We start from the raw sequence: 56,688 nt of genomic DNA, 5'->3' as shown, positions 1-56,688 counted from the left end.
GGGGCCTTCGGGTACGTGCACCGCGAGCGCGTCGTGCGGCGGCTCGGGGCCGCGCCCGCGGGTGGCGGGACCACGCCCGCGGGTGGCGGGACCACGCGGGCGGGTGGCGAGGGCAGCGGCCCGACGCCGCGTGGCGGCCTCTCGGGGAGCGCCGCCCAGGCCACCCGGGGCCTCTTCTGGCGCCTCGTCGCTGTCGAGCTCGCGATCATGGGCGCCGTCTCGGGGGTCGCCGTCGCGCTCGCGTCGACCGCACCCCCCGTGCCGGACGACGTGATCCTCGACAGCACCGCGGCCGAGGTCGTCACGGGGTACCCGCTGCCGCCCGAGCCCACGCTCGGCCGCTGGGTCACGCAGTGGCAGTGGGACGTGCTGGCCGCGGCGGCGTGCGCCGTGGCTCTCGTGGTGTACCTCGGCTGGGTCCGGCGGCTCGCGCGGCGCGGCGAGCGCTGGCCGGTCGGGCGGACCGTGGCGTGGAGCGCCGGGGTGCTGCTCGCCCTCTGGGCGACCTCCGGCGGTCCCGCCATGTACGGGCGTGTCCTGTTCAGCGCGCACACGGCCCAGCTCGTGCTCCTCGTGGCGGTGGTCCCGGTCCTCCTGGCGCTCGCCGCGCCCGTGACGCTGCTCGCGCGCGCGGTGCCGGCGCGCACCGACGGCTCGCGCGGCCCGCGCGAGTGGGTGCTGGGCGTCGTGACGTCGCGCGTGGGGCAGGTCGCGGCGAACCCGGTCGTCGCGACGGTGCTCGTCGCGGGTTCGGTCGTCGGCTACCTCTGGACGCCGGTGCTCGGGCTCGCCCTGACGACCTACGCGGGCCACCTCGCGGCGACGGCGTGGTTCGTGCTCGTGGGGTACCTGTTCGCGAACGCTCTCGTCGGGATCGACCCCGGCCCGCTGCGCCCCTCGCCCGTCCGGCGGCTGGTCCTGCTGCTCGCCGTGTTCGTGCTCTGGGCCGTCGTCGGGCTGGTCCTCACGACGAGCGATGTGCTGCTCGAGGCCGAGTGGTTCGGCCTGCTGGGACGCGACTGGTGGCCGAGCGCGATCGTCGACCAGCAGCGCGGCGGCGCGGTCGCGTGGGCGATCGGCGAGCTGTCGGTCGTGACGCTCGCGGCGATCGTGCTGGTGCGGTGGCTCAGGTCGGGAGAGCCCGCCGCACCCGCCCCCCCACAGCCGACCGAGCGGCGCCCGGACCAGCCCCGTGAAGACACCGGAAGCCGCGCGGAGTACGACGCGATGCTGGCACAGCTGGCCCGCCGCCGCTCCACCCGCCCCACCCGCCCCAAGAACCCGCCGAACACGACATGAGGGTCGTTCTGAGTCGCTTCGCGACCTTCATGTCGTGTTCGACGGCGAGTGGTGGCGTTCTCGAGCGAGGGTGCGGCGGATCTCGTGGACCAGGCGGCCTCGGTGGGGTGCGCCCGGGGGTGTGACGTCGCTGCCGGTGAAGCGTCGGAGGTCGACCGCGCCGGACGCGAGCAGGTCGTTCTGGCGCGCGCGGTCGTGCAGCAGCGCGTCCGGGGTGGAGTGGATGTCCCGGCCGTCCAGCTCGGCGATCAACCACCGGCCGCCGGGCAGGCGCCAGCCGAGGTCGCCGCGCCCGAGGAACCGGTCGGCGTCGTGCACCTCGACCTGGAGGTCGTCCGGGGCGATCCCCGCGTCGACGCAGTCCAGACGCGCGAAGGTCTCCAGCGGGGACTCCGCTCGTCCGTCGGACTCGACCCACCACGAGTGCGTCCGCGCGACGCCGCGACGCCCGCGCGCCAGGTCGTGCGCGTGCGCGAGCTCCGCCGTCGTGATCAGCCTCCGGTGCCGAGCGCTGTCCATGACCGCGACCGCGCGCAGCCGGCCCATCTCCGGCACCGCCTGGGCGAGCGCCCAGTCCGGCGTCGCTACCGGTCGCCCGTCGACCGGGGCGACCGTCATCCCGTCGTCGAACTGGCGCAGCTGGATGCCGTCGCGGGAGCGCCCGGCCCGGGCGCCGGGGAGCGTGACCTCCGGCACGACGTCGGTGCGCACGCCCTCCACGCCCAGCAGGACCAACGCGCACTGTCCGACGGCGATCGCGTCCGGCCCGTAGGCGAGGAGCCCGAGCCACGCCGCCCGACGGCGCAGGTGCTCGTGACGGCGCGGGCCGTCGCGCTGGGACGGCGGCACCCGAGACGTGTCGACGACGCCGTGGGTGATCCGGTGCCAGCGCCCTTGCCGGACCAGACGCTCACGACGGTGCGACGTGACGCCGAACGCGTCGCACTGGCGCGCGGCGAGCAGGCCTTCCTGGGCACGGGCGAGCTCGACCAGCTCGGTCGGGACGTCTGTCAGAGTTCGCACAGGAGGCATCCGAGCAGAGCCGGGCCGATCCAGGCGCCGCTCGACGACCCCCTGTGGACGACGCGACCTCCCGGCCGTCCTGTGCACACCCAGAACCGTCACCCCACCCCACCCACCACCCCACCCCCGCCCACCCCCCACCCACCCCCACCCGGCCCCCCGAAACCCCCACCACCCGCCGTCGAGCACGACGTGGAGGTCGCCAAGAGCGCCAGAACGACTCTCAGGTCGTGTTCGGCGGGGAGGGACGGGGCTTGGGAGCGGCGGGGTGGGCGGCGTGATAGGACGTACTCGTGAGCAACGACGACGCCGCGACCGCCCCGCAGAACCCGTTCCACGACCTCGACGCCTATGTCGCGATCCCGCGCGTCGCGGGGCTCTCGCTGTCACCGGACGGGACGCGGCTCGTGACGACCGTCCAGACCCTCGACTCCCAGCGCACCGGGTACCGCACGGCGCTGTGGGAGGTCGACCCCGTCGGCGAGGCGCCGGCCCGGCGCCTGACCCGCAGCCGCAAGGGCGAGTCCAGCGCCGCGTTCACCGCCGCGGGCGACGTCCTGTTCACCTCCGCGCGGCCCGACCCGGATGCGTCCGACGAGTCCGAGGAAGCACGCAGCGCGCTGTGGCTCCTGCCGTCCGGTGGCGGGGAGGCCCGCGTCGTCGCCACGACCGCGGCGGGCGTGAGCGCGCCGCTCGCGGCGCGCGACGCCCCCGTCGTCTCGGTCGCCGCCGAGGTGCTGCCCAGCGCTCGCGACCTCACGCACGACACCGAGCTCCGCACGGCCCGCAAGGACGCGAAGGTCGCCGCCATCCTGCACGACGCGTACCCCGTCCGGCACTGGGACCACGACCTCGGCCCCGGGCAGCCCCACCGGTTCGTCGCGGACCTGACGGCGCTCGCCGACGAGCCGGCGCGCCCGCTGCCGGAGCCTGCCGGTGACGACGAGGGCGACTCTGCCGACCACGACCCGAGGCTGCTGGACCTGCGGGACGTGAGCCGCGGCGTCGGGCAGGACGACGGGCAGCGCGACGGGCCGGGCCGCGCGCTGACCGACCACGGCGCGGACCTGTCCGCGGACGGCACGACGCTGGTGGTCACCTGGCAGGTCGCGGGTCCCGGGCCGGCGGTCCGCAACGCGCTCGTCGCGATCGACACCGCGACGGGCACGCGTCGCACGCTCGTCGACGAGCCGGGTGCCCAGGCGCACTTCCCCACGATCTCGCCCGACGGCGCGTTCGTCGCGTTCGTCCGCGAGACCCTCACGACGCCCCAGCAGGCGCCGGAGGAGACGATCGTCGTCGTCCCGCTGCACGCCTCCGACGCCGCCGCGGGGACGGCGGGCTCGCACGACGACACCCCCACCACGCGCGCCGAGAACCACGCGACGCCCCGCACGCTCGCGCCCCACTGGGACCGCTGGCCGACGTCGTTGCGCTGGCTCCCCGACGGCTCGGGCCTGCTCGTCACGGCCGACGACGACGGCCGCGGCCCCGTCTTCCTCGTGACCTTCGCGGCGGACTCCCACGGCGAGCACGGCACGGCGCAGCGCGTGACGAGCGACGACGCGACCTTCACGGACGTGCAGGTCTCCCCGGACGGTCGGACCGTCTACGCGCTGCGCACGAGCTACCTCGCACCGGCGCACCCGGTCCGGATCGACCTGGGGGCGTTCCTCGACGGCGGCGCCCCGGGCGAGCGGTCCCCCGTCGCCGCGACGGCGCTCCAGGCTCCCGTCGCGACCCCGGACCTGCCGGGCCGGCTCGTGGAGGTCGAGACGGCGGCGTCGGGCGAGGTGCGCGTGCGCGGCTGGCTCGCGCTGCCGCACGGCGCGAGCGCCGAGGACCCCGCCCCGATGCTGCTGTGGATCCACGGCGGTCCGCTCGGTTCGTGGAACGCGTGGAGCTGGCGCTGGAACCCGTGGCTGATGGTCGCGCAGGGGTACGCGGTGCTGCTCCCGGACCCGGCGCTGTCGACCGGGTACGGGCAGGACTTCGTCCAGCGCGGCTGGGGCGCGTGGGGGCAGGCGCCGTTCACGGACCTCATGGCGATCACGGACCGGGTGGAGGCGCGCGAGGACGTCGACGCGACCCGGACCGCCGCGATGGGAGGGTCGTTCGGCGGGTACATGGCGAACTGGGTCGCGGGGCACACGGACCGCTTCCGCGCGATCGTGACGCACGCGAGCCTGTGGGCACTCGACCAGTTCGGCCCGACGACGGACCACGCCTACTACTGGCAGCGTGAGATGACGGCGGAGATGGCGCTCGAGAACAGCCCGCACCGGTTCGTCGGCGACATCGTCACGCCGATGCTCGTGGTGCACGGCGACAAGGACTACCGCGTGCCGATCGGCGAGGGGCTGCGGCTCTGGTACGAGCTGCTGTCCGCGTCCGGCCTACCGGCCGGCCCCGACGGCGAGACCGTGCACCGGTTCCTGTACTTCCCGGACGAGAACCACTGGATCCTCAGCCCCCAGCACGCGAAGGTCTGGTACCAGGTCGTCCTCGCGTTCCTGGCAGAGCACGTGCTCACGACCCCGAAGGGCGAGGACGACACCCGGCTCCCCCCGACCCTGGGCTGAGCGCCCACCACCGAGCGGAAGCTCCCTCTTCTGGCAACCCACCGGTCGAAGAGTTCGTCGCGGGCGTCAGAGCCCACCGTTGCGACGCGGATTCTCCGGGCGCCTCGGGGCTATGCGCCGGGGACCAGGTCCGACGCCCGCCAGCGGCGGACGAGGTGTCGGTCGGCCGCGCCTCGCGCGGCTTCCCAGGAGCTGCGCTGTGTGGTCTCGCGGTGCTCGAGCAGCGCGTCGCGGTCGTGCTCGAGGGCCCAGAGCAGAGCTGTGCGGACCTCGTAGCGTGAGGGCGCGGTCGGCAGTGTGTCGTGCATGGTCCGTCTCGTCGTCGGTTGTCGCGCGGCCCTGCGGCCGCTTCCACCGAAGGAGACAGGAAAGTCGCCCGTTCGTGACGCGGTTTCTGTGAAGACCTTGTCCGCGTTCTCGCTCGAGACCGAGAGACGCCAGTGCCGGACGAGGTCGCGGTCGGCGGCCTCTCGCGACGCGATCCAGGGGCTGCGCTGCGTCGTGTCGCGATGCTCGAGCAGAGCCGTGCGGTCGTGCTCGAGAGCCCACAGCAGCGCCGCGCGAACCTCGTGATGCGAGGGCGCAGGGCGCGGCGCGCGGTCGCCGTGCACTATGGCAGCCGGGCGGGGGTCCGCGCCAGGTCGAGCACCGCGCTCGCGAACGCGCGTGGCGCCTCCGCCGGGAGCTCGTGGCCCGCGTGCGGGACCTGACGGTGCTCGCGTCGAGTTCCGAAGTGCGTCGCCGACTGCGTCCCGTCGGTTGCCGGGAAGTTGCCGTCCGCGAGCCCGTCGAGCGTGATCGTCGGTACGTCGATCCGGGGGAGTCGCGCCAGCCATCTCTCAAGGCCCTCGTACGTCGGGTCGCCCGGCGCGAGGCCGAGCCGGTGGCGGTAGGAGTGGATCACGACGTCGACGTAGTCGGGGTTGTCGAACGCGACGGCGGACCGCGCGAGGTCGGCGTCGGCGATGGTCCGCTCGGGTGAGTTCCGCGCCCTGATGACACGTGCGACCTCCGCGCGGTTCTGCTCCAGCCCTCGCCGACCGCGTTCGGTCGAGAAGTACCAGAAGTACCAGAACCCGGCCTCGAGCTCGGGGCGGATCGGCGCCTGCGACGCCGCGACGTCCTGCTCGAGGTAGCTGTTGACCGACACGAGCCCGCGCACGCGCTCCGGCCACAGCGCGGCGACGCCGCACGCCGCGCGTCCTCCCCAGTCGTATCCGGCGAGCAGCGGCGCCACGTCGACGTAGCTGTGCACGTCGTACGGATAGCCGTGGAGCAGGACGACCGGCGTGGCGTCCGGGTCTCCGACCTCGACATAGCCGACGGTCAGCGGCCCGGCGTCGACGGTCGAGACGGGACCGAACGCGGTGGTGGTGAGCATCGTCGTCACGCCCGACCAGCTCGCGGACTCGGCGAACGCGCCGTGCAGGAGCACGACGAGCGGCTCGGCAGGCATGGGTCTCTCCTTCGTGTCGACCGGAGGGCGGGCTGCGGTGGGTACCGTCGTCCGTCTCTTGCTCCTCCGACCGCGCCCGGGTCCCGGACGTGACACGTCACCGCAGGGTGCGTGGTGCCAGGCCGCCGACGTCGGGCCTAGCGACCTGACCGGGCCGCGTCGGCGATCGCTTCCGCGAGCTCGCGCGGGCGCGAAAGCATCGGCCAGTGTCCGGTCGGGACGTCGACGTACGTGAGGTCGGCGAGCTCGCCCAGCTCGGTGTGCAGCGGCGGCCCGGGGTGCGCCATCTCGGCCAGGACGGTCGACGGGACGGACGAGCAGATCGCCGTGGCGGGGACGGCGAGCCGCGCGGGGTCCGACACGCGGACCGGGTCGCGCGCGACGCCCGCGGGCGTCGGGACCGCGCGGCCGCGGAACCGGGCGAGCGCGGCGTCGTCCAGGCCGTCGGTGCTCGACCCCTGCTCCGCGAGCTCGTCCCACGTCGGCAGGCCCTGCTCGGTCACGTCAGCGGGCAGCCCAGGGCTCAGCGCGGCACCGTCGACCAGGGGACCGGTGTCGACGTAGACCACCCGGCGCACGCGAGCCGGGTCGCGGTCGACGACCTGCTGCACGACGGGTCCACCCCCGCTGTGCCCCACGAGCACGACGTCGCCGTCGAGGCCCGCCACCAGGGCCGCCACGGCGTCGACGTGGTCGTCGCGCGTCGTCGTGGCACGCTCGGCCGCGGTGTCGTCCGCCGCCATGCCCGGGAGCGTCACGGCGTGCGGGACGAGGCCGGCGGCCTCGAGGTGGGGCACGACGTCGTCCCACGCCCACGCGCCCAGCCAGAAGCCGGGGACGAGGACGACGTGCACGGAGGTCTCGGACGGTCGCTTCTCCTGCTGCGTCATCTCGGTCATGACTCGACCATCGCACCCGGACGGTGACACCTGTCTGTCACCATTGTCGGAGCGCCGCGACCGGGGAGGGTCTCGTGAACAGGACCGAGCGGCTCTACGCGATCGCCGAGGAGCTGCGCCGCGCCGGTCGCAGCGGCACGACCGGTCCGCGGCTCGCCGCGGCGCTCGAGGTGAGCGAGCGCACGATCAAGCGCGACGTCGCCGCGCTCCAGCAGGCCGGTCTGACGATCTGGGCGCAGGCGGGCCCCGGTGGCGGCTACGTGCTCGACCCGAGCGCGACCCTGCCGCCCGTGAACTTCACGCCGGGCCAGGCCGTCGCGGTCGCCGTCGCCCTCGCGACGCTCCCGCCCGGCAGCCCGTTCGCCGTCGACGCCTCGTCCGCGCGCGGGAAGGTGTGGGACACGCTCGGCCCGGACGACCGGCAGCGAGCCGACGCGCTCGCCGCCCGGGTCTGGCTGCGACCGCCGTCGCCACCGGAGGCGGTCGGCCGGGTGCGACCGCCGGTCCCGGGGGTGCCGGACGGCGGCGGGGACGTCGTCGGGCAGGCGCGGACGCACCTGCGCGTGCTGCGTGCGGTCGAGCAGTCGCTCTCCACGTCGCGCGTCCTCGCGATCCGGTACCGCGACGGTCGGGGCGAGGAGACGTCGCGACGCGTCGAGCCGGTGATCCTCGCCCACACCGAGGGCAGCTGGTACCTGGTCGCGTGGTGCCGGCTGCGCGAGGCGGTCCGCTGGTTCCGCCTCGCGCGCGTCGTGCGCGCGGACGTCACGGCCGAGGAGTACGTGCCGCGGGCCGTGGCCGACGTGGGGGAACCGCCGGCCGACGCGGCCGCGGTGCCGGGCGCGCGCTGAGCGAGCCGGGCGGGCGCTCGTCAGTCGCCGCGGAGCACGCAGAACTCGTTGTCCTCGACGTCCGCGAGGACGACGAACGTCTCGCCCTCGCCCTGCCCGACGTCGACGCGTCGGGCGCCGAGGCCCTCGAGACGCGCGACCTCGGCGGCCTGGTCGGACGCGGAGAAGTCGAGGTGGACGCGGTTCTTCGCGACCTTCCCCTCGGGAACCCGCTGGAAGACGAGGCTCGGAGGTCCGAGGACCGTCTCGCCGTCCTGCGGGAAGACGACGGCCTCGCCGTGGGGGCCGCGCTCGCGCCCGCTCCACCCGAGGGCCGCCTGCCAGAAGTCCGCCACCGCGGACGGGTCGGCGCAGTCCACGACGGCGCCGCTGAACGTCAGTGTCATGCAACCAGTGTGACGCAGGCCACGTCGCCCGGCGTCGCGAGATGCGGTGCGCCGGTGTGGGCGGCAGCCAGCAGACTCTCGTCATGGACCAGCAGGAGGCACGGGAGATCAAGTCTCAGCTCGCGGGGTATGCACGCGAGCTCGCGGAGCGCAGCGGGGCGCCGGGGATCGAGGCGAGCGGGGTGCCCGACGCCGCGGCCACCCTGGTCCGCGCGCCCAGTCTCGCGCTCGGGCTGGCGCCGCGCGCCGACGGCCGGTACGCCATCGCGGTGCGGTACCGGCTCGGGGTGCCGGCCGCGCGCAGCATCGCGCGCAAGGTCGCCGCCGAGGCGGGGGAGACGGTGGACGTGCGCCGCACCGGGCGCATCCGCGCGCTCGCCGGCCCGGGCGTCCGACCGCCGGTCGTCACGGCGCTCGCCGTCGGCGAGACGGACCGGGTCCGTCCGCTGCGGCCGGGCGTCTCGATCGCGAACGTCGACGTGACGGCAGGGACGCTCGGGGCGTTCGTCCGGGTGGCTCCCGCCGTGGGTGCGGCCGGGTACGACCCGGCGGCGGTGCACGTCCTGTCCAACTGGCACGTGCTGGTGGGGTCGCCGAGCGGGCAGGTCGGGGACGTCGTCGTGCAGCCCGGGCCGGCCGACGGCGGGCGTGCACCCGGTGACCGCGTGGGCACCCTCGCGTCGCTCGTCCCGCTCGCGGCAGGCGTGACGCAGACGGTCGACGCCGCGCTCGCGCTGCTCGACGACCCCGTGGTCGACCCGGCCTACCCCGTCGGGCGCATCACCCGGACCGCCGTCGCGCTCGGCGGGGAGGCGGTGGGCAAGATCGGCCGGACCACGGGCGTGACCGCCGGCCGCGTGACCGCGATCGAGCTCGACGACGTCGTCGTCGGGTACGGCGACGAGCTGGGCGCCCTGCGCTTCGACGACCAGGTCGAGGTCGAGTCCACCGGGGACGGACCGTTCTCTCGTGGCGGGGACTCCGGCTCGCTCGTGTACCGCGACGACGGCGTCGCGCTCGGGCTGCTGTTCGCCGGGTCGGAGACGGGCGGCACGGACGGGACCGGCCTCACGTACTGCAACCCGATCGGCACCGTGCTGGAGAGGCTCGGCGCGACGCTGCTCGCGTGAGCCCCGGGTCGACGACGCGAGCCCTCCCGCAGATCTCGGACCGGGCGCACAATGGACGCAGGAGGTGGTGCGCCGTGGCGACCATCGGACGAGCGCGCGAGGCCAAGGCGTTGCTGCGCGACGAGCTCGCCGGCTCGGACGGCGTGACCGGCGTCGGGCTGAGCCGAGCTCGACGAGGCGCGTCCGAGGGCGCCGATGTCGATGCCGACGACTGGGTGCTGCGGGTGAACGTCGAGACGTCGGAGGTGCACGTGCCCGGCTCGGTCGCCGGGGTGGACGTCGAGGTGCGCGTGGTCGGAGCGATCAGCCCCACGTAGGCCTGCCGCACCGCGACGGGGGAGAATCGTCGCGTGGTCTCCTCTCGCCTGCCTCGCGTCCGCGCCTCCGAGCTCGTCGGGCGCGGCTGGCTCAACACCGGCGGGCACGAGGTGCGCCTCGCGGACCTGCGCGGAAAAGTCGTCGTGGTCGATTTCTGGACCTTCTGCTGTGTCAACTGCCTCCACGTCCTCGACGAGCTGCGTGAGCTCGAGGAGAGCAACCGTGACACGCTGGTGATCGTCGGTGTGCACTCGCCCAAGTTCGCGCACGAGGCCGACCCGGACGCGCTCGCCGCCGCCGTCGAGCGCTACGACGTGCGTCACCCCGTCCTCGACGACCCCGAGCTCGTCACGTGGTCCGCGTACACCGCGCGCGCCTGGCCCACGCTCGTCGTCGTCGACCCCGAGGGGTACGTCGTCGCGCAGATGGCGGGGGAGGGGCACGCGTCCGCGATCGCGGCGCTCGTCGCCGAGCTGGTCGCCGAGCACGACGCCAAGGGCACCCTCCACCGGGGTCAGGGCCCCTACGTGCCGCCGCCCGCGACGTCGGGCACGCTGCGCTTCCCCGCCACGGCGATCGAGCTGCCGGGCGGGAACCTGCTCGTCGCGGATGCTGGCCACCACTCGCTCGCCGAGCTCGCGTCCGACGCCGAGACGCTCGTCCGCCGCATCGGGTCCGGCGAGCGCGGCCTCGTCGACGGCGCGCCCGACGTCGCCCGGTTCAGCGAGCCGAACGGGCTGTGCCTGGTCCCGGCGCAGCTGCGGCCGCGGCTCGGCTACGACGTGCTCGTCGCCGACACCGTCAACCACGCGCTGCGGGGAGTGCGGCTCGCCGACGGCGAGGTGACGACCGTCGCGGGGAACGGGCAGCAGTACATGGTGGGGGCGGCCGACAACGTGGTGCCGGAGACCGGGGAGGGTGGTGGCGGCGGGTCTTCCGTCCGGCCGCTCGACCCGGTCGCATCTCTCACCGGGCCGAGGCGGCAGAAGCTGTCGTCGCCGTGGGACGTGGCGTGGTCGCAGGACCTCGCGGCGTTCGTCGTGGCGATGGCGGGGAACCACACGCTGTGGGTGTTCCGTCCGGCCGGCACGGCCGAGGAAGGGTCGATCGCGCTGCTCGCCGGGACCATGAACGAGGGGCTCGAGGACGGGCCGGGCGAGTCGGCGTGGTTCGCGCAGCCGTCAGGGCTCGCGGTGGACGACGACGGCGCGATCTGGGTGGCGGACGCGGAGACGTCGGCGCTGCGGCGCGTGACGCCGGTGGACGGTGCAGGCGTCGAGGTGCGGACGGCCGTCGGACAGGGGCTGTTCGACTTCGGCCACCGCGACGGGCCTGCGGAACAGGCACTGATGCAGCATCCCTTGGGGGTCGCGGTGCTGCCCGACGGCAGCGTCGTGGTAGCGGACACGTACGACGGCGCGATCCGCCGCGTCGTCCCCGACCTGTCAGCACCACGTACCACCACGGGTTCACCCGATGCTGACAACCGGGTCGGGGGGCAGGTCACGACGCTCGCCACGGGTCTCGCGGAGCCCAGCGACGTCGTCGTGCAGGTGGTGGACGGGCCGGACGGGTCGGCGGGCATCCACCTGCTCGTCGTGGAGTCCGCGGCGCACCGGATCACGCGGATCGCGCTGCCGTCGACCCTCGCGGGCGAGGTGCTCGACGGCGGCGCGCACCGCACGCAGCGCCCCGTGACCGAGGTCGCCGCGGGGCCGCTGCGGCTCCATGTCCCGTTCGTGCCCGCGCCGGGCCACACGCTCGACGACCGGTTCGGCCCGTCGACCGAGCTGCGCGTCAGCGCGACCCCGCCGGGCCTGCTGCTCTCGGGCGCCGGCACCGGGACCGCGCTCGGGCGCGACCTCGTCGTCGCCCCGGACGTCGCAGAGGGCGTGATCCACGTGACCGCGCGGGCGGCGTCGTGCGACGAGGTCCCGCTGCTCCCCGACGGCACGCCCGACCCGGACGTCTTCCCCGCGTGCCACCTCGCGCAGCAGGACTGGGGCGTGCCCGTGCGCGTCGTACCCCGACCCGCGGCGGGACCCGGCGCCGCGATCCCCGCCGCCGTCCCCGTGCTGAGCCTCCCGCTGCGCGGCTGACGACCCGTGCGGCGGGGACGACGCGGCCGAAGAGGCGACGGCGGACCGCGCGGACCGCGCCGGTGCGACGCGCTGGTGTGACCGGCGGCCGACGGGGCTAGGGTTGCCCGCATGCCAGACGCGACGACGGAGCGCCCTCCGACCGAGCCCGGAGAACCGCGCAACCACGTCACGCTGTCCACCGCGAGCGTCTACCCGCGACGTGCCGCGTACGCGTTCGAGGCCGCCGCCGATCTCGGGTACGACGGCATGGAGGTCATGGTCTGGTCCGACGAGGCCACCCAGGACGCCGACGCGCTCCTGAAGCTGTCCGCCGAGCACGGCATGCCGATCCGGTCCATCCACGCGCCGACCCTGCTCGTCAGCCAGCGCGTCTGGGGACGGGCGCCCGGACCCAAGCTGCGGCACACCGTCGAGATGGCCCAGGAGGTCGGGGCGAGCACCGTCGTCGTGCACCCGCCGTTCCGCTGGCAGTACAAGTACGCGCGCGAGTTCGCCGACCTCGTGCGCGAGCTCGACGGCGCGGGCGGCGTCACCGTCGCCGTGGAGAACATGTACCCCTGGCGTGGGCGCAAGCGCGAGATGAAGGCCTACCTGCCGGGCTGGGACCCGACCGACCACGGCTACGACCACGTCACGCTCGACATCTCGCACGCCGCCGTCGCGCGCCAGGACGCGCTCGGGCTGCTCGACGTGTTCGACGGCCGGCTCGCACACCTGCACCTCGCGGACGGGACGGCGTCGTTCAAGGATGAGCACCTCGTACCCGGTCGCGGCGACCAGCCGTGCGACAAGGTGCTCGGCGAGCTGGTGCGCCGCGGCTGGTCGGGCGACGTCGTCGTCGAGATCACCACGCGCCGGGCGCGCACCGCCGCCGAGCGTCGCGAGGACCTCGCCGCGTCGCTGTTCTTCGCGCGGACCTACCTCACGCCGGGCGACCACCCCCCGTACGAGCCGCCGCCCGGGCACGCGCACCGTCACCTCGACGCGTGGGACGAGGACGACCTGGTGGACGACGACGAGGACGGCGACGGCCCCGCCGGCACCCGGCTGACGTAGGCTCCTCGATCGTGGCTCGCGTCAACGGTCTTCTCGCCGACACGACGCCGCTGCGCACGTCCCCGCCCTTCCGACGGCTCTGGTGGGGCCTCGGCGTCTCCAACCTGGGATCTCAGCTCACCGTCGTCGCCGTCGGGCTGCAGGTGTACGCCCTCACGCAGTCCTCCCTCGCCGTCGGTGTCCTGGGGATCTGCGCGCTCGTGCCGCTCGTCGTGCTCGGCCTGTACGGCGGCGCGCTCGTCGACGCCTACGACCGGCGCAAGGTGGCGCTCGCGGCGTCGTCGGCGCTGTGGGTGGTGACGGCGCTGATCGCGCTGCAGGCCTGGTTCCACGTCGAGTCGGTCGGGGTGCTGTACGGGCTGGTGGCGCTGCAGTCGGCGGCGTTCGCGATCAACAACCCGGCACGCACCGCGATCATCCCGCGCCTGGTCGAGCCGAGGCTGCTCCCGGCCGCGAACGCGCTGCAGACGCTGTCCTGGAACGTCGCCCTGACCGTCGGTCCGCTCGGAGGTGCGGCGCTCGTCGCGCTGTGGGGGTACCAGGTCGCGTACACGATCGACGCCGTCCTGTTCGCCGCCGCCCTGTGGGCGGTCTGGCGGCTGCCGGACCTGCCGCCGCTCGCGGCGTCCCGTCCCGGCGCGTCCCCGGCTGCGGTGGACCCGGCCCGACGTCGGCGCCGCAGCCGCGTCGTCGGGTGGCGGTCGGTCCTCGACGGGCTGCGCTACCTCGGGACGCAGCCCACGATCCGCACGACGTTCCTCGTCGACCTCGCCGCGATGGTGCTCGCGTCGCCGCGCGTGCTGCTGCCCGCCGCGGGGGTCGTCTGGCTCGGTGGCGGCGAGACGACGACCGGCGTCCTCGCGGCGGCGTTCGCGATCGGGGCGGTCCTCGCGAGCGCGTTCTCCGGCGGGCTCTCCCGCGTGCGGTGGCAGGGTCGTGTCATCGTGTGGGCGATCACCGCGTACGGGGCGTCCATCGTGCTGTTCGGTCTCGTGCTCGTGCAGGTGGGCGCGACGTCTCCCGGCACCGCGCTCGTCGGGTGGATCGTCGCGGCGGGCGTCGCGCTCGCGCTCGCCGGGGCGTCCGACGCCGTGAGCTCGGTCTTCCGGCAGACCATCCTGCAGACGGCCGCACCCGACGACATGCGCGGTCGCCTCCAGGGCGTGTTCATCGTCGTCGTCGCGGGCGGGCCGCGTCTCGGAGAGCTCGTGCTCGGTGCGGACGCGGCGTGGGTGGGCGAGGCCTGGGCCGCGGTGATCGGGGGCGTCGCGTGCGTCGTCGTGCTGTGGCTCGTCGTGCGCGCGCAGCGCGGGTTCTGGCACTACGACGCCCACCACCCCGAGCCCTGAGCGGACGTCGGTCGAGCGGTACGGTCGAGACGTGCACCTGCGCGACTACGACCCCGCGGACGCCGCCGCGACGCTCGCGGTGTTCGACCGCGCGGTCCGGCTCACGGCGAGCCACGACTACACGCCCGAGCAGGTCGCCGCGTGGGCTCCGCACGACGACGGCGAACGCGACCTGGAGGCCTGGGCGGCACGCCGCGCCGGCGCCCGGACGCGGGTCGCGTGCTCCGGAGAGCGGGTCGTCGGCTTCACCGACGTGGACACCGACGGCTACGTCGACATGATGTTCGTCGACCCGGACGTCGCTCGGCAGGGCGTCGCGTCGGCGCTCCTCGCGTGGGTGGTGCAGACCGCGACGCGCGACGGCGCGACCGAGCTCACCACGCACGCGAGCCGCACGGCGCGCCCGTTCTTCGAGCGGCACGGTTTCGTCCTGGTGCGTGAGCAGCGACCGGTGCTCCGGGGCGTCGAGCTGGTGAACTTCGCGATGCGCCGCCCGCTCGGAGCGGCATAGGCGGTACCCGCTCCGGTCACCGCACGTGCGGATCGGCGGCGCGTGGGATGTTCAGTCGCCCGCGAGCTCCGCGACGTGCCGGCCGTGCACCTCGTGCTCGTCGTCCTCGGAGGCCTCGTGCAGCGCCTCCGCGGTCGCGGCACCGCGGTTCTTGAAGTGGCCCAGCGTGGAGAGGAGGAGGCCGAGGGCTGCCCATCCGGCGAGGACCGACCACAGCAGGGCGACGTCGGCGCGCGGGAAGTACGAGAGGTCGCGCAGCAGCGTGGACGACGCGCCCGGGGGCATCCACTGGCCGACCTCCCCCCAGGGGCGGGCCATGAACTCCACGGGGAGCTGAGCGCCGGAGAGCGGGTTGGCGACGAGGAGGAACAGCACCGGCCCGACGGCGATCCCGCGGGTGCCCAGGAGAGCGACCGCCCCGGTGATGACGGCGCCGATCCCGAACAGGGTGAGGGCGACGACCCCCGCGTCGCCCCAGAACGCGCCCTGCAGGCCGCCGAGCGCGTGCAGGATCCCGGCGATCGCCGTGCCGCCGGCGACCGAGTAGACGACCAGGCCGGTGACCCGGCGCCACACGCCGACGACGAGCGTCGAGATCGCGATGCCGCCGATCATGCCGCCCAGCACGAGCGGGAACGAGGCCGCGGCCATGGTGGTGCCGCGCGCGTCGTCCGCCGACAGTGGCACGACGTCGGTCAGCCCGACGGTCACCTGCGCGTCGGCGGGCGCGGCCTGCGCAGCGAGCGCGGCGTCGACCTGCGCCTGGAGCGCGGGCTGCAGGCCTGCGAGCATCGGTGCGACGACGGGGCTCGCGGCCGAGGCGGTGAGGACCTCCGGCTGCGCCCCGAGCACGACGGCGCCGTACGCCTCGCGCGTCTCGATCGCGTCGACGGCGGCGGTGCGGTCCTCGACCTCGACGAACGTGAAGGCGTCCGGCGCGTGCTCGGCGATGCCGGCCTCGACCTGGGCGACCTGTGCCGCGTCCCCGCTGCCGGCTACTGCGAGCGGCAGGTCCTTCGGCTCGGCCGTGACCGACGGCCACAGGAACGCGAGGACGAGCACGCTCGCGAGCGCGACGAGCCCCGTCCCGATCGCGACGACGCGCGACCAGTGGGTGTGGGGCATGGGGGTGGGTGCGGGCATGGATCCTCCAACAGGAAAAACGAATGTTCGTTCTCCATGGTGCGCGCACCCGCGGGGTGTGTCAAGAACGATCGTTCCGTTTATGCTGACCCGATGCCGAGGGTGAGCGAGGAGTACCGCGCGGCGCGACGTCGGGAGATCGCCGACGCCGCGCTGCGAGCGGTGCGCCGCAAGGGTTTCCAGGCCGCGTCGATGGCGGACATCATCGCCGAGTCGGGGATGTCCGCAGGAGCCATCTACGGCTACTACGCCGGCAAGGGCGAGATCGTCCACGAGGTCGCGACCCGGATCGTGGGCGGTCGACTCGAGGACGTGGAGCGGCTCGCGGCCGCGGACCCCATGCCGCCACCCGCCGACGTCGTCCGCGTGCTGGCGTCCGGCATGCTGGAAGAGCTCGGCGAGACCGGCGTCCTGGTCCAGATGTGGGGCGAGGCCGTCACCGACCCCACGCTGCAAGGGCTCGCGTCTGCCGTCCTCAGCCAGCTCCGCGACGCCTACGTGCGCTACCTCTCGGCCTGGCACCAGCGCGAGCACGGCCTGGCGCCGGAGGACGCGGACGCGCTCGGCGCCGACCAGGCGCCGCTCTTCCTCGCGGCGAGCCAGGCGTTCGTCGTCCAGAGCGCGCTGCTCGACGACTTCGACGCCGAGGCCTACCTCGACCGCGTCACGCGCCACCTGCCGCGCTGACGACCGCTCACGTGAGTCCCGCGTCCCGCGCGACGATCGCCGCTTGCATGCGCGACGCCACCCCGAGCTTGGCGAGCACCCGCGACACGTGGGTCTTCGCCGTCGCCTCCGAGATGACCAGCTCGGCGGCGACGCCCTGGTTGGACAGCCCGCGCCCCAGCGCGGCGAGCACGTCGACCTCACGCGGCGTGAGGTCGACGAGGCGTGGGTCGTCCGGCCCGACGCCCGCCCGCTCCCTGCCCGACGCCGGGTGGCGAGGGACGTCGTCGGGCACCGGGCCGCGTGCGAACGTGGCGAGGACGCGTCGCGTGACCTCCGGCGCGAGCACGCCGTCGCCGTCGGCGACGCGGCGCACGGCGTCGAGGAGCGCGGCGGGCTCGGCGGTCTTGAGGAGGAAGCCTGCGGCCCCCGCGCGCAGCGCCGAGTCGACGTACTCGTCGAGATCGAACGTCGTGAGCACGAGCACGTCCGCGACGCCCTCCGCCGTGAGGGTGCGGGTCGCCTCGATACCGTCGACACCGGGCATGCGCAGGTCCATGAGCACGACGTCCGGCCGCAGCGCGCGGGCGTTCCTGATCGCCGCGGTGCCGTCGGCGGCCTCGCCGACGACGTCGACGTCGTCGGCCGCGTCGAGCAGGAGCCGCAGCCCCGCGCGGATCGCCGCGTGGTCGTCGGCGAGGAGAACGCGGATCCGCGGGCGCGTCATCGTGCGGCCCCGCGCGCCGTCGGGACCGTCGGTGCCGAGATCGTCGCAGGGACCGTCGCGCGGACCGTCCACCCGCCGCCGCCCGCCGACCTGTCCCCGGGGCCGGCCTCGAGCGAGCCGCCGAGGCCCTCGGCGCGTTCGCGCATCGTCAGCAGTCCCGTCCCCGCGCTGAGCGCCGGGTCCCCGAGGGATGCCGGCCCGGGTGCGCCGTCGTCGTGGACGGTGAGCACGACGTCGGGCCCCGCGCGGTCGAGCCGCACGGCGACCGGCGCACCCGGTGCGTGCTTGAGCGCGTTGGTCAGGGCTTCCTGCGCGATCCGGTACAGCGCCTGGTCCGTCGCGGCGGGCAGGTCCGCCACGCCCGGACCCTGGACGACGGTCACCCCGGTCCCGGTGGCGCGCGCCGTGTCGACGAGCGTGCCGAGCTCGGCGAGCCGACCCGGCGCGACGACGGGCTCCGACCCGCGCTGCTCGCTGCGCAGGAGCAGGATCATGGAGCGCATCTCCTCGAGCGACGTCACCGCGCTCGCACGCACCTGCTCGAGCGCGGCGCGGTCGCGTCCCGCGTCCGGCGGGAGCTGGAGCGCGGCGCCCGAGTGGATGGCTATCGCGGACAGGTGCGACGCGATGACGTCATGGAGGTCGCGGGCCATCGAGGCCCGCTCGGCCCGGATCGCCTCGTCCCGGTCGAGCGCGGCGATGCGCTCGAGGTCGCTCCCGCGCCGACGCTCGAGCTGCGCGGCGCGGTCCGCGCTCGCGGCGTCGCGGGCGGCGAGGTCGGCGCGGTCGCGCTCCAGGTCGGCGAGCTCGCTCTTCTGCCGCACGTTCGTCGCCCACCACAGGGGCAGCAGGAGGACCGCGCCGAGCTGCAGGCCCGTGTAGACGAAAATCCGCACGTCGCGCGCGGCCTCGCCGGCGGCGACCGCGCCGAGCACCGAGACGACCACCGTCACACCCCACAGCCACGCGCGCGCCCGCGGGCTGCCCCACGTCGCCGCCGCGTACAGCAGGTCCCACAGCACGAGGGTGATCGCGAGCGACCCGCCCCACCACAGGTCCACGAGCACGACGACGACGCCGCCCGCGAGCGCGAGCATCGGGTGCCTCCGCTTGACGAGGATGAGCGCGCACCCGACCGCGAGCAGCGCGTACCGCCACCACGGCTCGGGCGCCACGACCCCGGGAGCGCCGTCGACGACGACGAGGTCGACCAGCCCGACCTCGATGAGCAGCGCGCCGAGCAGGAACGTCATGACGGCCGTCACGACGTCGTTGCGCCGGTCCTCGAGGCGCAGCACCTGGCGCAGGGCGCCGTCGCGGGACCACCAGCGGGCTGGGCTCACGTCTCCATCCCAGCACACGCGTCGTCGTCGTGGGATCGGTCGAAGGGTGTAGGCGCGACCGTCGCACGGCACCAGGATCGCTCGTCCGGCCGACGACGCGCCCGCCGGCCCGGGGGAGGGTCGGGGCATGGACCTTCCTCTCGACCTCGCCGGGGCCGACGGCGCCGGGCTCGGCCTCGCCACCATGGCGGGAGTGCTCGTCGTGCTCGCCCTGATCGACTCGACCAGCTTCGGCACGCTCCTGATCCCCGTGTGGCTGCTGCTGGCGCCGGGTCGGCTCCGGGCCGGGCGTGTGCTCGCCTACCTCGCGACGGTCGCCGGCTGCTACCTCGTCGTCGGGATCGTCGTGACGCTGGGCGCGGGAGCGTTCCTCGACCGGTTCGAGGACGCGCTCGAGACGCGTGCCGCGGCGATCGCGCAGCTCCTGCTCGGGATCGGGCTGTTCGCGCTGAGCTTTCGGTTCGACGGCAAGCGCGCGGCACGCCGGGCGGAGCGTGCGGCCGCGGTCGGTCGCGCGCCGACGCCGGGGCGGCTGTCGCGGTGGCGCGAGCGCGCGCTCGGCATCGACCCCCGTGCGGACGGCGGGGTCGCGCCCGGCGGTGCGCACGGTGGCCCGGCCGTCCGGGCGCGTCCGGCCGTACTGCCGCTCGTCGGCCTCGCGCTCGGGGCCGTCGCGATCGAGGTGGGCACCATGCTCCCGTACCTCGCCGCGATCGGGATCGTCACGACGTCCGACGTCGCGTGGCCGGCGTCCGCGGGCGTGCTCGCCGCGTACTGCGCGGTGATGGTCGCTCCCGCGCTGCTGCTCCTCGCAGGCCGGCTCGTGGCGGCCCGCGCCGTCGACCCGCTGCTGCACCGGCTCGACCGTTGGCTCACGAAGAACGCGGCGGAGACGACCGGCTGGGTCGTGGGGATCCTCGGCGTCCTGCTGGCCCTGGACGCGATCGGCCGCCTCGGCTGGACGGGCTGAGCCGTCCTCGGTGCGTCGTGCACCACGAGGCGGCAGCAGCCCGCCCGGGGTTCCGGGACGGGCCACTGCCGCATGTTTGCGGGTGGAGGCTAGCGTGTGCTGCCGTTGGTGCCCGACGGCGCGTCGTTCTCGGCCGGCGTGCCGCCCGCGAGGCCGGCGATGAGCTGGTTGATGTCGACGCCCGTGAGCTGCTTGATGACGCCCTGGCCCTCGCCGAGGACGGACGCGACGTTCTTGGTGACCGCGGACGCGCCGTCGGTCGAGATGACGGTCATGCCCTGGATGTTGCCGATGGGCTCGGCCGCGGCGCGGACGATCTCCGGCAGGCGCTCGATGAGCTCCTGCACGAGCGCGGCCTCGCCGTACTTCTTGAGGGCCTCGGCCTTGGCGTCGGTCGCCGTGGCCTCGGCGCGACCCTCTGCCTCGATCGCGAACGCCCGCGCCTCGCCCTCGGCCTTGATACCGGCGGCGTGGGCGACCTGGCGGTCACGCTCGGCCTCACCGGCGCGACGCACGGCCGCGGCCGACGCCTCGGCGTCCTGGATCGCCGCGGTCTTGTTCGCCTCGGCGATGACCGTGCGCTTGTACGCGTCGGCCTCGGTCGCGGCGTTCGACGAGTCCCGGCGCGCGTTCGCGTCCTGGACCTCCGCATAGGCCTTGGCCTCGGCCGGCTTGCGCACCTCGATGTCGAGCCGCTCCTGCGTCACGCGTGCCTGCTCGGCGAGCGCCTCGCGCTCCTGCTGGGCGACGAGACGGTCCTGCTCGGCGCGCGCGAGCTGACCGGATGCGTCGGCCTCGGCGTTGGCACGGTCGGTGTCCGCCTTGATGACGGCGCGCTTGAGGTCGAGCGCCTTCTGCCGCTCGGCGATCTGCTCGGCGGCCTCGATGACGGCGAACTCCGACGCGCGCTGCGCCTCGGCCTCGGAGACCTCGGCGACCTGGCGGGCCCGTGCGGACTCGGCGCGACCGAGGTTCGCCAGGTAGTCCGAGCCGGGCGTCGAGATGTCGGAGATGTTGAGCAGGTCGACCTGGAGGCCCTGCTCGGAGAGGTCGGTCTTCGTCGAGCTGACGACCCGGTCCGACAGGCCCTTGCGGTCGGAGATGATCTGCTCGATCGTCATGTCGCCGACGATGGAGCGCAGCGAACCCTCGAGCGACTCCTTGATGATCTCGGTCAGGGTGCCCTGCTGGGACAGGAAGCGCTGGGCCGCGCGGCGCACGCCCTCCTCGTCCCCGCGGACCTTGAAGTTGATCGAGGCCTTGATGGCGATCTTGATGCGGTTCTTGTCGACGCCCTCGACGGTGATGCCGATCTGGCGCTGCTCGAGCGAGATCGGGAAGCCTTGCTGCAGGATCGGCCACACGAAGGTGCGGCCACCGACGATGACCTTCTGGCCGGTCCCGCCGGCCTCCTTGCGGCCGGCACCCCGACCCACGATGACGAGGGCCTCGTTCGGCGGGACGCGGCGGATGCGCTTGCTGATGAAGATGACCACCGCGAAGAACGCGATGACCAGCGCGACGATCGCGATGGTGGTGATGAGGTTCCTGTCGTCCATGAGGCGCGCCGGGGCGCAGCTCCTTCCGGGTCGGGCGTGGGTGCCCGGTTCCCCCGGGCAGGGATTCAGTGGGGTTCAGTCGGGGTCGGTGGGGGTCAGTCGTTGGCGAAGTGGCGGCGCACGCGCACCTTGCTCCCGGACTGCTCGAGCACGACGACCCGAGCCCCCTCCGGGATGGGTTCGTCCGACCACGCGAGGCGACGCTCGAGCTCGCGAGCCGCCTCGAGGGAGACCTCGCCGCGCGCCGGGTCGATGTCCGTCGTCGCGATGCCCTGGACTCCGACGAGCGACACCGCGACGCCGTCCTCGGAGGCACGCAGCTTCCTGACCAGGACCTGGACGAGCAGGACGACGGCGACCGCTGCCACCAGGGAGCCCGCGTAGGCGAGGACCGTCGGCAGTCCGTTGACCGTCACGATCGCGCCCAGGGCGCCGAAGACGACTCCGCCCACACCGAGGGACGTGCCCGACACGGCCCCGTCGCCGATGTCCACGATCTCGCCGACCAGCAGCGAGACGAGAAGCAGCGCGAGCCCCGCGATGCCGATGACGACGAAGACGAACATGCAGATTCCTCACTGCCCTCGCGGGCGCGCTCGAACGGCGTGTGGAGTTGTCGTGACGGTCACAACACCCTATCGTGACCCGACCTTTCTCCGGTAGGACGTGGGGACGACGGGCATGGGGACCAGTCCCCTGCGGGGCGGAGCCGCTCGGCGACAGCGCCGAGCGCGCACCGGATGGCGGCCCACCAGGACTCCTGCTTGAGTCTGACCATGTGGCTCACCATCGCCGGAGCGGTGCTCCTGGTCGTCGGCTTCGCGTCCGCCTGGGTGCTGGCCCACGAACGGCCGGGCGTGCCCGCCGAGGGGTGGTTCCCGGACCCGTCGACGACGGCGGCCCGGCGCCGGTTCTGGGACGCGCGGGCGTGGACGTCCCGGCTGGAGGACGGTGGTCCTGCGGCCGACCGCGGCCGGCGGTTCCGCGGCCGGTTCTGGCGGGCCTGGCTGTGGCTCGTCGTCGCCGCGGCGGTGGTCCTGGGAGTGATGGGGGCGGTCTACCTCGCGGGCGAGAACGAGCACGTGCTCGCGGCGGGGAGCTTCCTGGGGATGGCGCTCGTCTGCTGTGCGGCGTTCCTTTTCGTCGACCGTCAGCTCGCGCTCCGGGACACGGTCCGCCCGGTCCAGGTCGCCGCGGTCGCCGTCGCCACGGCGGGCGGCACGCTCGCGATCTCGGCGAACGTCACGGGCCTGATCATCGGCGAGGGTGGGATCAGCGCCGGGACCGCGGCCGTGGGCTTCGTCGAGGAGGGCACGAAGCTGCTGGTCCCGCTCCTGCTGCTCTGGCTCGTCGCCGGGTACCGCGACCCCCGCGCGGGCATCGCGATCGGCCTCGGCTCGGGGTTCGGGTTCGCGATCGCCGAGACGACCGTCTACGCGTACCAGTTCGTCGCCGACCAGACCCCGGTGTTCTGCGGGGCCCAGGGCCCGGAGCTGACCCCGATGGCGATCGTCCAGGCCCAGGTCGCCCGGGTGTTCACGGTCTCGCCCGTGCACTGGCTGCTGACCGGGATCGCGACCGCGGTCGCCTGGCGGCTCTGGCATCTCTACGGGCGGCGAGGGACGGGCGGCGCGGTCCTCGCGATCCTCGCGGTCATGGTCGTGCACTCGCTCAACGACTCGTCGGTCACGGCGTTCTGCGACCCCACGGAGGCATCCCTCGTGAGCCTCGCCCGCTACGCGTTGCTCGTCGTCATGTACGTCGCCTTCAAGGCGTGGTCGCGCAAGAGCACGCCGCCGCAGCTGATCGGCGTCGTCTCACGAGGCTGGGCGCCGAAGCACCTGCCGAAGGAGGCAGCCGAGTAGAGCACGTGCGACTCCGGGTACCCCGTTGGCGCGACGTCACGGGCGCGGCACGTTCCGCAGGTTGGCGCGCGCCATGGACACGACCTCGCCCATGCCGCCGCCGAGGATCTCCTTGCTCATCGCGGCGGCGAAGCCGCGGACCTGTCCCGCGGTGATGTTCGGCGGGATGGAGAGCGCGCGCGGGTCGGTGACGACGTCGACGAGCGCCGGGCCGGGCCGGGCGAACGCCTCGGTGAGGGCGCCCCGCAGGTCCTTCGGCTTCTCGACCCGCACGGCGTGGATGCCGATCGCCTGCGCGACGGCCGCGTAGTCGACCTTCGGCGACTCGGTGCCGAACATCGGCAGCCCGTCGACGAGCATCTCCAGGCGCACCATGCCGAGGCTCGCGTTGTCGAACAGGACGACCTTGACCGGCAGGTCGTAGTGCTTGAGCGTGACGAGCTCGCCCAGCAGCATCGACAGCCCGCCGTCCCCGGACATCGCGACCACCTGCCGGGAGGGGTCGGCGGAAGCCGCGCCGATCGCGTGCGGGAGCGCGTTCGCCATCGAGCCGTGCAGGAACGAGCCGATGACGCGCCGCGTGCCGTTGGGCGTGATGTACCGCGAGGCCCACACGTTGCACATGCCCGTGTCGACCGTGAACACGGCGTCGTCCGCGGCGACCTGGTCGAGGACGTCCGCGACGTACTCGGGGTGGATGGGCGTCGTGCGCTCGACCTTCTTGGTGTACGCGCCGACCACGCCGCTCATGGCCTTGGTGTGCTTGTCCACCATCTTCTTCAGGAAGGCGCGTGAGCGGGCTTTCCTCACCAGCGGGAGCAGTGCCCGCACGGTCTCACCCGCGTCGCCGACGACGGCGAGGTCGAGCCGCGTGCGGCGTCCGAGCCGGGCGGGCTCGACGTCGACCTGCGCGGTCCGCACGGACGACGGCAGGAATTGGTCGTACGGGAAGTCGGTGCCGAGCAGGATCAGGAGGTCCGCCTCGTGCATCGCGTCGAAGCACGCGCCGTACCCGAGCAGGCCGGACATGCCGACGTCGAACGGGTTGTCGTACTGGATCCACTCCTTGCCGCGCAGCGAGTGGCCCACGGGTGCGGCGATCTTGTCGGCGAGCGCGATGACGTCGTCGTGCGCGCCGCGCACCCCGACGCCCGCGAAGATCGTGACCTTCTTCGCCGCATCGATCGCGTCGGCGAGCTGCTGGACGGCCGCGGCGTCGGGCACGATGCGCGGCTTCGCGGGCCGGCACGCGACGTCCGGGACCGCGGCCGGTGCATCGAGGTCGGCGACGTCGCCGGGCAGCGTCAGCACGGCGACGCCCGGCCCCGCGAACGCGTGGTGGATCGCGGAGTTGATGACGCGTGGCGCCTGCGCAGCCGACGAGATCATCTCCGAGTAGACGGAGCACTCGACGAACAGCCGGTCCGGGTGCGTCTCCTGGAAGAACCCCGTGCCGATCTGCGGGCTCGGGATGTGGCTCGCGATGGCGAGCACCGGCACGCGTGAGCGGTTCGCGTCGTACAGGCCGTTGATGAGATGGAGGTTGCCGGGCCCGCACGAGCCCGCGCACACCGCGAGCTCGCCCGTGACCTCGGCCTCGGCGGCCGCCGCGAACGCCGCCGCCTCCTCGTGGCGCACGTGCACCCACTCGATGCCCTTGCCCGCGTTGTCGCCGGTGTTGGAGCGGTGCACGGCGTCGACGACGGGGTTCAGGCTGTCACCCACGATGCCGTAGATCCGGCGGACCCCCGCCTCGATCAGCTGGGCGACGAGCAGGTCCGCGACCGTGCGGTCGCGCTTGTCCTGCGGGGAGCGGCCGATTCCGAACGGCATGGGGTACCTCCACGGGTGGGGACGGGTCGTCCTCCATCCTGCGTCGCAATGCCCGGAGCCGCAGTGCGACGCCGCGGTGCGACGTGCGCGAGGCGGCCGCGCGGGGCACTGTCGGTACGTGGGGCTCAGTGCGCGGGTGCGAGGTCCTGCCGGTCCGCGCCGCGCCGGAGGGTGCGGACCGCCGCCAGGACCAGGACGACCGCGAGGAGCGCGGAGGCGACGACGACCTCGAAGCCCGCGTGCGCGCCCGCGGCGTCGATGCGCGCTCCGGCGACCGACGAACCGACCGACACCCCGATCCCCAGCGACGTCCCCACCCATGCGAGCCCCTCGGTGAGCTGGTGCGGCGGGACGAGGTTCTGCACCAGCGCGTTGCCGTTGATGAGCGTCGGCGCGATGGCGAACCCGGTCACGAACATGACCGCGGCGAGCGCGGGCAGGGTCGTCACGACGAGGAACAGCGTGGTGCCCAGGGCGAGCACCACGATCCCGACGACGAACCGGCGCCACAGCGCTGCCACCCAGCTGCGTGCCCCGTACAGCAGGCCCGCGACGAGCGATCCCGTCGCGAAGATCCCGAGCACCAGCCCGGCGGTTCCCTGCTGGCCGCGCTCCTCGGCGAACGCGATCGTCGCGACGTCGCTCGCGCCGAGCGCTGACCCCATCGCGACGAAGACGACCGCCAGCACCACCATGCCGGGGGACCGCAGCGCCGACCGCGTGCGGACGCCGGGCTCGGCCGGCCGCGCGGGTGGCTCGGTCGCCCGTTGCGAGAGGAACCACGCGCCGCCGACGAGCACCGCGACGAGCGGGACCAGCAGCCCTGCGGGCGGTGCGACCCCGGTCGCGAGCAGCGTCGCCAGCGCCGGCCCGACGACGAACACGAGCTCGTCGAACGCCGACTCGAGCGAGAACGCGGTGTGCAGGCGGCGCGGATCGGCGAGCACGTGGTTCCAGCGGGCGCGCGACATCGACCCGTACGAACCCTGCGTCGCCCCGGCCAGGGCCGCGAACGCGTACAGGGTCCACTCGGGAGCACGCAGCACCGCGCACAGCACGAGGCCGGAGAGCCCGAGGACGGTCGTCGCGAGCAGGGGCAGCATGACGCGGCGCTGACCCGTGCGGTCGACGAGCCGTGCGATCTGGGGCGAGCAGACCGCCTGCACCACGATCAGCACCGCCGCGACCCTGCCCGCGAGCGCGTACTCGCCGTAGATGCCCTGGAGCATCAGGATCGTGCCGATGCCCAGCATGGACATGGGCAGGCGGGCGACGAGCGCGGCCAGCGAGAACGTCAGTGCGCCCGGCACGGCCAGGATGGCGCGGTACGGGTTGCGGGAGGGGCGGGGGGACGGTCCGGCTCCGGACGCGTCGTCCGGTCGCGGTGGATGCTGCACCACCGTCCCATTCTCCCCTCTCACGACACGGTCGCGACGGCGGCGCGTCGTGCCGGTTGTCCGCGTCCCGGGCCCGGGCGAGGATGGTCGGATGAGCGAGAGAACGAGCAGCGACGGCGCGGACGGGGGCGGCGACCTCCGGTTCGTGGACGCGGGAGACCGGTTCGAGGTACGAGCGTCAGACGGTGTCGTGGCGGGTTTCGCCGCGTACCAGCGCTACGGGGAGGACCCCGGGACGCTGGTCTTCACGCACACCGAGGTCGACCCGGCGTACGAGGGCAAGGGCGTGGGGTCCGCACTCGTCTCGCAGGCGCTGGACCAGGCGCGCCAGGCCGGGGAGGGCGTCGTCGCCATGTGCCCGTTCGTCCAGGCGTACCTACGACGCCACCCCGAGTACGAGGACCTGGTCCACCGGGACTGACCAGGGGTCAGGAGATGGTGCCCGTGCCCTCGGCCTCCATGCGCTCGTCGTGCAGGAGCTCCCCCTCGGCGTCGACCGGGGTGATCGTGGCCTGGATCGTCAGGGGCGACCCGGACTGGTAGAGGAAGTTCTCCGCGGTCGCGTACGACTGGTCCGTCCCGAGGGTGTAGACCGACGGCTCGGCGTAGTGCGGGACGTCGTCGGCCAGGCCCAGCGACTCCATCTGCTCGGAGTCGGTGACCCCGTCCATGCCCTGCATGTACGGCCAGTCGTCGTAGCGCGTGTCGAAGCTCACGAGCGACGAGCCGAGGTCGACGGGGTCGCCCTCGTTCGTGACGACGTAGTTGACGTAGACGATCTCGTCGCCCACGTCGATGACGGGCTCGTTGGACTCGGGGTCGACGAAGAACCCTGTGTCCGTCGCCTCCTCGGTCCCGACCTGGTAGACGTCGACCCGCACGTCGCCGACGTCGAACGTCGAGATCTGCTCACCGGTCACCTCGTACGGGTCGGCCCACTCGGGCGTCTCGCCCGACGACGCGGCGTCACCCTCGGTGTCGTCCTCGGCCGGCTCGGTCTCCTCCTCGGCGGGCTCGGTCTCCTCCTCCGCAGGGTCGGCGGACACGGTGGCCGGCGGCTCCTCGGTGACGGTGTCCTCGGCGCCGGACGAGCAGGCGGCGAGCCCCAGCGTGAGGGCGGTCGCGGCGGCGGCGGTGAGGGTGCGGACGGGGCGCATGTGGTGCTCCGGGGTGGTCGAGGGTCGGTTGCCGTCAGCACGGTAACCCGGCGCCGGACGCCGGTGCGATGGGCAGCGCTGCCCATGAGACGGCACCTCGAGCGGCCACGGGAAGGTCCGCCTGTTGCGCCCGCTCGCTCGCGCGAGGACGCTACCGGCATGACGATCGATCGCACCGGCCACGCACCCGCAGTGCTGGTGGGCAGCCGATGAGCCCGCTCCGGGTCGAGCACGCGGACGTCGTGGTCGTCGGCGGGGGTGCGGCCGGGCTCAGCGCGGCTCTCGCGGTCGCGGAGGCCGCCGCGACGGCCCCCGCGGGACGCGCGCCCGTCGTCGCGCTCGTGTCCAAGGTGTACCCGATGCGCTCCCACACCGTCGCGGCCGAGGGCGGGGCCGCGGGGGTGGTGGGCGACGACGACTCGCTCGAGCAGCACGTCGCCGACACCGTCGCCGGGGGCGCGGGGCTGTGCGAGGTGGGCGCGGTCCGGTTCGTCGTCGAGCGGGCCGCGGGCGAGCTGTGGCGCCTCGAGCGCTGGGGCATGCCGTGGAGCCGCTTCGACGACGGGCAGGTCGCGGTGCGGCGGTTCGGGGGCATGACACGTCCCCGGACGTGGTTCGCCGCGGACAAGACCGGCTTCCACCTGCTGCACACGCTGTTCCAGACGTCGCTGCGGTACGCGGGCGACGACGGGCCGATCCGCCGGTACGACGAGCACCACGTCCTGGACCTCGTGCTGTCCGCGGACCCGGGCGACCCGGACGCGCAGGTCCGCGGCGTCGTCGTGCACGACCAGCACCGGGGTGAGCCGCTGCTGATCGCGGCGTCCGCCGTCGTCCTCGCGACCGGCGGCACGGCCCGCGCGTGGGGGACGAGCACGAACGCGGGGATCGTCACGGGCGACGGCACGGCGATGGCGATGCGCGCGGGCGTGGCGCTGCGGGACGCCGAGTTCCTGCAGTTCCACCCCACCGGGCTGCCGGGCAGCGGCATCCTGCTCACCGAGGCGGTGCGCGGCGAGGGCGGCGTGCTGCTCGACGCGAACGGCCTGCGCTACCTCGCCGACTACGGCCTGGGTCCCGAGACGCCCGTCGGCGAGCCCGTGCCGCGGCAGATGGAGCTCGGCCCGCGCGACAAGCTGTCACAGGCGTTCTGGCAGGCCGACCGGGACGGGCGCACGATCCCGACGGCCGACGGCGGTGTCGTCCACCTCGACCTGCGGCACCTCGGTCGCGAGCGCATCGCCGAGCGGCTGCCGCTCGTCGCGGGGCTCGCGAAGCGCTTCGCCGGCGTCGACCCGGCGCTCGAACCGGTCCCCGTCCGCCCGACCGCGCACTACACGATGGGCGGGATCCGGACCGACGCGCGCGGCGCGACCGCTCTGCCCGGGCTGTTCGCCGCGGGCGAGTGCGCGTCGACAGGGCTGCACGGGGCGAACCGGCTCGGGTCGAACTCGCTCGTCGAGACGTTGGTCGTCGGCCGGGCGGCGGGGGAGTCGGCGCTCGCACGGGCGCGCGAGGCCGGCCCGCTCGGGCTCGGGCGTGGCGGGAGCGGCGGCCACGGCGGGGCCGCGGGCGCCGGGGCCGGCGTCGGGCCGGCGAGCGTCGACGCGGACCTGGTAGACCGGGCCGCCGAGGTGGCAGGCGGCTATCTCGCGATGCGCGGCCGCGGGAGCGAGCCGCCCGCGGAGATCCGGGCGGAGCTGGGGAGGGTGCTCGACGCGGACGCCGGGATCTACCGCGACGCCGACGGCCTCGCGCGGGCGCTCGCAGCGGTCGAGGGGCTGCGCGAGCGCTACGCGGACGTGCGCGTGACGGACACGGGCGCGGTGCTCAACACGGACTGGGCGACGACGGTCGAGCTCGGTGCGACCCTCGTGGTCGCGCACGCGGCGGTCGCGGCGGCGCTCGCCCGCACCGAGTCCCGCGGGGCGCACCAGCGCCTGGACCACCCGGGCACGGACACGATCCCTGTCCACTCGCTGGCGACCCTCGCCTCGTCCGGATCGCTCCACATCACCCACGAACCCGTGGGTTCGCCGTCTCGGCAGGAGGAGGACGCATGAGCGGGCAGACGGTGCGGCTCGAGGTCGCGCGGCAGGGCGCGGGCACTGCGGAGGGCGGCGCTCGGGACGTGTTCGACGTGCCGTACGACGAGCGCACGTCCGTCCTCGACGCGCTGCAGTGGGTCAAGGACCACGCCGACCCGACGCTGACGTTCCGGTGGTCCTGCAAGATGGCCGTCTGCGGCTCGTGCGGCGTCATGGTCAACGGTCGCCCCGTGCTCGGGTGCGAGACGTTCGTGCGCGGCTACCGCACGACGGGCCTCGTCGTGGAGCCGCTCGCGCACGCCGCGGTGCTGCGTGACCTCGTCGTCGACACCGACACGTTCGTCGGCAAGCTCGCCGCGGTGAAGCCGTGGCAGCTCCCGGTCCCGACGATGCCCGACGGCGCGGTCCAGCTCCCGCTCGTGAGCGCGGAACCGGCGCCGCGGGGCGGGCAGGACGCGTCCCACCCCGACCCCGCCCCGGGGCCCGGGGAGGACGGACTGCGGGCGGTGGGGCCCGCGTCGGGCAGCGTGCAGTCACCCGGCGAGCTGGCCGCGTTCAAGGGCTTCGCCGAGTGCATCGACTGCATGCTCTGCTACGCGGCGTGCCCGCAGCTCGAGGTGGCGCCAGACTTCCTGGGCCCGGCGGTCGTCGCGACGGCGCGCCGCTGGGACGAGGACTCCCGCGACGACGGCGAGCTCGACCGCGCGGACCTGCTCGACACCGAGTTCGGCGTGTGGCCGTGCATCCAGGTCGGGGCGTGCACGCAGGTGTGCCCCAAGGGCGTCGACCCGGCCCGCGCGCTGCGCGACGCGCAGCGCGTCGCGACGGAGACCTGGGAGTCTCGCCAGACCCGGACCGACACCCCGAGATAGAACCGGCGGTTCTACCTCGGCGACGGTCAGCTGCCGAGGGCGGCCGAGACGACGTCCTTCGCCTCCGCCTGGACCTGGGCCAGGTGGTCGGCGGAGACGAACGACTCGGCGTAGATCTTGTAGACGTTCTCCGTGCCCGACGGGCGGGCGGCGAACCAGGCGTTCTCGGTCGTGACCTTGAGGCCGCCGATCGCGGCGTCGTTGCCCGGTGCGCTCGTGAGCCTCGCGGTGATCTCCTCGCCCGCGAGCTCGGTCGCGGTGACCTGCTCCGGCGAGAGCTTGCCGAGCGTCGCCTTCTCCTCGAGCGTCGCCGCGGCGTCGACGCGGGCGTACCAGGACTCGCCGTACTGGTCGACGAGCGCGCGGTGGTGCTCGGACGGCGACTTCCCGGTGGTCGCGATGATCTCGGACGCGAGCAGCGCGAGCAGCAGCCCGTCCTTGTCCGTGGACCACACGCGCCCGTCGGTGCGCAGGAACGACGCTCCCGCCGACTCCTCGCCCCCGAACCCGACCGACCCGTCGAGCAGTCCGGGGACGAACCACTTGAACCCGACCGGGACCTCGATCAGGCGCCGCCCGAGCCCGCCGGCCACCCGGTCGATGAGCGCCGACGACACGAGGGTCTTGCCGATCGCGGCGCCGTCGTCCCAGCCCGGCCGCGCACCCCCGTACAGGTACTGGATCGCCACCGCGAGGTAGTGGTTGGGGTTCATGAGCCCGGCGTCCGGCGTGACGATGCCGTGCCGGTCGGAGTCGGCGTCGTTCCCCGTCGCGACGTCGAACGGCGCGCTGTCCACACCCTCGCCCGTCATCCGGGACACGAGCGATGCCATCGCCGACGGCGACGAACAGTCCATGCGGATCTTGCCGTCCCAGTCGAGCGTCATGAACGACCAGCGCGGGTCGACCTGCGGGTTCACGACCGTGAGGTCGAGCCCGTGCCGCTCGGCGATCTCGCCCCAGTACTCGACGGACGCCCCGCCGAGCGGGTCCGCGCCGATGCGCACCCCGGAGTCGCGGATCGCGTCGAGGTCGAGCACGTTCGCGAGGTCGTCGACGTAGGTGGTGAGGAAGTCGTGCTTGAAGACCCGCTCCGACTCGAGCGCCTGGGCGAGCGCGGTGCGCCGCACGGACCCGACGCCCGAGCGCAGGAGCTCGTTCGCGCGGTCGGCGATCCAGCCGGTCGCCTCGGACCCGGCGGGTCCACCGTGCGGCGGGTTGTACTTGAACCCGCCGTCGCGCGGGGGGTTGTGCGAGGGGGTCACGACGATCCCGTCCGCGACCCCCGGGCCGGTGGTGCGCACGCCCTCGGACGTCGCGGCGCCGTTGTGCAGCAGGATCGACTGCGAGACGGCCGGCGTCGGGGTGTACGAGTCGCGCGCGTCGACGAACACGTCGACGCCGGCTGCGACGAGCACCTCGAGCGCGGTCTGCCACGCGGGCAGCGACAGCGCGTGCGTGTCGCGGCCGATGAACAGCGGTCCGTCGGTGCCCTGCGAGCGCCGGTACTCGACGATCGCGGCGGTGATCGCGACGATGTGCGCCTCGTTGAACGCGTGGTCGAGGCTGGACCCGCGGTGCCCGGACGTGCCGAACACGACCTTCTGCGCGGGGTCGTCGACGTCGGGGGACAGATCGTAGTAGGCGCTGACGACGGCGTCGACGTCGATGAGGTCGCTGGGCTGGGCAGGCGTGCCGGCGCGGGGGTCCATGGGTCGATCCTGCCAGGGGTCGGGCCTGCGCGTCAGCCGTTCGCGCGATCGATCGCGGCCTCGACGGCGTCGAGCAGCCGTTCGAGGCTCGCGTCGAGCGGACCCTGGGGGGTGTCGAAGCCGCCCGCCACGTAGACGCGCGTCATGACCGGGTAGCGCTCGACGTCGAACCAGTCCTCCCAGAAGCTGCTCAGGGTGGTCCAGTACTCGTCGGCACCCATCCCGGTGGTCGCCTGCTCGGCGGACTCCGCGATCGTCGCGCGCGCGAGGCCCTGCACGTAGTTGTCGACGAGCCCGAGCGTCTCGACGACCTGGACCTCGGTGAGGCCGGTGTCCACGACGGTCCGCAGCCCGGCCTCCTGGGCGTCGAGCACGTGCGGCGCGAGCGGGGTGCGCCACATGTTGGTCTGCAGGATCCAGGGGCGGCGCTGGTAGAGGTCCCAGATCTGGTGCGCGTACTGCGCGAGCGCAGGACGCCACGGCGCGCCCGCGACGGGCAGGTCGAGCTCGGCGTAGGCGCGGTCGATCATGAGGTCGACGAGCTCGGTCCGGCCCGGGACGTACGTGTAGAGGGACATGGCGCCGACTCCGAGCCGGGCCGCGACGCGGCGCATCGACAGCGCGTCGAGCCCACCCTCCTGCGCGACGGCGATCCCGGCCTCGACGACCTCGTCGAGCGTGAGGCGGGCCTTGCGCCCGCGGGTCGCGGGGGCGGGCGGGTCCCACAGGAGGGCGAGGCGGCGGGTGGTCTCGGGTGTACGGACGACCTCCACCTCGGACACGCGCGCGTGCTCGGCGGCCCGGATCGCACCGGGATGGCCCGCCTCGGCCGCCGCGATCATCCCGCGGGGTCGTGCGTCGGCGGTCTCGGGTCCCGGAGCGCCGGCTGGTGCGGTGGGGTCGTCGTGCGTCACGCCGTCATCCTCCCCGATCTGCCGAGCCGCGGGTTGTCAGACCCTCGCGGCACCTTTCCCGTACAGCGTATGCTTGCGTCGTCGTGCCGTTACCGTACGGCGTACGAGAGGGGATGTCCACGGTGATCCGAGCCCGAGGTCTGACCAAGACCTTCCACCGCAAGTCCGAGACCGTCGAGGCCGTCAAGGGCATCGACGTCGACGTCCGTGAGGGCGAGCTGGTCGCCTTCCTCGGCCCCAACGGGGCCGGCAAGTCCACGACCCTGCGGATGCTCACGAGCCTCCTCGAACCCACCGCCGGCACGGCCGAGGTCGCCGGGTACGACGTCACGCGCCACCCCGCGCACGTACGCTCGCAGATCGGCTTCATCGGCCAGGGCAACGGGGGCGGGTTCTCCTACCGGGTGCTCGACGAGCTGCACAACCAGGGCCGGTTCTACGGCCTGGGCTCCGCCGAGTACTCGCGCCGGGCCGCGGAGCTCCTCGAGGCGCTCGACCTCGGCGGGCTCGAGAAGCGCACCGTCCAGTCGCTGTCCGGCGGGCAGCGCCGACGCCTCGACGTCGCCCTCGGCCTGATGAACCACCCGCCGCTGCTGTTCCTCGACGAGCCCACCACCGGCCTCGACCCGCACGCCCGGGCCAACCTGTGGGAGCACATCGGCGCGATGCGCGAGCGGTACGGCATGACGATCGTCCTCACCACGCACTACCTCGACGAGGCCGACGACATGGCCGAGCGCGTCGTCGTCATCGACCACGGCGAGATCATCGCCGACGCGACCCCGTCCGAGCTCAAGCGCGACCACTCCGACGACCTCGTCACGCTGGTGGTGGCGCCAGGGTCGGCGGGCGGTGCGCCGTCGGGCACGGACCTGCTGCCCGACGACGAGGCCACGCTCCGTACGGCGCTGGCCTCCGGTGACGGCGAGGTCCGGACCGACGGGGCGGTCGCGGCGGACGGCGCGCGGACTGTGCGCATCTCCACCGCGCACGGGGACACGCGGCTGCCGGAGGCGATCGAGGCGCTGCGCGTCGCGGGGTTCGCGGTGCGCTCGGCCGAGCTGCGCCAGGCGAGCCTCGACGACGTCTTCCTCAACCTCACCGGGCGCTCCCTGCGAGAGGAGGCGGCGTGATGACCGCGCAGACCAACCTGTCGGCAACCCGGACCACCGGGGGGCGCCCGGGCGGTGACGTCTCCGTGCGAACAGGGGCGGGGAAGCTCGTCGCCGACACCTGGGCCGTGTTCACGCGCGAGATCCTGCTCGTGCTGCGCGACCCGTTCACGCTGATCTTCTCGCTCCTGCAGCCGCTGATCTTCCTCGGTCTGTTCGGGCCGCTGCTCACGGGCGCGGTCGGCGGGTTCGGCGGTGGGACGCCGGGCGGGGGCGGGAGCACCGCGGACACGTTGCAGTGGTTCGTGCCCGGCGTGATCGTGATGATCTCGCTCTTCGGCACGTCCATGAGCGGGTCCAACCTGCTCTACGAGATGATGACCGGCTCCTACGAGCGGGTGCTGGCGACGCCGCTCGACCGCTCCGCGATCCTCGTGGGTCGTGCGCTCAAGGAGTTCGCGCCGCTCGTCGTGCAGGGGCTGCTCATCGCGGTCGTGTGCGTGCCGTTCGGTTTCACGCTCTACCCGCTGCACCTGCTCGTAGGGCTGCTCCTGCTCGGGCTGTTCGGCGTGGGAGTCGGAGCGCTGTCGATCTCGCTCGCCCTCGCCGCGAAGAACCGCGAGTGGCTGTTCTGGGGCGTCCAGCAGTCGCTGCTCTTCCCGCTGCTCATCCTGTCCGGGATGATGCTCCCGCTCGAGGCAGGCCCGGCGTGGATGCAGACGGCCGCGATGTTCAACCCGCTGACGTACATCGTCGACGCGGAGCGCGCGCTGCTGGCCGGCTCGCTCGTGGACACGGACGTCCTGTGGGGCTTCGCGGCGGCGGCGCTGACGTGCGCGGTGGGGCTGTGGGTAGGCATCCGCCGCACCCGCCGCACGACCTGACGGTTCTCATCTCCCGCCGAACACGCCCTGGGGGTCGTCATCCGCCCGATAACGACCCCCAGGGCGTGTTCGGCGGCGGGCGATGTCGTGCTCGACGGGTCGGGTGGGCTCGGGCTGGTCGAGTACACGTTTCGCTGTACTGTGGGGGGATGGTCGAGACCGTCACGCTCACGCACACCGCCGCGCTCGCGCGGCTCGGGCACGCGCTGTCCGACGAGACGCGCACGCGGATCCTGCTGACGCTGCGCGAGGCGCCTGCCTACCCGTCCGACCTCGCCGACGCCCTGGGCGTCTCCCGCCAGGTCATGTCGAACCAGCTCGCGTGCCTGCGTGGGTGCGGGCTGGTGGAGGCGATCCCCGACGGTCGGCGCACGTGGTATCGGCTCGCCGACCCACACCTGACCCCGGCGCTCGACGACCTGCTGCGGCTCGTCGTGGCGGTCGACCCGACGTGCTGCGGGCCCGACGGGTGCACCTGCGCATGACCTCCGTCTCCCTCGGCCCGCCCCCGCTGGCCGCCGCCCGTCGAGCAGTGCTCGAGCGCCGCGTGCGGTGGGTCGTCGCCGCGACGATCGCCTACAACGTGGTCGAGGCGGTCGTCGCCATCACGGCCGGTCGGATCGCGTCGTCGGCCGCGCTCGTGGGCTTCGGCCTCGACTCCGTCGTCGAGGTCCTGTCGGCCGCGGCGGTCGCGTGGCAGTTCGCGGCGCCCGACCCGCACCGGCGCGAGCGCGTCGCGCTGCGGCTCGTCGCCGTCTCGTTCTTCGGCCTCGCGCTGTTCGTCACCGTCGACGCGGCCCGCGCGCTCCTCGGCGCCGCCGAGCCGGAGCACTCGACCGTCGGGATCGTGCTCGCGGCCGTGTCGCTCGCGGTCATGCCGTTCCTGTCGTGGTTCGAGCGCCGCACCGGTCGCGAGCTCGGCTCCGCGTCCGCGGTCGCGGACTCCCGGCAGACCCTGCTGTGCACCTACCTGTCCGGGGTGCTCCTCGTCGGGCTCGTGCTCACCTCCACGCTCGGCTGGACCTGGGCGGACCCGGTCGCCGCGCTCGTCATCGCGGCCGTCGCCGTCAAGGAGGGCGTCGAGGCCTGGCGCGGCGACGCGTGCTGCGCCCCGGTCGGCGCGCTGCTCGCCGCGAGCGACGAGGTCGCGCGCACCGTCGTCCCTGGCGAGTCCGACCCGGACGCGGCCGGGTGCGAGGACGGGTGCTGCGCTCCGGCCCGGCCCGTCGGCGAGCGCTCGGCTGGAGGCGGAGTTGCGGAGCCCTGACATGTCCCGTGGTGCTCGGCTGGCCGCCCACGGAGCCGCGTCCACGGCCCTGTCGCTGTGCAGCGGCCGCAGGCTGCGCGAGCTCGTGGACGACGCCGTGCCGGTCGGTGCCGGCATCGGCGGGCAGATCCTCCTGCTCGAGGTCGAGGGCATCCCGGTCTTCGTCAAGCAGGTGCGCCTGACCGACCTCGAGCGGCGGCCGGAGAACGTCCGCTCCACGGCGAACCTCTTCGGGCTGCCGGACTTCGTCCACTACGGGGTCGGCACCATCGGCGGACCCGGTTTCGGCGCCTGGCGGGAGCTGGCCGTGCACGTCATGACGACGGGCTGGGTGATCGCGGGGGACTCCGAGGGCTTCCCGCTGATGTACCACTGGCGGGTGCTGCCCGACGCCGGCCAGCCGCTCCCCGACGAGCTGGCCGACGTCGAGCGCGCCGTCGCGTACTGGGGCGGCGGGCCGGAGGTGCGCCGGCGGATCGAGGCCCTGCAGCAGTCCTCGGCGAGCATCCTGCTGTTCCTCGAGTACGTCCCGCAGAACCTGCACGACTGGCTGGACGACCAGATCAGGGCCGGGGACGACGACGCCGCCGAGCGGGCCTGCGCCATGGTGGAGCGCGAGCTCGAGGCTGGGATCTCGTTCATGAACGACCGCCAGCTGCTGCATCTCGACGCCCACTTCGAGAACATCCTCACCGACGGCACGCGGCTCTACCTCGCCGACTACGGTCTCGCGATCTCCTCCCGGTTCGAGCTCGCACAGGGGGAGGCGGACTTCTTCGACGCGCACCGCGGCTACGACCGCGCCTATGCCGTGACGCACCTGGTGAACTGGCTGGTCGTCGCCCTGTACGGGTACGGGCCACAGGAGCGGCAGGCGTTCGTGCGCTCGCTCGCGGAAGGCGTGGCGCCGAGCGGGGCTCCACCGGCGGTCGCGGCGATCCTGGTCCGGCACGCACCCGTCGCAGCGGTGATGGGTGACTTCTACCGCCGGTTCCGGCGGGAGAGCCGGGAGGCGCTCTACCCGCAGGAGGCGATCCACCGGATCGGACCGCGGCCGGACGGCTCGCCCCGAGAGCGAACGGCGTGACCGTCGCCCGCTAGTCCGAACCGAGGTGCGTGATCAGCCGTCGGGTCACGCGGTCGAGGTCGGCGCGGTCCGTCGCGGTGAGCGTCGCGACGATCTCCCGCTGAGTCGCGCCGTGGCGGGTGACGGCGTCGTCCACCTGGCGCCTGCCCTCGTCGGTCAGCTCGACGTCGAGACTGCGGCGGTCCTGCGTGCTCGGGACGCGCACGATCAGGCCGCGTGTCTCCAGCCGGTCCAGGCGGCCGGTCATGGTGCCGGTGGTCATGAGCAGCGCGCGCGCCAGGCTCGTGGGTGAGAGCCGGTACGGCGCGCCGGCCCGGCGCAGGGCGAACAGCACGTCGCCGTCGCCGCGGTTCACGCCGTAGTCCGCGGCCAGCGCCTGAGTGCGCGCGTCCACGAGCTCCGCGGTCCGACCCAGCCGGGCGAGCAGCGCCATGGCGTCGAGATCGAGGTCGGGACGCTCGTCGGCCCACTGCCCGACGAGCGCGTCGATGCGGTCGTTGTCGTCCATGCCCGCATTTTACCTTGCGCACGAGTTACTCGTGCGCTAACTTGGGCTCAAGCAACTCGTGCACAAGTTACTTGAGAGGAAGTCATCATGACCACGCTGACGCTCAACGGCTCGGAGACCCTGGTGGTGCAGGAGAGCACCGCGGACCGCTTCCAGGTGGAGGCGACGTACCAGCCCCGCGGCTCGCGCCCCCCGAAGCACGTGCACCCGCACCACGACGAGTCCTTCACCGTCCTCGCGGGCACGCTCCGCGTCGGGTTCGTCGACCACGAGCAGGACGTCACCGCCGGCGACTCGTTCGACGTCCCGCGCGGCACCGTGCACCACATGTGGAACCCCGGCGACGCGCCCGCGACGGTGTGCTGGCTCAGCACGCCCGCGGCGCGCGTCGAGCCGTTCTTCACCGCCATGGACCGGCTGCACCGCGACGGGCGGGCCGGGCTTGTCGGCCTCGCAGGCGTCCTCAACGAGTACCGCGACGTGATGCGCCCCGCCTCACCGCTCACACGCGCCGTCGTGCGCGTGCTCGGCCCGCTCTCGCGTCCGGTCGGGCGCTGAACCGATGACCACCCAGGCCCCGAAGACCACCCAGGCCCCGAAGACCACCCGGGCCGCTGTCACCACGAGAAGGAGTGCCCCCATGTTCCGCAAGCACCTGGCATCCACGCTGACCGTCCTGCTCGCGCTCGGGATCGGCTACGTCGGCTTCAGCTACCTGTTCGCCCCGGCCGCGACGGCGCCGTCGTTCGGCATGCCCGTCTGGCCCGAGGGTGACGCCGCGGCGTTCCTCGCGACCAAGGGCATCCGCGACCTGGCCTCGGGCCTCATCCCGCTCACGCTGCTGCTCACGGGGCAACGCCGCGCGCTGGGCTGGGTGCTCGCGGTCGAGACGATCGTCCCGGCGACGGACATGATCCTCGTGCTGGCGTCCGGGGGTTCGGCGGCTGTCGCGCTCGGCGTGCACGGAATCACCGCCGTGGCCGTGCTCGCCACCGGGATCCTGCTCCTGACCGAACCCCGGCGGGCCCCGTGGGGTCGTCCCGGTCACGGCGCGCCGTGATGCTGCGAGCGGCATGAGCGGATCCGGCGCCAGTGGTTCACTGGGCGGATGCCCGACGACGCGCCGCTCACCCTCGCCGACCTCTCCGATCGCGTCGAGGCGATCTCGGCGCTCTACGCGCACAAGTTCGGTATCGACCGCGACCCGGACTGGTTCGCGCTCAAGCTGACCGAGGAGGTCGGCGAGCTCACGCAGGCGTTCCTCGCCGCGACGGGCCGCACACGCCCACGCCACGAGCCCGTGCCCGACGGCGCGGGACGGGCCCTCGCGGACGAGGTGGCCGACGTCCTCGCCCACCTTCTTCTCCTCGCCCGTGCGCAGGGTGTCGACGTCGAGGCGGCCGTCGGGCGCAAGTGGCTCGCATGGGAGACCGAATTCGATGGTTGAGCATCCGCCGAGAGCCTAGGGTTGGCGCGGTGAGCGACCAGCGCACGGACCCTCCCGCCACCGCCGACGAGATCACGACCCTGCCCGGGTTCCTCGACTACCACCGCGACACGCTGCGCTGGAAGACGTCCGGCCTGGATGCCGCTGAGCTCGCGCAGACGCTGCCGCCGTCGACCATGTCCCTGGGCGGGCTGCTCAAGCACGTCGCGTTCGTCGAGTCGTACTGGTTCTCGGAGATCTTCCTCGGCAAACCTCTCATCGCTCCGTTCGACACCGCCGACTGGGATACCGACGCGGACTGGGACTGGCACAGCGCGACGCAGGACAGCCCGGAGGAGCTGCGCGTGCTGCTGGACCGGTCGATCGCCGCGTCCGACGAGATCCTCGAGGCGGCGATGGCGGACGGCGGCCTGGACCGCGTGTCGGCCGTGGCGCACCGGCGTACCGGCGAGGCGTGGAACCTGCGCTGGATCGTCGTCCACATGATCGAGGAGTATGCGCGGCACAACGGTCACGCGGACCTCATCCGCGAGTCGGTCGACGGCGCGGTCGGCGAGTAGTCCTCGCAGAGCCTTCCGGTGCGCGCCGCCGTGGACGATTCTTGCTGCGGCGCCGGGCACCCGGCACGATGGCGGGCGTGACCGCGCCGCCGCCCCCGCCCTTCCCGCGACGCACGAGCGCGGCCGGCGACGACCTCGTCCTGCTCGACCTCGACGGGACGCTCGCGGACTCCGCTCCCGGGATCGTCGCGTCCGTACGCCACGCCTACGCGGCGCTCGGGCTCGCCGTGCCGCCCGACGACGTCCTGCGCGGGTTTATCGGCCCGCCGCTGGACGACACGTTCCCGCGCCACGGCGTCCCGGCGGACCAGGTCGGCGCGGCCGTCGGCGCCTACCGCGAGGTGTACGCGGCCGGAAACCTGTACGACAACGCGCTCTTCCCCGGCATCCCCGCGTGCCTGACGGCGCTGCGTGGCGCGGGCCTGCGCCTCGCCCTCGCGACCTCGAAGCCGGAGCCCATGGCCCGCCGGATCGCCGTGCACCTCGGCATCGACGCGTACCTCGAGCGCGGCCTCGACGACGTGTTCGGCGCGACGCTCGACGGGACACGCAGGTCGAAGGGTGACGTCATCGCGCACGCGCTCACCACGCTCGGGTCCCGAGGCGTCACCCCGGACGCCGCGCACATCGTCATGGTCGGCGATCGTGAGCACGACGTGCACGGTGCGGCGGGGCACCAGATCGCGTGCGTCGGGGTCGCGTGGGGCTACGCCGAGCCCGGCGAGCTCGAGCGCGCCGGAGCGATCGCTGTCGTCGCCGACCCCGCGGAGCTCGTCGCGGTCCTCGGGCGTCGGGCGACGTCGCGTCGCAGCGACGCTTGACCTTGACGTAGCGTCAACTTCTAGCGTGGTGACCGCTGCCGCACCGAGCGGGGCGGAAACACGGACGAGGAGGGCGGGCGGAGAGCCATGAGGAGCACGGCACCGCGCCGCACGGCCGACTGGTCGATCCAGGAGGTCGCGCGGCTGGCCGGCACGACGAGCCGCACGTTGCGGCACTACGACGCCGTGGGGCTCCTGCCCCCGAGCCGTGTCGCGTCGAACGGCTACCGCCACTACGACGCCGACGCCCTCGTCCGCCTCCAGCGGATCCTGCTCCTGCGTGACCTCGGTCTCGGGCTCCCCGCGATCAAGGAGGCGCTCGCCGGGACGGGCCACGCGGCGTCGGGCACGGGGGAGACCTCCGAGCGGGACGCCCAGGTCCGGGCGCTGCGCGGCCACCTCGAGTGGCTGCGCGCGGAGCGGCAGCGGCTGGCGCGACAGATCGCGTCGGTCGAACGCACGATCACCACGATGGAAGGAGGTGGCGAGCTCATGGCGAGCGACATGTTCGACGGGTTCGACCACACGCAGTACAAGGACGAGGTCGAGGACCGCTGGGGCAAGGACGCGTACCGGCGCGGGGACGCCTGGTGGCGTGGCATGTCCGACGACGAGCGGTCGGCCTGGCAGGAGCGCACCGCGCGCCTGAACGACGACTGGACCACGGCGGCGCAGGCCGGCACGGACCCGGCGTCGGACGAGGCGCAGGAGCTCGCGCGACGTCACGTCGCCTGGCTGCAGAGCGTCCCGGCGAACCCCGCGCACGAGGCGGGGCCGCTGCGGAACTACCTGCTGGGCCTCGGGGAGATGTACGTGAACGACCCGCGGTTCGCGCTCAGCTACGGCGGCGTGGAGGGCGCGACGTTCGTCCGCGACACCCTGCGCACGTACGTGGACCGCCTGCCGACGTAGTACCTCTGCCCGCCGACGTAGTACCTCTGCTCACCGAGGTAGTACCCCAGTCCGGACGGGGGTACTACCTCGGCGCACTGGCCTACTACCTCGCGAGCGGAGGTACTACGTCGGTGGTGGGGGAGGATGGAGGGGTGGGACAGCTCTCGGCGCGTCGACGCGTCACCCGGTACACGCTCGGCCCCGGGGTCGCGCGCGCCTCGCTGCGCGACGACCAGCTCACCGTCGAGGAGCCGTTGGAGGTGCGCGTCGACGGGCGCGTCCTCACGGTCACGATGCGCACCCCCGGGCACGACCTCGAGCTCGCCCTCGGGCTCCTCGTCTCCGAGGGGATCGTCCACGGTCCGCACGACGTGCGGACCGCGCGCCTGTGCGCCACCGCCGACAACACGGTCGAGGTCACGCTCGCGGACCAGGCCCGGCCGCGCGCCGTCGGGCACGGACGCGTCCTTCCCGTCACGAGCGCGTGCGGGCTGTGCGGCGCGGACAGCATCGACGCCGTGCGGACCCGCTCGGCGCACCCCCTGCCCGACGGCGGCCCGGACCTCGACCCCGCGTGGCTCCTGGCGCTCCCTGACCGGATGCGCGCCGCGCAGATCGTCTTCGCGCGGACGGGTTCGCTCCACGCGGCGGCGCTCGTCGACGTCGAGCGCGACGAGCTGTTGGTCGTGCGCGAGGACGTGGGACGGCACAACGCCGTGGACAAGGTCGTGGGCTGGGCGGTCCAGCACGGGCGCCTGCCCCTGCCCGGCACCGTGCTCGTGGTGTCCGGCCGGGCCGGGTTCGAGCTCGTGCAGAAGGCGTCGATGGCCGGGGTCCCGGCGATGGTGGCGGTGTCCGCGCCGTCGTCGCTCGCTGCGGACCTCGCGGTCGAGTCGGGCCTGACGCTCGTCGGGTTCGCGCGGGGCGAGTCGATGGTGGTCTACGCGGGCGACCACCGCGTCCGCGTCGCGGACCCCGCCCCGGGCACGAGGGTGGTGCCGGCGTGAGCGCGGCGCGCGGCGTCGGGCACGGACGGGGCGACGAGACGGCGCCGGACGTCCGGATCGGGCCGCCCAAGGACAACGCCGCCGGGCCGGAGGCCGTGGTACGCACGCTCGTCGCGTCGGTGCGCGAGCTGGGTCCGCTGCGGGCCGCGAAGCTGCTGACGGCCGCGAACCAGCAGGACGGGTTCGACTGCATGAGCTGCGCGTGGCCGGACCCGACGCACCGCAGCCGCGCCGAGTTCTGCGAGAACGGCGCGAAGGCCATCGCGTGGGAGGCGACGCCGCTCACGGTGCCGCGGTCGTTCTGGGCGGAGCGCTCGCTGACCGAGCTGGCCGGGAAGGACGAGTACTGGCTGGGGCAGCAGGGCCGGTTGAAAGAGCCGGTGCACAAGCCCGCCGGATCGGACCACTACGAGCCGGTGACGTGGGAGCGGGCGTTCGAGATCGTCGGAGACCGGCTGCGCGGGCTCGCGTCCCCGGACGAGGCCGCGTTCTACACGAGCGGCAGGGCCTCGAACGAGGCCGCGTTCGTCTACCAGCTGTTCGTGCGCGCGTTCGGCACCAACAACCTGCCCGACTGCTCCAACATGTGCCACGAGTCCACGGGCACGGCGATGCTGGAGACGATCGGGATCGGCAAGTCGACGATCTCGTACGAAGACTTCGCCAAGGCCGACCTCGTCATCGTCATGGGGCAGAACCCCGGCACCAACCACCCGCGCATGCTCACCGCGCTCGAAGGGACGAAGCGGTCCGGGGGGTCCGTGGTCTCCGTCAACCCGCTGCCGGAGGCCGGGCTCGTGCGGTACCGCAACCCGCAGACCGTGCGGGGCCTGGCCGGGCGCGGCACCGAGATCGCCGACCGGCTCTACCAGGTCCGCCCCGGCGGGGACATGGCGCTCCTGCAGGCCGTGTCCAAGCGTGTGCTCGACGCCGAGGACGCCGCCCCCGGCACCGTGCTCGACCACGCATTCCTGGTCGAGCACACGCGCGGGCTGGACGCGCTCCGGGCGCACCTCGCGCAGCTGGACGAGGTGGAGGTCCTGCGGGCGACGGGACTGAGCGTCGCCGACGTCGACGACCTCGCCGCGCGCTACCTCGCCGCAGACCGCGTGATCGTCACCTGGGCGATGGGCCTGACGCAGCAGCGCAAGGGCGTGGACACGATCAAGGAGATCGTCAACCTCCTGCTGCTGCGGGGGAACATCGGGCGTCCGGGCGCGGGGGCGTCGCCGATCCGCGGGCACTCCAACGTCCAGGGTGACCGGACCATGGGCATCTGGGAGAAGATGCCGGACTCGTTCCTGGACGGGTTGGAGCGGGAGTTCGGGTTCGCACCGCCGCGAGCCCACGGGGCCGACTCGGTCGAGACCCTGCGACGCATGCGCGACGGGCGCATCCGGGCGTTCGTCGCGCTCGGCGGGAACTTCGTGGGCGCGATCTCGGACACGGCCGCGGCCGAGGCGGCCGTGCGGGGGACCGACCTCACGGTGCAGATCTCCACGAAGCTCAACCGGTCGCACGCCGTGACGGGCCGTGAGGCGCTGATCCTGCCGACCCTGGGCCGGACCGAGATCGACCGGCAGGCGAGCGGGCCGCAGCTCGTGTCCGTCGAGGACTCCGTGTGCGCGGTGCACGCGTCGCGGGGCAAGGTCGAGCCCGTGGGGGACGACCTGCGCAGCGAGGTGGCGATCGTCGTCGGGATGGCCCGGGCGACGTTGCGCGACGATGCGGACGACTCGGTCCCGTCGATCGACTGGGCGGCGATGCGCGACGACTACGACGTCGTGCGCGACCACGTGAGCCGCGTCGTGCCCGGGTTCGAGCGGTACAACGAGAAGGTGCGGAGCCCCGGGGGCTTCGTGCTCCCGCACGGGCCGCGCGACTCCCGCACGTTCGCGACGGCGAGCGGGAGGGCTGAGCTCACCGTCAACGTCCTGGAGCCGGTCGAGTGCCCGCCCGGACGGCTGATCCTCCAGACCCTGCGCTCCCACGACCAGTTCAACACCACGATCTACGGGCTCGCCGACCGCTACCGCGGCGTGCGCGGCGGCCGGGACGTGGTGTTCGTCAGCCCGGACGACCTCGACGAGCTGGGGATCGCCGACGGCGACCGCGTCGACGTGCACAGCGAGTGGCCGGGCCAGCCCGACCGGGTGCTCGCGAACCAGCGGGTCGTCGCCTACCCCGCGGCGCGCGGCTCCGCGGCGGCCTACTATCCGGAGGCGAACGTCCTCGTCCCGCTGGACAGCACCGCGATCGGCAGCAACACCCCGGTGTCCAAGTCGGTCGTCGTGCGACTCGTCCCTCGTGCTGAGCCGCGGTGACCCGCGCCGGAACGAGAGCTCCGGCCCGCCGGAAGGATCCCGTGCGTGCCGAGATGGGTCCCGGTCCTACCTCGCGGGGTGGGCGGGGCCGAGGTCGGCGAAGACCGCGCTGTTGAGGCGGAACGCCAGCTTCGCCTCCGCGACGGTCTCGTCGACCTGCGCAGGAGTCAGGGCGAGCGCGTCGAGGCGCTCGCGGTAGACGTCCTTGAACGGCTTGGACTTCGGGATCTCGGTGAACGTGTAGAACGCGAGCCCGTCGACCGACAGCCCGTAGTGCCGCTCGAGCATGCGCTTGATGATCTGGCCGCCGGACAGGTCGCCCAGGTAGCGGGTGTACGCGTGCGCGGCGTAGGCGGGCAGCGAGCCGCCGACCTCGCGCAGCCGCGCCACGTAGCGCTCGGTCGCGGGGTGGATCGTGATTCGCTCGGCCCAGTCCGGGCCGACGAGGAACGCGAGGTCCTTCTCGATCTCCGGGGTCCGGGTGAGTGCGTCGAAGACGAGCGTCGCGCCCTGCACGTCCGAGCGGATCGCGGTGCTCGCGGCCTCGAGCGCGCCGTAGACCGCCCACTGCTGCGCGGCGAGGTCGGCGTAGGCGGCGACGTCGAGCCCACCGGCCATGAGCCGCTCCACGAAACCGGACCCCTCGGCCTGCTCGTGCTCCGGGCGGGTCCCCTCGCGCAGCCGCTGCGAGAGCGGCGCGGAGACGTCGGCCGGGGCGAGGTCGTGGGTGAGAGCAGTCACGGGAGCTCCTGTGGTGCGTCGGGTCGCTGAGTGGCTGTCCTGACAGGTCGTCATGACGTTGCACCAGGACTCTACCGCACGAGGTTAGGCTTGCCTACCCTCCATCGACGCACGAAGCCGGGGCCGGCACGGCAGCGGGACCGTCCCCGGAGGACTAGAGGCCGGGCCGCGTGTCCTCCGGGTTCGGCAGTCCGGCGATGAAACGGAAACCGAGCAGCCCGGCGAGCACCGCCGCGCCACCGCCCGCGATCAGCGGCGTGGTCAGGTCGACCCGCGCGAGCAGACCCCCGAGGAACGACCCCAGCGGCATCGCGCCCCACAGCAGCGTGCGCCACGTCCCGTGCACGCGCCCGAGCAGACGGCTCGGGATCGCGGCCTGCCGCAACGACATGACCAGCACGTTCCACACCGTGGTCCCACCGAACGACAGGGCGAGACACACCGCCGCGACCGGGACCACGGGGACCAGACCCATCACCACGAGCATCGTCGGCGTGAGCAGGTTCGCCACGGCCATCACGGGCCCGGCCCGGAACCGCTCCTTGAGGGGGTTGGCCACCCCGGCCGCGAGGAGCGCGCCGAGGGCTCCGACGAGCATGAACGTCCCGTACCACGCCTCCGGGACGCCGAGCTCGTCGAGCACGTAGAGGACCAGGGTCGCGGTCGCCGCGGAGAAGCAGATGCCGACGACGATCGAGAGCAGCCACAGCGGGCGGAGCATCGGGCTCGCCCAGATGAACCGGAACCCGTCCGCGGTCTGCCGGTACCAGCGCACGCGTACCGCGTCGGACGGCGCCGTCCGGTGCTCGCCGGCCGCGGCCGCGGGCAGGAAGAACGCGAGGACGAACGCGACCGCGTAGCTGAGCGCGCCCACGCCGAGCGGGATGAGGACCGCGACGGCGAACAGTGCCGACGTGAGCGGGGCCGACAGGAAGTTCTGCACCGTGAGCTCGCCCGCCTCGATGCGCGAGTTCGCGCGCGGCAGGTCCCGCGGGGCGACGATCGAGGGCAGGACGGCCCGGATGGCGCCGTCGTACACGGTCTCGAACGCGCCGTAGAGGAACACGACGGCGTACAGCCACCAGATCGTCAGCGTCCCGGTCGCGGAGAGGGTGACGAGCACGAGCGCGAGCGCGGTCCGCACGCCGTTGGCGAGCGCGAGCGCGCGCCGCCGGTCGATCCGGTCGAGCAGGATCCCGGCCGGGATCGCGAAGAACAGCCAGGGCAGGAGCGCGACGGCCGCGATCCCGGAGACGAGGAGCGGGTCGTCGGTGAGCTGCACGGCGAGCAGCGGCGCGGCGACGCGGGCGATCCCGTCACCGAGGCTCGAGCTGAGGTTCGCCGTGAAGACGTTCGTGAAGGCGGGACCGAGGTGCGGCCGACCCGGACGTCTCGGTCGCTCGGGTCGGGGACTCACACCCCGAGGCTACGGCTGGTCGCCACGACGTCAGTGCGCGCTCGCGACCGCCCCGACCCGGAGGTCGGCCCCGACGGCACGGAGCACGAACGCCTCGGTCGCTCGTACGGCCTGATCGCGCGCGTCGGGGTCGTCGGGCACGAACCGCCCGGACAGGCACGCGTTGACGAGCTGCACGGAGGTCTCGATGTCCTGCTCCGGGAACTCGCCGACCTCGATGCCGCTGCGCACGATGCGGCGCAGGATGGACTCGACCAGCTCGGCGTGCTCACGCAGCCGCTGGCGCGTCGTGCGCGACAGCACCGTGCGCAGATCGGGTCCGGGGGCGAGGTGGAACACGCTCGTGAGGCGCGCCTGCTGGCGGATGTAGGTGCGCAGCTGCTCGACCGGGTCGTCCACGCCGGCCAGCGCCCGCTCGAGCGTGCTCACGTACTGCTCGGTCTCGTGGGTGATGAAGCCCAGCAGGAGCGCTTCCTTGTCCGGGAAGTGGTTGTAGACGGCGGTGCGCCCCACCCCGGCCGCCGCGGCGATGTCGGCCAGCGAGATGGCGTCGAAGCCGCGGTCCATCATCAGGGTCGACAGCGCCGTGAACAGCTTCTGTCGGGTCTGGGCGCGGTGCTCGTGCAGGGAGCCCCCGATGATCTTGGGCATCCTGACATCATAGGGATGGATTGTCAGAAAGCGAATCGCCCCGTTCGGCCGGGCGGGGTCCGCGACGGATCCGCCGGGGCGACCTCTGGCACACTGCGGCAGATGGAACCGAGCATCCCGCCCGACACCAAGGACTGGACCTGGGTCCTCGAGCGACCCTGTCCGGAGTGCGGCTTCGTGTCGTCCGACGTCGAGCCCGACATGGTCGGGCCCACGGTGCGTGCCACCGTCCCCCGCTGGGTGGACGTGCTCGGCCGTGACGACGTGGGCGTGCGACCGGACGTCGCGACCTGGTCACCCCTCGAGTACGCGGCCCACGTGCGCGACGTCTTCGTCGTCTTCGACGGGCGCCTGCGGTCCATGGTCGAGCAGGAAGACCCGCTCTTCGCCGACTGGGACCAGGACGCGGCCGCGGCCGAGGCCGACTACGCCCACCAGGACCCGACGGTCGTCGCCCGCGAGCTCGAGCTCGCGGGAGGTCGCGTCGCGGAGCGGTTCGAGACGCTCACGCCGGACCTGTGGGACCGCCCGGGGCGCCGCTCGAACGGGTCGGTCTTCACGGTCCGCACGCTCGGGCAGTACTTCCTGCACGACGTCGTGCACCACCTGTACGACGTCGGCGCCGACGAAGGGCCGGTCCTCTGACGTCTCGCGACCGTGCGGCGCGCGGGTCGTGCTGGTGGAGGGAGCCCTGGACGCCGAGGTGATCCGCCGTACCGGGTCCGCCGTCGTGCCGGTGTTCGCGTTCGACGCCGACGACGCCGGGCGCGCCGCCGCGGCGCGGGTGTGGGACCTGCTCACCGACGATGAGGCCGGTACCGCCAGCGCCCCAGTAGCCAGGTCAGTTCGGCCCCGTGGGAGGGCTGCGGCAGGATGACGCGCAAACGTCGAGGTGTTGCACCTGTACTGGTCTGTCGGGCGCGACATCCTCGACCGCCAGCGTGCGGCAGGGTGGGGAAGCAAGGTGATCGACCGGCTCCTCCCGGCTGATCTGAGGCGAGAGTTCCCCGATCGGCGCGGCTGGTCGCCGTCGAACGTGAAGAGCATGCGACGTATCGCCCAGGCGTGGCTCGAGACGCTCTTCTCGAGCCAGGGCTTCTCTGTGTCTCGGCTCACCTTGACCTAACATGCCTAGGCCATTGACACGGGTGGTACCACTATTGGTACCGTCGTCTCGTGACGAAGCGAGACAAGGTGCTGGACCGCATGCGGAACAGCCCGGGCAGCGTTCGCTTCGACGAACTCGCCGCCGTGTGCGGCCACTACTTCGGCGAGCCCCGGCGTAGCGGGGGCTCGCACCACATCTATGCCATGCCTTGGTCCGGTGACCCCCGGGTCAACATCTAGAACAGCAACGGCCAGGCCAAGGCCTACCAGGTCAAACAGGTCCTCAAGGCGATCGACAAGCTCGAGGCCATGCAAGATGAGAACGACTCCAAGGAGGAGGAGAAGTGAACGCCGCCGAGCACTACAGCTACCGCGTGTCCTGGTCCGCAGACGACGGGGAGTTTGTCGGTACGGTTCTCGAGCTGCCCTCTCTCTCGTGGCTCGAGCCCGAGCCGGGCGCCGCGTTCTCTGGGATCCAGAAGCTCGCCTATGAGGTGGTCGACGACCTCGCAGCCTCTGGCGAGGAGGTCCCGGAGCCCTTGTCCGAGCGCCACTACTCAGGCGAGTTCCGCGTGCGGATCCCCCCGGCTATGCACCGCCGGCTCGTCGAAGAGGCTGCCGAGCAGGGCATCTCTATGAACCGTCTCGCCAACCACAAGCTCTCAGCCTGAGACAGCACGAAGCCCGCACCCCCGAGATCTCGTCTCGGGGGTGCGGGCTTCGTCGTGCCGCTCGGCTGTCGCGGAACGCGACCTCGAGCCGGTACCGGGTGAGCAAGCTGACACCGCCTCGCGTGGCTACCCCCCGCGCCCGCGCCCGCGCCGGCACCCGAGCCCCCGCCGGCACCCGCTCCCGCCCCCGCACCGGCGGAGGCCTACTACAAGAACTGCGACGCGGTCCGCGCCGCCGGAAAGGCGCCGATCCACCGCGGTGAGCCCGGGTACTCCGGCAAGCTGGACCGCGACGGCGACGGCGTCGGCTGCGAGTAGAGCTCCACGCCATCACGGCGAGCGAGGATCTCGATCAAGTAGCAAAACCGACCGTTTGTCGGGCGTCGCAAAAGGTGGTTCTGCGGCGTCCGGCAAATCGGTGCTTGTCGTACACCAGGGCTGCTCCCGTCGTCCGGGATGGGAGGTTTGGAGGGGTTCGATACCTCCGACGGGTCCTCTTCGTAAGCACGATGAGCCTATGAGGTGCGTGTGGCGCGGTCTCGTGCTGCTCTCGTGGGACCGCGTCCATCGCGGTGGCTTGAACAACGGTGTTCAACCTCTTGGGGGGAAATCATGCGCGCTGTGTCGTTCGTCGCTGGGATCGTCTCGTCATCGTTGCTCGTTGTGGGTGCCGTCGCCCTGCCGGCGAGCTCGGCCCCGTCAGCCGGGGGCCTGCGGCTGCGGCCGCCGCGGCGCCGGCGCCGGACGTCTGGGAGCCGGATCCGGACGCGCCTGAGGTCGAGGTCGGCGGTGCTCCGCCGAGCAAGGCGTGGACGCCTGAGCTCTCAGCGCCCGAGGGACCGAGTGCAGCGCGAGCAGCTGCGCCGCCAGCAGCGAACGAGGCCCTGGGGGACACCGGGGCGTACACGTTCCAGGAGTTCTGGCTCGATGGTGACGAGGGCGACCAGGCGATCAAGGTCAACGTCGGGTCGGGCAACCTGTTCATCCGCTCAAAGATGAGTGAGCTTCGCGGGCCGGGGGTGCCGGCCGTCGCGTACCGCGTGTACAACTCGCAGAACGACATCGACAACGGGTACATCGGGCCGTGGCGCGAGGACTACATGATCACCGGCCTATCGATCTCCTCGTCGACGACGACGTACTACGACGGGACGGGCGCGCGGTGGGTGTTCACCAAGTCGGGCAGCACGTGGACTTCTCCCGCGGGGGTGAACGCGTCGCTGACGCAGAACGGTGACGGGACGTGGACGGTTTCCTACAACCGGACCGGGGAGAAGGTGATCTTCAATGCGTCGGGCTGGTTGACCAAGCGTCAGGACCGCAATGGTGTCGGGATCACCTACGGGTACTCCTCCGGCCGGGTCGTGTCGGTCACCGACGCCGTCGGCAAGAGCATCGGGATGGATTACCTGATCAACAACGGCGCGGCCCACAGCCTCGACGAGGTGGGGGCGGCGGGCCGCTACACCAGGTTCTTCTATGACTCGGTCGGGCGTATGGACAGGGTCAACGAGGAGGGCGCCGGGCGCCCGTTCTGGACCATGACGTACGACGCCAGCGATCGGCTCGTGACGATGGGCGGCGACGGGCGATCGATCGCGTTCGTGTACGACTCCGCGAGCCGGGTCACGAAGGTCACGCAGTCCCGCACGGGTGAGTCGAGCGTGGTGACCTCGTTCGCGTACACCGCGACCGGCACCACGGTCACTGATCCGCGCGGCAACACCTCGAGCTACGAGGTCGACTCCAAGTGGCAGGTCACCAAGACCACGGACCAGCTCGGGCGCACCCAGTCCCAGACCTGGACAGCGAACAGCGACGTGCAGACCACCACCGACGGGTTCTCCACGGGCGGCGGGCAGGGCAACGTCACTGAGGCGACGTACGACCAGCTGAACAACCAGACCGGCATCACGCTGCCCACGGGCGCGGCGACCCAAGCCCTGTACGCCCAGGGCCCGGGGTGCACCGGCGCCCAGTCCGGCAACCCCTACCGGGCCAAGTGCACGATCGACCCGTCGGGCAACACCCAGTCCATGACGTACGACGCCGCGGGAAACCTCACCGCCAAGACGGACACCACGAGCGGCGGCACGGCCTCGACGACGTCGTACACCTACGAGACCAGCGCTGGCACGGTGTGCGGGGGCAAGGCCGGGCAGATCTGTTCTGCGACCGACGCCAACAACAAGAAGACGACCTACACGTACTCCGGTGGCAACCTCATCAAGACCACCCCGCCGGCACCGCTCGGCCCGACCCTGTACGAGTACGACGCGGTCGGGCGCGTCACCAAGGTCACCGACGGCAACGCCAAGGCCACGACCTACGCCTACGACGCCGCGGACCGAATCACGCTCACCACGTTCCACAACGGGCAGACCCTGACGAACGTGTGGACACCTAGCGGGCTGCTGACCTCCGAGGCCGACTCGGCTACCGGCACCGCGATCACCTACAAGTACAACCTGCTCGGTAAGCAAACCGAGAGGAAGGTCCAGGGCCCCACGGGCAGTGGCTACAGCAACACCGTCACCAACGGCTACGACAAGAGTGGGAACCTTGTCTCGACGGGCGGCCTGGGCGCGACGACGTACGCGTATGACGTGGCGAACCAGCTCACCGCCCTGCGCCCGACCTCCGGATCTTGCACCACAAGTGGCAACCCTGCCGCGAACTCTGGATGCGTGAAGTTCACCTACGACAACAACGGGCATGAGACCGCCCGAATCTTCCCCGGCGGCGCACGTCAGAACACCACCCGCGACACCTCCGGGCGCCCGACGCGGATCACCGCGACGGACGCAGGCGGGTACACCAAGGCCGACGTCGGGTACTCCTACACCCAGGGCAGCAGCGACCGCATCATGCTGCAGAAGCGCACCAGCCACCTCGAGCAGGGCATCCCCGTCGGCGCGATCAGCTCCTACAGCTACGATTCGCTGAACCGGTTGACCAAGGCCGAGGAGAAGAACGGGGCCACCGTCAACGCGTCGTGGACCTACACCTACGACAAGGCGAGCAACCGCACCAGCCAGACTCGCGCCGGCAACACCGGCGCGACCGCGGGCACGATCACCTACACCTACAACAACGCCAACCAGATCGCGTCCACCAGCGCCGACACCACCACCTGGGCCTACGACGGTGCCGGGAACCAGACCCGCAACGGGATCACCGGTCAGACCGCCACGTACGGCGACCGTCTCCAGGTCACCGCTAGCGGCGCCACTACCTACACCACGTTCGGGCCAGGCAACGATCTGCAGCTGAAGTCAGTCACCGGCATCGCTACGACAACCTTGTACAGCTCGGATCTTGGCCTCATTGGCAAGGACCTCCAGGGAGCGAATACCTCGTGGACGCGGAGTCCTGACGGCAAGCCCATCGCCCTCACGCAGGTCGCCTCCAGCTACTACGTCACCGACCACCTCGGATCCGTGCTCGGCATGTTTGGGAACACGGGCGGATGGCAGGGCGGCTACTCCTACTCGCCCTACGGCGAGCAGCGCAGCGCCAGCAATGTTGGTGTCATCGGCTCGAACAACATCCGCTACGCCGGCGGCTACGAAGAGTCCGCCAACCTCTACAAACTCGGCGCCCGCTACTACGACGCGACACTGGGGCGGTTCACCCAGTACGACCCGGCCGGCCAAGAGTCCAACCCCTACACCTACGCCGCGGCCAACCCATGCAATGCCAAGGACCCAACGGGAACGAGTGTCGTGGTTGCATTGCAGGAGTGCTGGGCATGGCCGCAAGTGCGGTTAGCGATCTCGTGACATTTTATGGTCTTGGCGCCGCGCTCCTAGCTGGCAGCGGACCTGGGATCGTGGCGGGCTTTGCCGGAATGTTCCTGGGCGCGGTTATCGGGACACTTGTTACTGACTTCACGCTACAACAATGCAATTCGTGAAAGATTGGGAAAGGGAGTGAATCGCGACGCGTGGCGAAAGCCGATCCTATTGGGCTTGGCTATCACGGTAATGCTGGCCGTCTTCCTGCTCATAGTGACCTGACCGATACATCGTCCGCTCGTGCCGGTCCCGCGCGTGCGAAGGCTTCTCGAGCCGGGGCCTCGACAGGACGCCTCGCCCGCGTCGCATCGCGAGTCCTCGACGGAGTTCCTTGACCGCGCCGCCGGTGAGTACTGGCAGGCCGTCCGCGACCTCATGAACGACTGGCTCAGTCGCGTACCTCCACAGGAACGCCGTGCCCTGGCAGGCCGCCTTCGGCGCCCGGACGACCACACCTTCCAGGCAGCGTTCCTCGAGCTCTACCTCCACGAGTCCCTGATCCGGTCCGGTCTAGACCTTGAGATCGAACCCGCTCTCCCGGGCACGGACCGGCGGCCCGACTTCCTCGCACGCTCTTCGGGTGAGAGCTTCTACCTCGAGGCGCGATCCCCGAGCACGAGCAGAACCCGGCAGGGAACCGCTGGACGCATCAGCGACGTCTACGACGGCCTGAACAAGACCGACAGCCCGAACTTCTGGCTCGCAATCGACATCAACGCCGCGGGCGAACGGGCGCTCTCGACCAAGCCTCTGCGCGCGCAGCTCGAGGCCTGGCTCAAGGGCTTGGACCCTGACGATCTGATCACTCGCGAGGAGTGGCCGCCCTTCTCTTGGGACCGCGAAGACTGGAGCATCACGCTCCGCGCCCTGCCCAAGAGCCCGTCCATGCGCGGTAGCGATACAGGGCTGCGCCCGCTCGCCATCTACGGCAGCGGCGGTGAGGCGCAGTGGGTCGACGACGCCGGCGTGTTGACCGACGCCCTGTCGGACAAGGGGAACGCGTACGGAAGGCCGGAGCACGGCTTCATGGTCGCGATCGGCACGTCGTTCTTCTCGGACGACGACTTCGGCGTCAAGAACGCGCTCTACGGCCCCGAGCAGTGGGTGATCGACCCCGTGGAGGGCCGCTTTCTCGGCGCTGCCCGCGGCCCGGGCGGGTACTTCCACGCCGGGGACGGACATTGGGCGCACCAGCACGTGTCCGGGGTCCTGATCGTGAACAACCTCCACCCCGGCGCCTTCACAAAGCAGACGCCGACCTACTGGCCGAATCCTCGAGCCACCCACGAGGTCACCGTGCCGGAAGCTTGGGACGTCGTCGCGCTCGTCGACGGGCACCTCAAGCGCACGCCCGCCACTCTCAGCCAGCACGAACTCTTCCACCTCCCTGAGCCGGGCCGCCCGGCGAGAGATTCCCCAAGTAGCGTCGTGCCGTGGCGTACCCGACTCGGCCAGTGCTCGACGCCCTCCCGCAGTTTCGCGGCGACGAAGAACGGCTACAACGTGTTCCAGCGGGACAGGTTCGACCGGTTCGTCGCGGAGCAGTACGCCGCCGGTCGGTCTCTGCGCGAGGTTGGGGAGCTGACGGGGCGCACGCAGACGGCGGTGCGGCGCAGTGAAGCGACCCAGGTTTGATGCCGCTCCTGTTTGAGTCCAGGAGGATGAGCACATGCCGAAGAAGATTGATCCCGAGCTGAGGGCGCGCGCGGTGCGTCTGGTGCGTGAGCACCTCGGGGAGTACCAGAACGTGACGGCGGCGTCGGTCGCTGTGTCCAAGCAGCTCGGGGTGTCCCGGGAGTCGGTGCGCCGCTGGGTCGCGCAGGCCGAGGTGGACGCCGGGGACCGGCCGGGGGTCAGCAGTGAGGAGCTGGAGGAGATCAAGAAGCTCAAGGCGGAGAACCGGCGCCTGCGCGAGGACGTCGCGATCTTGAAGGCCGCGACGTCTTTCTTCGTGGGGGAGCTCGACCCCCGCAACCGATGATCATGGGCTTCATCGACACGATGAGGGCTGAGGACCATGCGGTCGAGTCGACGTGTCGGGTCCTGCGTGAGCAGGGCTGCCAGGTCGCCGCACGGACCTACCGGGCGTGGCGTGGCGCGGGTGGCCGTGTCGCGCCGCGCACGGTGAGCGACGCACAGGTCGAGGACGCGGTGCGCCAGACCGCGTGGACAATACGGGTCGGCCCCGATGGGATCGAGCGTCGCGTGCTGGCACCGGAAGGCCTGTACGGGCGCAGGAAGATGACCGCGTGCGTGCGCCGCGGAGCCGCACCGGACGCCTCGCGGGGCGCGGTCGACCGGGCGATGCGGACCCTGGGACTGGTCGGGGTCCGCCGCGACAAGGGCGTGCGCACGACGATCCCCGCGAAGGACGGGATGCGCGCTGGTGATCTGCTGAACCGCGACTTCACGGCGCCGGCGCCGAACCACACCTGGGTCACCGACTTCACGTACGTGCGGACCTGGGCGGGGTGGGTCTACGTCGCGTTCATCGTCGACGTGTTCTCCCAACGGATCGTGTCCTGGCACGCGCAGACGTCTAAGCACGTCGATCTGGTCATGGTCCCGCTGCGCATGGCGCTGTGGCAGCGCGACCGCGAGGGCCACCCCGCCGTGCACGGGCAGCTGATCCATCACAGCGACGCCGGGTCGCAAGGCGGAATCAATTGGTCGTCGCAACACCCCTGATCTCGGAGGTGCGGTGTGGCGAAGGCAGTGTGGAGGATGAAGACCAGCGATGTTCCCGAGGGCGCGCGTCGGCAGTGGCGTGCTGATCGGGGTCTGCTGCACGAAGAGGTGACAGGTGATCTCAGGCGGCGAGTGCGACCTGAGTGGTCATGATGGCTTCGTACTCGATGGGGGTCAACCGTCCGAGTCGCTGCTGGCGGCGGCGCCGGTGGTAGGTGCGTTCGATCCAGGTGATGACCGCGATCCGCAGCTCGGCCCGGGTGGTCCAGCGGCGCCGATCGAGCACGTTCTTCTGCAGCAGGGCGAAGAAGGATTCCATGGCGGCGTTGTCGTCGGCGGAGGCGACTTGGCCCATGGACCCGACCAGGTCCAGACGGCGCAGCGTTGCCAGGAACTTCCGGCTTCGAAATTGGGCGAGTTCAACGGGTCGACGCAACACCGGGCTCTTGGAGCGAGAGTAGCTGCTCGGCGAAGACCTCGGCGGGGGTCTTCCAGCCGAGGACCTTGCGGGGCCGGTCGTTGATCGCCAGGGCGACG

At 72.7% G+C, this 56,688-nt stretch carries 54 protein-coding genes and 2 pseudogenes (1 of these 56 only partly in view); 36 read left to right on the top strand and 20 right to left on the bottom strand.

Annotated features, from left to right (window positions below):
* On the top strand, positions 1-1,299 hold the 3' portion of the coding sequence (locus IF651_RS14835) for a cytochrome c oxidase assembly protein (protein ID WP_191829913.1). It extends 873 nt beyond the left edge of the window; the window shows 1,299 of its 2,172 coding nt (coding positions 874-2,172); its start codon lies off the left edge, out of view; it ends in the stop codon at positions 1,297-1,299.
* 27 nt (positions 1,300-1,326) lie between these two features.
* Here the strand turns inward: IF651_RS14835 and IF651_RS14830 are convergent, their stop codons facing one another.
* Positions 1,327-2,322, bottom strand: coding sequence for a type IV toxin-antitoxin system AbiEi family antitoxin domain-containing protein (locus IF651_RS14830; RefSeq protein WP_191829912.1), 996 nt, complete (start codon positions 2,320-2,322; stop codon positions 1,327-1,329).
* A 293-nt stretch (positions 2,323-2,615) separates the two neighbouring features.
* Between IF651_RS14830 and IF651_RS14825 the strand changes: the two genes are divergently transcribed.
* Positions 2,616-4,904: a prolyl oligopeptidase family serine peptidase gene (locus tag IF651_RS14825; protein WP_191829911.1), complete on the top strand. Its 2,289-nt coding sequence runs from the start codon at positions 2,616-2,618 to the stop codon at positions 4,902-4,904.
* 110 nt (positions 4,905-5,014) lie between these two features.
* Here the strand turns inward: IF651_RS14825 and IF651_RS14820 are convergent, their stop codons facing one another.
* The 3 genes from IF651_RS14820 to IF651_RS14810 all read right to left on the bottom strand — a co-directional run bounded on the left by IF651_RS14820 (position 5,015) and on the right by IF651_RS14810 (position 7,259).
* Entirely contained in the window at positions 5,015-5,212 is a 198-nt protein-coding gene (locus IF651_RS14820; protein ID WP_191829910.1) for a hypothetical protein, read from the bottom strand.
* A 302-nt stretch (positions 5,213-5,514) separates the two neighbouring features.
* Positions 5,515-6,360, bottom strand: coding sequence for an alpha/beta fold hydrolase (locus IF651_RS14815; protein ID WP_241744498.1), 846 nt, complete (start codon positions 6,358-6,360; stop codon positions 5,515-5,517).
* 137 nt (positions 6,361-6,497) lie between these two features.
* Positions 6,498-7,259: an alpha/beta fold hydrolase gene (locus IF651_RS14810; protein ID WP_206715354.1), complete on the bottom strand. Its 762-nt coding sequence runs from the start codon at positions 7,257-7,259 to the stop codon at positions 6,498-6,500.
* 74 nt (positions 7,260-7,333) lie between these two features.
* On the opposite strand from IF651_RS14810, the gene IF651_RS18295 reads away from it, so the two are divergent.
* Positions 7,334-8,110, top strand: coding sequence for a WYL domain-containing protein (locus IF651_RS18295; protein WP_191829909.1), 777 nt, complete (start codon positions 7,334-7,336; stop codon positions 8,108-8,110).
* 20 nt (positions 8,111-8,130) lie between these two features.
* Here the strand turns inward: IF651_RS18295 and IF651_RS14800 are convergent, their stop codons facing one another.
* Positions 8,131-8,496, bottom strand: coding sequence for a VOC family protein (locus IF651_RS14800; RefSeq protein ID WP_191829908.1), 366 nt, complete (start codon positions 8,494-8,496; stop codon positions 8,131-8,133).
* Positions 8,497-8,579: 83 nt separating this feature from the next.
* Here IF651_RS14800 and IF651_RS14795 point away from each other — a divergent pair, with 83 nt between their 5' ends.
* The 6 genes from IF651_RS14795 (at position 8,580) to IF651_RS14770 (ending at position 14,962) form a co-directional block, all read left to right on the top strand.
* Positions 8,580-9,626 carry a chymotrypsin family serine protease gene (locus IF651_RS14795; protein ID WP_191829907.1) on the top strand — a complete coding sequence of 349 codons (1,047 nt, stop codon included), beginning with the start codon at positions 8,580-8,582 and terminating at the stop codon, positions 9,624-9,626.
* A gap of 74 nt (positions 9,627-9,700) precedes the next feature.
* Positions 9,701-9,943 (top strand): hypothetical protein, encoded by a 243-nt coding sequence (locus IF651_RS14790; RefSeq protein ID WP_191829906.1) that lies wholly within the window; start codon positions 9,701-9,703, stop codon positions 9,941-9,943.
* A gap of 33 nt (positions 9,944-9,976) precedes the next feature.
* Complete coding sequence (locus IF651_RS14785; protein WP_191829905.1) at positions 9,977-12,043, top strand: thioredoxin-like domain-containing protein; 2,067 nt, start codon at positions 9,977-9,979, stop codon at positions 12,041-12,043.
* Between the two features lie 111 nt (positions 12,044-12,154).
* Positions 12,155-13,102, top strand: coding sequence for a sugar phosphate isomerase/epimerase family protein (locus IF651_RS14780; RefSeq protein WP_191829904.1), 948 nt, complete (start codon positions 12,155-12,157; stop codon positions 13,100-13,102).
* An 11-nt stretch (positions 13,103-13,113) separates the two neighbouring features.
* Complete coding sequence (locus IF651_RS14775; RefSeq protein ID WP_191829903.1) at positions 13,114-14,451, top strand: MFS transporter; 1,338 nt, start codon at positions 13,114-13,116, stop codon at positions 14,449-14,451.
* Between the two features lie 31 nt (positions 14,452-14,482).
* Complete coding sequence (locus tag IF651_RS14770) at positions 14,483-14,962, top strand: GNAT family N-acetyltransferase (RefSeq protein ID WP_191829902.1); 480 nt, start codon at positions 14,483-14,485, stop codon at positions 14,960-14,962.
* 51 nt (positions 14,963-15,013) lie between these two features.
* Here IF651_RS14770 and IF651_RS14765 read toward each other — a convergent pair whose 3' ends face one another.
* Positions 15,014-16,105: an ABC transporter permease gene (locus IF651_RS14765; protein ID WP_191829901.1), complete on the bottom strand. Its 1,092-nt coding sequence runs from the start codon at positions 16,103-16,105 to the stop codon at positions 15,014-15,016.
* 93 nt (positions 16,106-16,198) lie between these two features.
* Between IF651_RS14765 and IF651_RS14760 the strand changes: the two genes are divergently transcribed.
* Positions 16,199-16,792, top strand: a complete 594-nt coding sequence (locus IF651_RS14760; RefSeq protein ID WP_191829900.1) for a TetR/AcrR family transcriptional regulator — start codon at positions 16,199-16,201, stop codon at positions 16,790-16,792.
* Between the two features lie 7 nt (positions 16,793-16,799).
* Here the strand turns inward: IF651_RS14760 and IF651_RS14755 are convergent, their stop codons facing one another.
* Both IF651_RS14755 and IF651_RS18290 read right to left on the bottom strand, forming a co-directional pair.
* On the bottom strand, positions 16,800-17,498 hold the full coding sequence (locus tag IF651_RS14755; protein ID WP_191829899.1) for a response regulator: 699 nt from the start codon (positions 17,496-17,498) through the stop codon (positions 16,800-16,802).
* Positions 17,495-18,841 (bottom strand): histidine kinase, encoded by a 1,347-nt coding sequence (locus tag IF651_RS18290; RefSeq protein WP_191829898.1) that lies wholly within the window; start codon positions 18,839-18,841, stop codon positions 17,495-17,497. The genes IF651_RS14755 and IF651_RS18290 overlap by 4 nt, the downstream gene beginning before the upstream one ends.
* Positions 18,842-18,968: 127 nt before the next feature.
* Here IF651_RS18290 and IF651_RS14745 point away from each other — a divergent pair, with 127 nt between their 5' ends.
* Positions 18,969-19,811 (top strand): GAP family protein, encoded by an 843-nt coding sequence (locus tag IF651_RS14745; RefSeq protein WP_191829897.1) that lies wholly within the window; start codon positions 18,969-18,971, stop codon positions 19,809-19,811.
* Positions 19,812-19,900: 89 nt separating this feature from the next.
* Here the strand turns inward: IF651_RS14745 and IF651_RS14740 are convergent, their stop codons facing one another.
* Positions 19,901-21,370 carry a flotillin family protein gene (locus IF651_RS14740; RefSeq protein ID WP_191829896.1) on the bottom strand — a complete coding sequence of 490 codons (1,470 nt, stop codon included), beginning with the start codon at positions 21,368-21,370 and terminating at the stop codon, positions 19,901-19,903.
* A gap of 95 nt (positions 21,371-21,465) precedes the next feature.
* Positions 21,466-21,936: an NfeD family protein gene (locus IF651_RS14735; protein ID WP_191829895.1), complete on the bottom strand. Its 471-nt coding sequence runs from the start codon at positions 21,934-21,936 to the stop codon at positions 21,466-21,468.
* Positions 21,937-22,146: 210 nt separating this feature from the next.
* Between IF651_RS14735 and IF651_RS14730 the strand changes: the two genes are divergently transcribed.
* Positions 22,147-23,235 (top strand): PrsW family glutamic-type intramembrane protease, encoded by a 1,089-nt coding sequence (locus IF651_RS14730; RefSeq protein WP_191829960.1) that lies wholly within the window; start codon positions 22,147-22,149, stop codon positions 23,233-23,235.
* A 36-nt stretch (positions 23,236-23,271) separates the two neighbouring features.
* Here IF651_RS14730 and IF651_RS14725 read toward each other — a convergent pair whose 3' ends face one another.
* Together IF651_RS14725 and IF651_RS14720 are read right to left on the bottom strand one after the other, a co-directional pair.
* Positions 23,272-25,068 (bottom strand): pyruvate dehydrogenase, encoded by a 1,797-nt coding sequence (locus tag IF651_RS14725; protein WP_191829894.1) that lies wholly within the window; start codon positions 25,066-25,068, stop codon positions 23,272-23,274.
* A 125-nt stretch (positions 25,069-25,193) separates the two neighbouring features.
* Positions 25,194-26,468, bottom strand: a complete 1,275-nt coding sequence (locus tag IF651_RS14720) for an MFS transporter (protein ID WP_338403990.1) — start codon at positions 26,466-26,468, stop codon at positions 25,194-25,196.
* 88 nt (positions 26,469-26,556) lie between these two features.
* Between IF651_RS14720 and IF651_RS14715 the strand changes: the two genes are divergently transcribed.
* The gene (locus tag IF651_RS14715) at positions 26,557-26,886 is read left to right on the top strand and encodes a GNAT family N-acetyltransferase (protein ID WP_191829893.1); all 330 of its coding nucleotides are present in this window, start codon (positions 26,557-26,559) and stop codon (positions 26,884-26,886) included.
* Between the two features lie 7 nt (positions 26,887-26,893).
* On the opposite strand, the gene IF651_RS14710 is transcribed toward IF651_RS14715, so the two are convergent.
* Complete coding sequence (locus tag IF651_RS14710) at positions 26,894-27,622, bottom strand: hypothetical protein (RefSeq protein ID WP_191829892.1); 729 nt, start codon at positions 27,620-27,622, stop codon at positions 26,894-26,896.
* A 209-nt stretch (positions 27,623-27,831) separates the two neighbouring features.
* Here IF651_RS14710 and IF651_RS14705 point away from each other — a divergent pair, with 209 nt between their 5' ends.
* Both IF651_RS14705 and IF651_RS14700 read left to right on the top strand, forming a co-directional pair.
* Positions 27,832-29,685: an FAD-binding protein gene (locus IF651_RS14705; RefSeq protein WP_191829891.1), complete on the top strand. Its 1,854-nt coding sequence runs from the start codon at positions 27,832-27,834 to the stop codon at positions 29,683-29,685.
* Positions 29,682-30,542 carry a succinate dehydrogenase/fumarate reductase iron-sulfur subunit gene (locus IF651_RS14700; protein WP_191829890.1) on the top strand — a complete coding sequence of 287 codons (861 nt, stop codon included), beginning with the start codon at positions 29,682-29,684 and terminating at the stop codon, positions 30,540-30,542. Before IF651_RS14705 ends, IF651_RS14700 begins: the two co-directional genes overlap by 4 nt.
* 26 nt (positions 30,543-30,568) lie before the next feature.
* Here the strand turns inward: IF651_RS14700 and pgm are convergent, their stop codons facing one another.
* Together pgm and IF651_RS14690 are read right to left on the bottom strand one after the other, a co-directional pair.
* On the bottom strand, positions 30,569-32,254 hold the full coding sequence (gene pgm, locus IF651_RS14695; protein WP_191829889.1) for a phosphoglucomutase (alpha-D-glucose-1,6-bisphosphate-dependent): 1,686 nt from the start codon (positions 32,252-32,254) through the stop codon (positions 30,569-30,571).
* Positions 32,255-32,286: 32 nt separating this feature from the next.
* Positions 32,287-33,168 carry a TetR/AcrR family transcriptional regulator C-terminal domain-containing protein gene (locus tag IF651_RS14690; protein ID WP_191829888.1) on the bottom strand — a complete coding sequence of 294 codons (882 nt, stop codon included), beginning with the start codon at positions 33,166-33,168 and terminating at the stop codon, positions 32,287-32,289.
* Positions 33,169-33,281: 113 nt separating this feature from the next.
* On the opposite strand from IF651_RS14690, the gene IF651_RS14685 reads away from it, so the two are divergent.
* The 5 genes from IF651_RS14685 to IF651_RS14665 all read left to right on the top strand — a co-directional run bounded on the left by IF651_RS14685 (position 33,282) and on the right by IF651_RS14665 (position 37,518).
* On the top strand, positions 33,282-34,301 hold the full coding sequence (locus tag IF651_RS14685) for an ABC transporter ATP-binding protein (protein WP_194720264.1): 1,020 nt from the start codon (positions 33,282-33,284) through the stop codon (positions 34,299-34,301).
* Positions 34,301-35,164 (top strand): ABC transporter permease, encoded by an 864-nt coding sequence (locus IF651_RS14680; protein ID WP_191829887.1) that lies wholly within the window; start codon positions 34,301-34,303, stop codon positions 35,162-35,164. Before IF651_RS14685 ends, IF651_RS14680 begins: the two co-directional genes overlap by 1 nt.
* Before the next feature lie 149 nt (positions 35,165-35,313).
* A complete protein-coding gene (locus tag IF651_RS14675; RefSeq protein ID WP_191829886.1) occupies positions 35,314-35,649 on the top strand; it encodes an ArsR/SmtB family transcription factor in 336 nt (111 codons plus the stop codon).
* Positions 35,646-36,431, top strand: coding sequence for a cation efflux transmembrane domain-containing protein (locus IF651_RS14670; protein WP_191829885.1), 786 nt, complete (start codon positions 35,646-35,648; stop codon positions 36,429-36,431). Before IF651_RS14675 ends, IF651_RS14670 begins: the two co-directional genes overlap by 4 nt.
* Before the next feature lies 1 nt (position 36,432).
* Entirely contained in the window at positions 36,433-37,518 is a 1,086-nt protein-coding gene (locus IF651_RS14665) for a protein kinase family protein (protein WP_191829884.1), read from the top strand.
* A 10-nt stretch (positions 37,519-37,528) separates the two neighbouring features.
* On the opposite strand, the gene IF651_RS14660 is transcribed toward IF651_RS14665, so the two are convergent.
* On the bottom strand, positions 37,529-38,026 hold the full coding sequence (locus IF651_RS14660; protein ID WP_191829883.1) for a MarR family winged helix-turn-helix transcriptional regulator: 498 nt from the start codon (positions 38,024-38,026) through the stop codon (positions 37,529-37,531).
* Positions 38,027-38,113: 87 nt separating this feature from the next.
* Here IF651_RS14660 and IF651_RS14655 point away from each other — a divergent pair, with 87 nt between their 5' ends.
* From IF651_RS14655 to IF651_RS14620, 8 genes are all read left to right on the top strand, one after another.
* Entirely contained in the window at positions 38,114-38,584 is a 471-nt protein-coding gene (locus IF651_RS14655; protein WP_191829882.1) for a cupin domain-containing protein, read from the top strand.
* Positions 38,585-38,666: 82 nt separating this feature from the next.
* Positions 38,667-39,086: a DUF4267 domain-containing protein gene (locus IF651_RS14650; protein ID WP_191829881.1), complete on the top strand. Its 420-nt coding sequence runs from the start codon at positions 38,667-38,669 to the stop codon at positions 39,084-39,086.
* 48 nt (positions 39,087-39,134) lie between these two features.
* Positions 39,135-39,473 (top strand): MazG nucleotide pyrophosphohydrolase domain-containing protein, encoded by a 339-nt coding sequence (locus IF651_RS14645; RefSeq protein WP_191829880.1) that lies wholly within the window; start codon positions 39,135-39,137, stop codon positions 39,471-39,473.
* A gap of 29 nt (positions 39,474-39,502) precedes the next feature.
* Positions 39,503-40,033 (top strand): DinB family protein, encoded by a 531-nt coding sequence (locus tag IF651_RS14640; RefSeq protein WP_338403989.1) that lies wholly within the window; start codon positions 39,503-39,505, stop codon positions 40,031-40,033.
* A 77-nt stretch (positions 40,034-40,110) separates the two neighbouring features.
* The gene (locus tag IF651_RS14635; protein WP_338403988.1) at positions 40,111-40,854 is read left to right on the top strand and encodes an HAD hydrolase-like protein; all 744 of its coding nucleotides are present in this window, start codon (positions 40,111-40,113) and stop codon (positions 40,852-40,854) included.
* 87 nt (positions 40,855-40,941) lie between these two features.
* Complete coding sequence (locus IF651_RS14630; protein WP_191829877.1) at positions 40,942-41,766, top strand: MerR family transcriptional regulator; 825 nt, start codon at positions 40,942-40,944, stop codon at positions 41,764-41,766.
* 134 nt (positions 41,767-41,900) lie between these two features.
* Positions 41,901-42,755 carry a formate dehydrogenase accessory sulfurtransferase FdhD gene (gene fdhD / locus IF651_RS14625; protein WP_191829876.1) on the top strand — a complete coding sequence of 285 codons (855 nt, stop codon included), beginning with the start codon at positions 41,901-41,903 and terminating at the stop codon, positions 42,753-42,755.
* Positions 42,752-45,079, top strand: a complete 2,328-nt coding sequence (locus tag IF651_RS14620; RefSeq protein ID WP_191829875.1) for an FdhF/YdeP family oxidoreductase — start codon at positions 42,752-42,754, stop codon at positions 45,077-45,079. Before fdhD ends, IF651_RS14620 begins: the two co-directional genes overlap by 4 nt.
* Positions 45,080-45,145: 66 nt before the next feature.
* On the opposite strand, the gene IF651_RS14615 is transcribed toward IF651_RS14620, so the two are convergent.
* From IF651_RS14615 to IF651_RS14605, 3 genes are all read right to left on the bottom strand, one after another.
* Positions 45,146-45,820: a biliverdin-producing heme oxygenase gene (locus tag IF651_RS14615; protein WP_338403987.1), complete on the bottom strand. Its 675-nt coding sequence runs from the start codon at positions 45,818-45,820 to the stop codon at positions 45,146-45,148.
* Positions 45,821-45,974: 154 nt separating this feature from the next.
* Entirely contained in the window at positions 45,975-47,237 is a 1,263-nt protein-coding gene (locus tag IF651_RS14610) for an MFS transporter (RefSeq protein WP_191829873.1), read from the bottom strand.
* 30 nt (positions 47,238-47,267) lie between these two features.
* A complete protein-coding gene (locus tag IF651_RS14605) occupies positions 47,268-47,888 on the bottom strand; it encodes a TetR/AcrR family transcriptional regulator (protein ID WP_191829872.1) in 621 nt (206 codons plus the stop codon).
* Between the two features lie 102 nt (positions 47,889-47,990).
* Between IF651_RS14605 and IF651_RS14600 the strand changes: the two genes are divergently transcribed.
* From IF651_RS14600 to IF651_RS14565, 8 genes and pseudogenes are all read left to right on the top strand, one after another.
* Positions 47,991-48,533: a DinB family protein gene (locus IF651_RS14600; RefSeq protein WP_191829871.1), complete on the top strand. Its 543-nt coding sequence runs from the start codon at positions 47,991-47,993 to the stop codon at positions 48,531-48,533.
* Between the two features lie 247 nt (positions 48,534-48,780).
* Positions 48,781-49,014, top strand: a complete 234-nt coding sequence (locus tag IF651_RS14595; RefSeq protein WP_191829870.1) for a DUF1016 N-terminal domain-containing protein — start codon at positions 48,781-48,783, stop codon at positions 49,012-49,014.
* A 50-nt stretch (positions 49,015-49,064) separates the two neighbouring features.
* Positions 49,065-49,235: a hypothetical protein gene (locus IF651_RS17875; RefSeq protein ID WP_241744497.1), complete on the top strand. Its 171-nt coding sequence runs from the start codon at positions 49,065-49,067 to the stop codon at positions 49,233-49,235.
* A gap of 104 nt (positions 49,236-49,339) precedes the next feature.
* Entirely contained in the window at positions 49,340-49,666 is a 327-nt protein-coding gene (locus IF651_RS18075; protein WP_191829869.1) for a toxin-antitoxin system HicB family antitoxin, read from the top strand.
* Positions 49,667-49,915: 249 nt separating this feature from the next.
* Positions 49,916-49,984, top strand: coding sequence for an excalibur calcium-binding domain-containing protein (locus IF651_RS17865; protein WP_338403996.1), 69 nt, complete (start codon positions 49,916-49,918; stop codon positions 49,982-49,984).
* Between the two features lie 848 nt (positions 49,985-50,832).
* Positions 50,833-53,448: an RHS repeat-associated core domain-containing protein gene (locus tag IF651_RS14575; RefSeq protein ID WP_206715351.1), complete on the top strand. Its 2,616-nt coding sequence runs from the start codon at positions 50,833-50,835 to the stop codon at positions 53,446-53,448.
* A 255-nt stretch (positions 53,449-53,703) separates the two neighbouring features.
* Positions 53,704-55,098 (top strand): hypothetical protein, encoded by a 1,395-nt coding sequence (locus IF651_RS14570; protein WP_191829867.1) that lies wholly within the window; start codon positions 53,704-53,706, stop codon positions 55,096-55,098.
* A 34-nt stretch (positions 55,099-55,132) separates the two neighbouring features.
* Positions 55,133-56,124 (top strand): annotated as a pseudogene (locus IF651_RS14565) (IS3 family transposase); the annotation flags it as partial.
* Between the two features lie 148 nt (positions 56,125-56,272).
* On the opposite strand, the pseudogene IF651_RS14560 reads toward IF651_RS14565, so the two are convergent.
* Positions 56,273-56,566, bottom strand: a pseudogene (locus IF651_RS14560) (integrase core domain-containing protein); the annotation flags it as partial.
* Between the last annotated feature and the right edge of the window lie 122 nt (positions 56,567-56,688).

The organism is Cellulosimicrobium arenosum, from assembly GCF_014837295.1.
Taxonomy (GTDB): Bacteria; Actinomycetota; Actinomycetes; order Actinomycetales; family Cellulomonadaceae; genus Cellulosimicrobium; species Cellulosimicrobium arenosum.
This window is presented reverse-complemented; position numbering and strand designations above follow the sequence as displayed.

What these genes read in the sequence shown, in the direction of transcription:
- IF651_RS14820 (WP_191829910.1), bottom strand. Translation starts at nt 5,212, where the DNA reads ATGCACGACACACTGCCGACCGCGCCCTCACGCTACGAGGTCCGCACA.
- IF651_RS14815 (WP_241744498.1), bottom strand. Translation starts at nt 6,360, where the DNA reads ATGCCTGCCGAGCCGCTCGTCGTGCTCCTGCACGGCGCGTTCGCCGAG.
- IF651_RS14810 (WP_206715354.1), bottom strand. Translation starts at nt 7,259, where the DNA reads ATGACCGAGATGACGCAGCAGGAGAAGCGACCGTCCGAGACCTCCGTG.
- IF651_RS14800 (WP_191829908.1), bottom strand. Translation starts at nt 8,496, where the DNA reads ATGACACTGACGTTCAGCGGCGCCGTCGTGGACTGCGCCGACCCGTCC.
- IF651_RS14795 (WP_191829907.1), top strand. Translation starts at nt 8,580, where the DNA reads ATGGACCAGCAGGAGGCACGGGAGATCAAGTCTCAGCTCGCGGGGTAT.
- IF651_RS14780 (WP_191829904.1), top strand. Translation starts at nt 12,155, where the DNA reads ATGCCAGACGCGACGACGGAGCGCCCTCCGACCGAGCCCGGAGAACCG.
- IF651_RS14765 (WP_191829901.1), bottom strand. Translation starts at nt 16,105, where the DNA reads ATGCCCGCACCCACCCCCATGCCCCACACCCACTGGTCGCGCGTCGTC.
- IF651_RS14760 (WP_191829900.1), top strand. Translation starts at nt 16,199, where the DNA reads ATGCCGAGGGTGAGCGAGGAGTACCGCGCGGCGCGACGTCGGGAGATC.
- IF651_RS14755 (WP_191829899.1), bottom strand. Translation starts at nt 17,498, where the DNA reads ATGACGCGCCCGCGGATCCGCGTTCTCCTCGCCGACGACCACGCGGCG.
- IF651_RS14745 (WP_191829897.1), top strand. Translation starts at nt 18,969, where the DNA reads ATGGACCTTCCTCTCGACCTCGCCGGGGCCGACGGCGCCGGGCTCGGC.
- IF651_RS14740 (WP_191829896.1), bottom strand. Translation starts at nt 21,370, where the DNA reads ATGGACGACAGGAACCTCATCACCACCATCGCGATCGTCGCGCTGGTC.
- IF651_RS14735 (WP_191829895.1), bottom strand. Translation starts at nt 21,936, where the DNA reads ATGTTCGTCTTCGTCGTCATCGGCATCGCGGGGCTCGCGCTGCTTCTC.
- IF651_RS14730 (WP_191829960.1), top strand. Translation starts at nt 22,147, where the DNA reads ATGTGGCTCACCATCGCCGGAGCGGTGCTCCTGGTCGTCGGCTTCGCG.
- IF651_RS14725 (WP_191829894.1), bottom strand. Translation starts at nt 25,068, where the DNA reads ATGCCGTTCGGAATCGGCCGCTCCCCGCAGGACAAGCGCGACCGCACG.
- IF651_RS14715 (WP_191829893.1), top strand. Translation starts at nt 26,557, where the DNA reads ATGAGCGAGAGAACGAGCAGCGACGGCGCGGACGGGGGCGGCGACCTC.
- IF651_RS14710 (WP_191829892.1), bottom strand. Translation starts at nt 27,622, where the DNA reads ATGCGCCCCGTCCGCACCCTCACCGCCGCCGCCGCGACCGCCCTCACG.
- IF651_RS14705 (WP_191829891.1), top strand. Translation starts at nt 27,832, where the DNA reads ATGAGCCCGCTCCGGGTCGAGCACGCGGACGTCGTGGTCGTCGGCGGG.
- IF651_RS14700 (WP_191829890.1), top strand. Translation starts at nt 29,682, where the DNA reads ATGAGCGGGCAGACGGTGCGGCTCGAGGTCGCGCGGCAGGGCGCGGGC.
- pgm (WP_191829889.1), bottom strand. Translation starts at nt 32,254, where the DNA reads ATGGACCCCCGCGCCGGCACGCCTGCCCAGCCCAGCGACCTCATCGAC.
- IF651_RS14685 (WP_194720264.1), top strand. Translation starts at nt 33,282, where the DNA reads ATGTCCACGGTGATCCGAGCCCGAGGTCTGACCAAGACCTTCCACCGC.
- IF651_RS14680 (WP_191829887.1), top strand. Translation starts at nt 34,301, where the DNA reads ATGACCGCGCAGACCAACCTGTCGGCAACCCGGACCACCGGGGGGCGC.
- IF651_RS14675 (WP_191829886.1), top strand. Translation starts at nt 35,314, where the DNA reads ATGGTCGAGACCGTCACGCTCACGCACACCGCCGCGCTCGCGCGGCTC.
- IF651_RS14670 (WP_191829885.1), top strand. Translation starts at nt 35,646, where the DNA reads ATGACCTCCGTCTCCCTCGGCCCGCCCCCGCTGGCCGCCGCCCGTCGA.
- IF651_RS14665 (WP_191829884.1), top strand. Translation starts at nt 36,433, where the DNA reads ATGTCCCGTGGTGCTCGGCTGGCCGCCCACGGAGCCGCGTCCACGGCC.
- IF651_RS14660 (WP_191829883.1), bottom strand. Translation starts at nt 38,026, where the DNA reads ATGGACGACAACGACCGCATCGACGCGCTCGTCGGGCAGTGGGCCGAC.
- IF651_RS14655 (WP_191829882.1), top strand. Translation starts at nt 38,114, where the DNA reads ATGACCACGCTGACGCTCAACGGCTCGGAGACCCTGGTGGTGCAGGAG.
- IF651_RS14650 (WP_191829881.1), top strand. Translation starts at nt 38,667, where the DNA reads ATGTTCCGCAAGCACCTGGCATCCACGCTGACCGTCCTGCTCGCGCTC.
- IF651_RS14645 (WP_191829880.1), top strand. Translation starts at nt 39,135, where the DNA reads ATGCCCGACGACGCGCCGCTCACCCTCGCCGACCTCTCCGATCGCGTC.
- IF651_RS14630 (WP_191829877.1), top strand. Translation starts at nt 40,942, where the DNA reads ATGAGGAGCACGGCACCGCGCCGCACGGCCGACTGGTCGATCCAGGAG.
- IF651_RS14605 (WP_191829872.1), bottom strand. Translation starts at nt 47,888, where the DNA reads ATGCCCAAGATCATCGGGGGCTCCCTGCACGAGCACCGCGCCCAGACC.
- IF651_RS14600 (WP_191829871.1), top strand. Translation starts at nt 47,991, where the DNA reads ATGGAACCGAGCATCCCGCCCGACACCAAGGACTGGACCTGGGTCCTC.